This is a genomic window from Cellulomonas palmilytica (assembly GCF_021590045.1).
Classification (GTDB): Bacteria; Actinomycetota; Actinomycetes; order Actinomycetales; family Cellulomonadaceae; genus Cellulomonas; species Cellulomonas palmilytica.
Window position 1 is genome coordinate 173,015 of record NZ_CP062221.1, and the last position, 54,062, is coordinate 227,076.

Annotated in this window: 62 protein-coding genes, 2 tRNA genes and 1 other RNA gene (2 of these 65 running past the window's edge); 33 read left to right on the plus strand and 32 right to left on the minus strand. The window is 75.1% G+C overall.

Annotated features, from left to right (window positions below; translation table 11 throughout):
• The 5 genes in view from F1D97_RS00870 to F1D97_RS00890 are tightly spaced (at most 53 nt apart) and all read left to right on the plus strand, a layout consistent with a single transcriptional unit that may run on beyond the window.
• Positions 1–117: the 3' portion of a nucleotidyltransferase domain-containing protein gene (locus F1D97_RS00870; RefSeq protein ID WP_236121867.1), read on the plus strand. The gene continues 330 nt to the left of window position 1, outside the view; 117 of the gene's 447 nt are visible here — the last part of the coding sequence; the start codon falls outside the window, past its left edge; it ends in the stop codon at positions 115–117.
• Positions 118–125: 8 nt separating this feature from the next.
• Positions 126–467, plus strand: coding sequence for a HepT-like ribonuclease domain-containing protein (locus tag F1D97_RS00875; RefSeq protein ID WP_236121868.1), 342 nt, complete (start codon positions 126–128; stop codon positions 465–467).
• Between the two features lie 53 nt (positions 468–520).
• Positions 521–886 (plus strand): hypothetical protein, encoded by a 366-nt coding sequence (locus F1D97_RS00880; RefSeq protein WP_236121869.1) that lies wholly within the window; start codon positions 521–523, stop codon positions 884–886.
• Positions 879–2,390: a sensor histidine kinase gene (locus tag F1D97_RS00885; RefSeq protein ID WP_236121870.1), complete on the plus strand. Its 1,512-nt coding sequence runs from the start codon at positions 879–881 to the stop codon at positions 2,388–2,390. Before F1D97_RS00880 ends, F1D97_RS00885 begins: the two co-directional genes overlap by 8 nt.
• Positions 2,387–3,052: a response regulator transcription factor gene (locus F1D97_RS00890; RefSeq protein WP_236121871.1), complete on the plus strand. Its 666-nt coding sequence runs from the start codon at positions 2,387–2,389 to the stop codon at positions 3,050–3,052. Before F1D97_RS00885 ends, F1D97_RS00890 begins: the two co-directional genes overlap by 4 nt.
• Positions 3,053–3,076: 24 nt before the next feature.
• Here F1D97_RS00890 and F1D97_RS00895 read toward each other — a convergent pair whose 3' ends face one another.
• Positions 3,077–4,393, minus strand: coding sequence for a phosphotransferase family protein (locus F1D97_RS00895; protein WP_236121872.1), 1,317 nt, complete (start codon positions 4,391–4,393; stop codon positions 3,077–3,079).
• Positions 4,394–4,415: 22 nt separating this feature from the next.
• On the minus strand, positions 4,416–4,955 hold the full coding sequence (locus F1D97_RS00900) for a hypothetical protein (RefSeq protein ID WP_236121873.1): 540 nt from the start codon (positions 4,953–4,955) through the stop codon (positions 4,416–4,418).
• 274 nt (positions 4,956–5,229) lie between these two features.
• Here F1D97_RS00900 and F1D97_RS00905 point away from each other — a divergent pair, with 274 nt between their 5' ends.
• From F1D97_RS00905 to F1D97_RS00915, 3 genes are all read left to right on the plus strand, one after another.
• Positions 5,230–5,949: a SanA/YdcF family protein gene (locus tag F1D97_RS00905; protein ID WP_236121874.1), complete on the plus strand. Its 720-nt coding sequence runs from the start codon at positions 5,230–5,232 to the stop codon at positions 5,947–5,949.
• A gap of 11 nt (positions 5,950–5,960) precedes the next feature.
• The gene (locus tag F1D97_RS00910) at positions 5,961–6,863 is read left to right on the plus strand and encodes a Cof-type HAD-IIB family hydrolase (RefSeq protein ID WP_317618922.1); all 903 of its coding nucleotides are present in this window, start codon (positions 5,961–5,963) and stop codon (positions 6,861–6,863) included.
• Between the two features lie 67 nt (positions 6,864–6,930).
• A complete protein-coding gene (locus F1D97_RS00915; protein ID WP_236121875.1) occupies positions 6,931–7,515 on the plus strand; it encodes an alpha/beta hydrolase family protein in 585 nt (194 codons plus the stop codon).
• A gap of 52 nt (positions 7,516–7,567) precedes the next feature.
• Here F1D97_RS00915 and F1D97_RS00920 read toward each other — a convergent pair whose 3' ends face one another.
• The 10 genes from F1D97_RS00920 to F1D97_RS00965 all read right to left on the minus strand — a co-directional run bounded on the left by F1D97_RS00920 (position 7,568) and on the right by F1D97_RS00965 (position 15,549).
• Positions 7,568–8,116, minus strand: a complete 549-nt coding sequence (locus F1D97_RS00920) for an O-acetyl-ADP-ribose deacetylase (RefSeq protein WP_236121876.1) — start codon at positions 8,114–8,116, stop codon at positions 7,568–7,570.
• Between the two features lie 717 nt (positions 8,117–8,833).
• Entirely contained in the window at positions 8,834–9,271 is a 438-nt protein-coding gene (gene dtd / locus F1D97_RS00925) for a D-aminoacyl-tRNA deacylase (protein WP_236121877.1), read from the minus strand.
• Positions 9,272–9,330: 59 nt separating this feature from the next.
• Positions 9,331–10,302, minus strand: coding sequence for an asparaginase (locus tag F1D97_RS00930; protein ID WP_236121878.1), 972 nt, complete (start codon positions 10,300–10,302; stop codon positions 9,331–9,333).
• Complete coding sequence (locus F1D97_RS00935) at positions 10,302–10,637, minus strand: DUF2516 family protein (protein ID WP_236121879.1); 336 nt, start codon at positions 10,635–10,637, stop codon at positions 10,302–10,304. The genes F1D97_RS00930 and F1D97_RS00935 overlap by 1 nt, the downstream gene beginning before the upstream one ends.
• A 65-nt stretch (positions 10,638–10,702) precedes the next feature.
• On the minus strand, positions 10,703–11,122 hold the full coding sequence (locus tag F1D97_RS00940; RefSeq protein WP_236121880.1) for a type II toxin-antitoxin system VapC family toxin: 420 nt from the start codon (positions 11,120–11,122) through the stop codon (positions 10,703–10,705).
• A complete protein-coding gene (locus F1D97_RS00945; RefSeq protein WP_236121881.1) occupies positions 11,122–11,427 on the minus strand; it encodes a type II toxin-antitoxin system prevent-host-death family antitoxin in 306 nt (101 codons plus the stop codon). Before F1D97_RS00945 ends, F1D97_RS00940 begins: the two co-directional genes overlap by 1 nt.
• A 201-nt stretch (positions 11,428–11,628) precedes the next feature.
• The gene (locus F1D97_RS00950; RefSeq protein WP_236121882.1) at positions 11,629–12,768 is read right to left on the minus strand and encodes an FUSC family protein; all 1,140 of its coding nucleotides are present in this window, start codon (positions 12,766–12,768) and stop codon (positions 11,629–11,631) included.
• A 2-nt stretch (positions 12,769–12,770) separates the two neighbouring features.
• Complete coding sequence (gene ygfZ, locus F1D97_RS00955) at positions 12,771–13,949, minus strand: CAF17-like 4Fe-4S cluster assembly/insertion protein YgfZ (RefSeq protein WP_236121883.1); 1,179 nt, start codon at positions 13,947–13,949, stop codon at positions 12,771–12,773.
• Positions 13,950–13,956: 7 nt separating this feature from the next.
• The gene (locus F1D97_RS00960; protein WP_236121884.1) at positions 13,957–14,580 is read right to left on the minus strand and encodes an FABP family protein; all 624 of its coding nucleotides are present in this window, start codon (positions 14,578–14,580) and stop codon (positions 13,957–13,959) included.
• A gap of 234 nt (positions 14,581–14,814) precedes the next feature.
• Positions 14,815–15,549 carry a hypothetical protein gene (locus tag F1D97_RS00965; protein ID WP_236121885.1) on the minus strand — a complete coding sequence of 245 codons (735 nt, stop codon included), beginning with the start codon at positions 15,547–15,549 and terminating at the stop codon, positions 14,815–14,817.
• A gap of 293 nt (positions 15,550–15,842) precedes the next feature.
• Between F1D97_RS00965 and F1D97_RS00970 the strand changes: the two genes are divergently transcribed.
• Genes F1D97_RS00970 through F1D97_RS00980 form a run of 3 tightly spaced genes read left to right on the plus strand, consistent with a single transcriptional unit; the run spans position 15,843 to position 18,814 of the window.
• Positions 15,843–16,565 (plus strand): winged helix-turn-helix transcriptional regulator, encoded by a 723-nt coding sequence (locus F1D97_RS00970; protein ID WP_236121886.1) that lies wholly within the window; start codon positions 15,843–15,845, stop codon positions 16,563–16,565.
• Positions 16,537–17,868, plus strand: a complete 1,332-nt coding sequence (nhaA, locus tag F1D97_RS00975) for a Na+/H+ antiporter NhaA (RefSeq protein WP_236121887.1) — start codon at positions 16,537–16,539, stop codon at positions 17,866–17,868. The genes F1D97_RS00970 and nhaA overlap by 29 nt, the downstream gene beginning before the upstream one ends.
• A 10-nt stretch (positions 17,869–17,878) precedes the next feature.
• Positions 17,879–18,814 carry an alpha/beta fold hydrolase gene (locus tag F1D97_RS00980; protein WP_236121888.1) on the plus strand — a complete coding sequence of 312 codons (936 nt, stop codon included), beginning with the start codon at positions 17,879–17,881 and terminating at the stop codon, positions 18,812–18,814.
• Between the two features lie 6 nt (positions 18,815–18,820).
• Here the strand turns inward: F1D97_RS00980 and nth are convergent, their stop codons facing one another.
• Positions 18,821–19,585 (minus strand): endonuclease III, encoded by a 765-nt coding sequence (gene nth / locus F1D97_RS00985; RefSeq protein WP_236121889.1) that lies wholly within the window; start codon positions 19,583–19,585, stop codon positions 18,821–18,823.
• A 175-nt stretch (positions 19,586–19,760) separates the two neighbouring features.
• Between nth and F1D97_RS00990 the strand changes: the two genes are divergently transcribed.
• Both F1D97_RS00990 and F1D97_RS00995 read left to right on the plus strand, forming a co-directional pair.
• On the plus strand, positions 19,761–20,174 hold the full coding sequence (locus F1D97_RS00990; protein WP_236121890.1) for a hypothetical protein: 414 nt from the start codon (positions 19,761–19,763) through the stop codon (positions 20,172–20,174).
• 127 nt (positions 20,175–20,301) lie between these two features.
• A complete protein-coding gene (locus tag F1D97_RS00995) occupies positions 20,302–20,979 on the plus strand; it encodes a Crp/Fnr family transcriptional regulator (protein WP_236121891.1) in 678 nt (225 codons plus the stop codon).
• Between the two features lie 74 nt (positions 20,980–21,053).
• Here F1D97_RS00995 and F1D97_RS01000 read toward each other — a convergent pair whose 3' ends face one another.
• The 3 genes from F1D97_RS01000 to F1D97_RS01010 form a co-directional block, all read right to left on the minus strand.
• Positions 21,054–21,542, minus strand: coding sequence for a RidA family protein (locus tag F1D97_RS01000; protein WP_236121892.1), 489 nt, complete (start codon positions 21,540–21,542; stop codon positions 21,054–21,056).
• Positions 21,542–21,700, minus strand: a complete 159-nt coding sequence (locus F1D97_RS01005) for a DUF4177 domain-containing protein (protein WP_094181058.1) — start codon at positions 21,698–21,700, stop codon at positions 21,542–21,544. Before F1D97_RS01005 ends, F1D97_RS01000 begins: the two co-directional genes overlap by 1 nt.
• 66 nt (positions 21,701–21,766) lie before the next feature.
• Entirely contained in the window at positions 21,767–22,057 is a 291-nt protein-coding gene (locus F1D97_RS01010; RefSeq protein ID WP_317618923.1) for a WhiB family transcriptional regulator, read from the minus strand.
• A 362-nt stretch (positions 22,058–22,419) separates the two neighbouring features.
• On the opposite strand from F1D97_RS01010, the gene F1D97_RS01015 reads away from it, so the two are divergent.
• From F1D97_RS01015 to F1D97_RS01025, 3 genes are all read left to right on the plus strand, one after another.
• The gene (locus F1D97_RS01015) at positions 22,420–24,909 is read left to right on the plus strand and encodes a penicillin-binding protein (protein ID WP_236121893.1); all 2,490 of its coding nucleotides are present in this window, start codon (positions 22,420–22,422) and stop codon (positions 24,907–24,909) included.
• The gene (locus F1D97_RS01020) at positions 24,906–25,868 is read left to right on the plus strand and encodes a metallophosphoesterase (protein ID WP_236121894.1); all 963 of its coding nucleotides are present in this window, start codon (positions 24,906–24,908) and stop codon (positions 25,866–25,868) included. The genes F1D97_RS01015 and F1D97_RS01020 overlap by 4 nt, the downstream gene beginning before the upstream one ends.
• 83 nt (positions 25,869–25,951) lie before the next feature.
• A tRNA-Pro gene (locus F1D97_RS01025) sits at positions 25,952–26,025 on the plus strand.
• Between the two features lie 80 nt (positions 26,026–26,105).
• On the opposite strand, the gene F1D97_RS01030 is transcribed toward F1D97_RS01025, so the two are convergent.
• The 7 genes from F1D97_RS01030 to F1D97_RS01060 all read right to left on the minus strand — a co-directional run bounded on the left by F1D97_RS01030 (position 26,106) and on the right by F1D97_RS01060 (position 32,714).
• On the minus strand, positions 26,106–27,014 hold the full coding sequence (locus F1D97_RS01030; RefSeq protein WP_236121895.1) for a DUF4097 family beta strand repeat-containing protein: 909 nt from the start codon (positions 27,012–27,014) through the stop codon (positions 26,106–26,108).
• Positions 27,011–27,673, minus strand: a complete 663-nt coding sequence (locus F1D97_RS01035; RefSeq protein ID WP_236121896.1) for a response regulator transcription factor — start codon at positions 27,671–27,673, stop codon at positions 27,011–27,013. The genes F1D97_RS01030 and F1D97_RS01035 overlap by 4 nt, the downstream gene beginning before the upstream one ends.
• Positions 27,661–29,073, minus strand: coding sequence for a sensor histidine kinase (locus F1D97_RS01040; RefSeq protein ID WP_236121897.1), 1,413 nt, complete (start codon positions 29,071–29,073; stop codon positions 27,661–27,663). Before F1D97_RS01040 ends, F1D97_RS01035 begins: the two co-directional genes overlap by 13 nt.
• A gap of 177 nt (positions 29,074–29,250) precedes the next feature.
• A complete protein-coding gene (locus F1D97_RS01045) occupies positions 29,251–30,309 on the minus strand; it encodes an aspartate-semialdehyde dehydrogenase (RefSeq protein WP_236121898.1) in 1,059 nt (352 codons plus the stop codon).
• Positions 30,306–31,577 carry an aspartate kinase gene (locus tag F1D97_RS01050; RefSeq protein ID WP_236121899.1) on the minus strand — a complete coding sequence of 424 codons (1,272 nt, stop codon included), beginning with the start codon at positions 31,575–31,577 and terminating at the stop codon, positions 30,306–30,308. Before F1D97_RS01050 ends, F1D97_RS01045 begins: the two co-directional genes overlap by 4 nt.
• A gap of 136 nt (positions 31,578–31,713) precedes the next feature.
• Complete coding sequence (locus tag F1D97_RS01055; protein ID WP_236121900.1) at positions 31,714–32,172, minus strand: DUF4395 domain-containing protein; 459 nt, start codon at positions 32,170–32,172, stop codon at positions 31,714–31,716.
• Positions 32,173–32,258: 86 nt separating this feature from the next.
• On the minus strand, positions 32,259–32,714 hold the full coding sequence (locus F1D97_RS01060) for a thioredoxin family protein (RefSeq protein WP_236121901.1): 456 nt from the start codon (positions 32,712–32,714) through the stop codon (positions 32,259–32,261).
• Between the two features lie 170 nt (positions 32,715–32,884).
• Here F1D97_RS01060 and F1D97_RS01065 point away from each other — a divergent pair, with 170 nt between their 5' ends.
• Positions 32,885–33,910: an ABC transporter ATP-binding protein gene (locus F1D97_RS01065; protein WP_236121902.1), complete on the plus strand. Its 1,026-nt coding sequence runs from the start codon at positions 32,885–32,887 to the stop codon at positions 33,908–33,910.
• Positions 33,907–35,013, plus strand: coding sequence for an ABC transporter permease (locus tag F1D97_RS01070; RefSeq protein ID WP_236121903.1), 1,107 nt, complete (start codon positions 33,907–33,909; stop codon positions 35,011–35,013). Before F1D97_RS01065 ends, F1D97_RS01070 begins: the two co-directional genes overlap by 4 nt.
• Positions 35,014–35,091: 78 nt before the next feature.
• On the opposite strand, the gene F1D97_RS01075 is transcribed toward F1D97_RS01070, so the two are convergent.
• The 4 genes from F1D97_RS01075 to F1D97_RS01090 all read right to left on the minus strand — a co-directional run bounded on the left by F1D97_RS01075 (position 35,092) and on the right by F1D97_RS01090 (position 40,256).
• The gene (locus F1D97_RS01075; protein ID WP_236121904.1) at positions 35,092–35,670 is read right to left on the minus strand and encodes a DUF5063 domain-containing protein; all 579 of its coding nucleotides are present in this window, start codon (positions 35,668–35,670) and stop codon (positions 35,092–35,094) included.
• A gap of 87 nt (positions 35,671–35,757) precedes the next feature.
• Positions 35,758–36,357 (minus strand): recombination mediator RecR, encoded by a 600-nt coding sequence (recR, locus tag F1D97_RS01080; protein ID WP_236121905.1) that lies wholly within the window; start codon positions 36,355–36,357, stop codon positions 35,758–35,760.
• 84 nt (positions 36,358–36,441) lie between these two features.
• Positions 36,442–39,486, minus strand: a complete 3,045-nt coding sequence (locus F1D97_RS01085) for a DNA polymerase III subunit gamma and tau (protein WP_236121906.1) — start codon at positions 39,484–39,486, stop codon at positions 36,442–36,444.
• Between the two features lie 116 nt (positions 39,487–39,602).
• Positions 39,603–40,256, minus strand: a complete 654-nt coding sequence (locus tag F1D97_RS01090; RefSeq protein WP_236121907.1) for a LysE family transporter — start codon at positions 40,254–40,256, stop codon at positions 39,603–39,605.
• Positions 40,257–40,326: 70 nt separating this feature from the next.
• Between F1D97_RS01090 and F1D97_RS01095 the strand changes: the two genes are divergently transcribed.
• On the plus strand, positions 40,327–40,818 hold the full coding sequence (locus F1D97_RS01095; protein WP_236121908.1) for an Lrp/AsnC family transcriptional regulator: 492 nt from the start codon (positions 40,327–40,329) through the stop codon (positions 40,816–40,818).
• Position 40,819: 1 nt separating this feature from the next.
• Complete coding sequence (locus tag F1D97_RS01100; protein WP_236121909.1) at positions 40,820–41,491, plus strand: GNAT family N-acetyltransferase; 672 nt, start codon at positions 40,820–40,822, stop codon at positions 41,489–41,491.
• Positions 41,492–41,504: 13 nt separating this feature from the next.
• Here F1D97_RS01100 and ffs read toward each other — a convergent pair.
• Positions 41,505–41,601: signal recognition particle sRNA small type (gene ffs / locus F1D97_RS01105), an RNA gene on the minus strand.
• A 132-nt stretch (positions 41,602–41,733) separates the two neighbouring features.
• Here ffs and F1D97_RS01110 point away from each other — a divergent pair.
• The 3 genes from F1D97_RS01110 to F1D97_RS01120 all read left to right on the plus strand — a co-directional run bounded on the left by F1D97_RS01110 (position 41,734) and on the right by F1D97_RS01120 (position 43,759).
• Positions 41,734–41,818: transfer RNA gene (locus F1D97_RS01110), tRNA-Ser, on the plus strand.
• Positions 41,819–42,081: 263 nt separating this feature from the next.
• Entirely contained in the window at positions 42,082–42,420 is a 339-nt protein-coding gene (locus F1D97_RS01115) for a YciI family protein (protein ID WP_236121910.1), read from the plus strand.
• Positions 42,421–42,487: 67 nt separating this feature from the next.
• On the plus strand, positions 42,488–43,759 hold the full coding sequence (locus F1D97_RS01120; protein WP_236121911.1) for an RNA polymerase sigma factor: 1,272 nt from the start codon (positions 42,488–42,490) through the stop codon (positions 43,757–43,759).
• 16 nt (positions 43,760–43,775) lie between these two features.
• Here the strand turns inward: F1D97_RS01120 and F1D97_RS01125 are convergent, their stop codons facing one another.
• Complete coding sequence (locus F1D97_RS01125) at positions 43,776–44,912, minus strand: sensor histidine kinase (protein WP_236121912.1); 1,137 nt, start codon at positions 44,910–44,912, stop codon at positions 43,776–43,778.
• Positions 44,912–45,571, minus strand: coding sequence for a response regulator transcription factor (locus tag F1D97_RS01130; protein WP_236121913.1), 660 nt, complete (start codon positions 45,569–45,571; stop codon positions 44,912–44,914). Before F1D97_RS01130 ends, F1D97_RS01125 begins: the two co-directional genes overlap by 1 nt.
• Positions 45,572–45,764: 193 nt before the next feature.
• Between F1D97_RS01130 and F1D97_RS01135 the strand changes: the two genes are divergently transcribed.
• From F1D97_RS01135 to F1D97_RS01165, 7 genes are all read left to right on the plus strand, one after another.
• On the plus strand, positions 45,765–46,337 hold the full coding sequence (locus tag F1D97_RS01135) for a hypothetical protein (RefSeq protein ID WP_236121914.1): 573 nt from the start codon (positions 45,765–45,767) through the stop codon (positions 46,335–46,337).
• Positions 46,334–47,410, plus strand: a complete 1,077-nt coding sequence (locus F1D97_RS01140; protein WP_236121915.1) for a peptidoglycan-binding protein — start codon at positions 46,334–46,336, stop codon at positions 47,408–47,410. The genes F1D97_RS01135 and F1D97_RS01140 overlap by 4 nt, the downstream gene beginning before the upstream one ends.
• Positions 47,407–48,093 (plus strand): ABC transporter ATP-binding protein, encoded by a 687-nt coding sequence (locus F1D97_RS01145; protein ID WP_236121916.1) that lies wholly within the window; start codon positions 47,407–47,409, stop codon positions 48,091–48,093. Before F1D97_RS01140 ends, F1D97_RS01145 begins: the two co-directional genes overlap by 4 nt.
• On the plus strand, positions 48,090–49,331 hold the full coding sequence (locus F1D97_RS01150; protein ID WP_236121917.1) for an ABC transporter permease: 1,242 nt from the start codon (positions 48,090–48,092) through the stop codon (positions 49,329–49,331). The genes F1D97_RS01145 and F1D97_RS01150 overlap by 4 nt, the downstream gene beginning before the upstream one ends.
• A gap of 191 nt (positions 49,332–49,522) precedes the next feature.
• Positions 49,523–50,092: an isopentenyl-diphosphate Delta-isomerase gene (gene idi / locus F1D97_RS01155; protein WP_236121918.1), complete on the plus strand. Its 570-nt coding sequence runs from the start codon at positions 49,523–49,525 to the stop codon at positions 50,090–50,092.
• Between the two features lie 54 nt (positions 50,093–50,146).
• Positions 50,147–50,803 carry a maleylpyruvate isomerase family mycothiol-dependent enzyme gene (locus tag F1D97_RS01160; protein ID WP_236121919.1) on the plus strand — a complete coding sequence of 219 codons (657 nt, stop codon included), beginning with the start codon at positions 50,147–50,149 and terminating at the stop codon, positions 50,801–50,803.
• A 71-nt stretch (positions 50,804–50,874) separates the two neighbouring features.
• Complete coding sequence (locus F1D97_RS01165) at positions 50,875–51,387, plus strand: mycothiol transferase (RefSeq protein WP_236121920.1); 513 nt, start codon at positions 50,875–50,877, stop codon at positions 51,385–51,387.
• Positions 51,388–51,405: 18 nt separating this feature from the next.
• On the opposite strand, the gene F1D97_RS01170 is transcribed toward F1D97_RS01165, so the two are convergent.
• Together F1D97_RS01170 and F1D97_RS01175 are read right to left on the minus strand one after the other, a co-directional pair.
• A complete protein-coding gene (locus F1D97_RS01170; protein ID WP_236121921.1) occupies positions 51,406–52,371 on the minus strand; it encodes an endo alpha-1,4 polygalactosaminidase in 966 nt (321 codons plus the stop codon).
• Positions 52,368–52,718 carry a TraR/DksA family transcriptional regulator gene (locus tag F1D97_RS01175; RefSeq protein ID WP_236121922.1) on the minus strand — a complete coding sequence of 117 codons (351 nt, stop codon included), beginning with the start codon at positions 52,716–52,718 and terminating at the stop codon, positions 52,368–52,370. The genes F1D97_RS01170 and F1D97_RS01175 overlap by 4 nt, the downstream gene beginning before the upstream one ends.
• Positions 52,719–52,987: 269 nt before the next feature.
• On the opposite strand from F1D97_RS01175, the gene cspE reads away from it, so the two are divergent.
• The 3 genes from cspE to F1D97_RS01190 all read left to right on the plus strand — a co-directional run.
• On the plus strand, positions 52,988–53,191 hold the full coding sequence (gene cspE / locus F1D97_RS01180) for a transcription antiterminator/RNA stability regulator CspE (RefSeq protein WP_236121923.1): 204 nt from the start codon (positions 52,988–52,990) through the stop codon (positions 53,189–53,191).
• Between the two features lie 167 nt (positions 53,192–53,358).
• A complete protein-coding gene (locus F1D97_RS01185) occupies positions 53,359–53,943 on the plus strand; it encodes a DUF2510 domain-containing protein (RefSeq protein WP_236121924.1) in 585 nt (194 codons plus the stop codon).
• Between the two features lie 68 nt (positions 53,944–54,011).
• Positions 54,012–54,062, plus strand: the beginning of a protein-coding gene (locus tag F1D97_RS01190) for a type II toxin-antitoxin system VapB family antitoxin (RefSeq protein WP_236123447.1). 246 nt of this gene lie beyond the right edge of the window; the window shows 51 of its 297 coding nt (coding positions 1–51); the start codon lies at positions 54,012–54,014; its stop codon lies off the right edge, out of view.

Here is a 54,062-nt window from a genome sequence, read left to right on the forward strand (position 1 = left end):
GTCGTGCGCATGGAGCTCGACCTCGAGGACCTGCTCGACGTGAAGGTCGACATCGTGCACGACGACGGGCGCGGCCCGGTCGTCGAGACGGCGCGCGCGACCGCCCGGCCGTTGTGAGCACCGGCGTGAGCACGCACGCGGAGCGCACCGCGCGGGCCCTGGTGGACGTCGCGCGGATGCTCGACGTCGCCGACCGGATCGTCGCACGGGGGTACGACGACTTCGTGGGCGACGACGAGATCGCCTACCTCGCGTCGAAGGCCCTGCTCATCGACCTGCAGACCGCGTGCGAGGCGTTCGACGACGAGTTCCGGTCGGCGCGGCCGGCGGTGCCATGGCGTGAGCTCAAGCGGATCCGGGACAGGCTCGCGCACCACTACGTCAGCATCGACAAGGACCTCCTGTGGAACGTCCTGGTCCGCGAGCTGCCCCGGCTGCGCACCGACCTGCTCGTCCCCGGGAGCTGACCCCCGAGCGGAGTTCTCATACGCGCCTCATGCTTCGCAGGCACGATGGGCTCATGGGTCGGGGTCTGCGGACGGTGCTGGCGGTGGTGCTCGCCGTGCTCGTCGTCGGCTCCGCGTCGTGGGCGATGGCCGCGGCGCTGAGCCCGCCCGCGGACCGGACGATCGGCGACCCCGTCCTCGTGACCCCCGCGCCGGCCCCCACGCCGACGCCGACCGCCGGACCCACTGCCACGTCGACGCCCACGCCCGAGCCCACGCGCACCGCGCGCGCGACGCCCACCCCCGCCGCCGTCGACCCGGCCCCGCCGCGCGACCCGGACGACGACGAGACGGAGGACCCCGACGACGACGACACACCCGAGCCGGACGACGACCACGGCGGGGACCGCAAGCGCGACAGCACGGGCGACGATGACTGAGCCGCGCCGCGGCCTGTGGCGCACGGTCCGGGCGAAGGTGGTCGCGACGACGCTCGCGGTCACGGCGCTCGGCCTGACGGGCGCAGGCCTGGTCACGTACGCGATCCAGCGCCAGGACCTCGACGACTCGATCGACGCGGAGCTGACGAGCGCAGCGGACCAGTTCCGCCGCACCGCGCTCGCGAACACCGACCTGCCCGTGGACCAGGTGCTGCGTACGGCCATGCAGCAGACGCTCCCCGACCCCGCGGACGGCAGCATCGCGCTCGTCGACGGCGCGCCCGCCTGGTACGCGCCGACGACCGTGCCGGTGCGCCTGGAGGACGACGCGGAGCTCGTCGCGCTGCTGCGCACGGTCCCGGCGGACGACCCGGTGCGCCTGCGGACCGTCACGACGACGCTCGCCGACTACCGCCTGGTGACGGTGCCGCTCGTCGTCGACGACCCCGCCGCGCCCGCAGGCCTGTTCGCGGTGGCGACCGTGCGGGACCTGGAGGTCGCGTCGCTCGACGACACGTGGCGCACGTACGCGGCGGTCGCGGCGGGCGCGCTGCTGGCGACGGGCGTCGTCGCGTGGCTCCTGCTGGGGCGCGTGCTGCGCCCGGTGCGCGAGCTGCGGGACACCGCGGCGCGTATCGACGAGGGCACGCTCGACGCGCGCGTCCCGGTGACCACGGACGACGACGTGGGCGAGGTCGGCCTCACCGTGAACGCGATGCTCGACCGCCTGCAGGCGTCGATGTCCGCGCAGCGCCGCCTGCTCGACGACGTGGGCCACGAGCTGCGCACGCCGCTGACGATCATCGGCGGGCACCTCGAGCTCATGGACGTCGACGACCCCGACGACGTGCGCGCGACGCGCGAGCTCGCGCTCGACGAGGTCGACCGCATGCGCCTGCTCGTCGACGACCTGCTGGTGCTCGCGGTCGCGGACCGCGAGGGGTTCGTGCAGCCGGCGCCCACGGACCTGGGCGTGCTGACCGACGAGGTGCTCGACAAGGCGAGCGGCCTGGGCGCGCGCACGTGGCGCGTGGACAAGCGCGCGGACGTCGCGTGCCTGGTCGACGCGCGACGGCTCACGCAGGCGTGGCTGCAGCTCGCCAGCAACGCGGTGAAGTTCTCCGCCGAGGGCTCGACGGTCACGCTGGGCTCGGCCGTCGCGGGCGGGTCGCTGCGGCTGTGGGTGCGCGACGAGGGCGTCGGCATCCCCGCCGAGCAGCAGGCGCGCATCTTCGAGCGGTTCGAGCGGACCGCCGCCGCCGCGGGCACCGAGGGCGCGGGGCTGGGGCTCGCGATCGTCGCGGCGATCGCGCGGGCGCACGGCGGGCGCGTGGACGTGTCGTCGGAGCCGGGGATCGGGTCGACGTTCGTCGTCACCGTCCCCGCGGTGCCGGTCACGGACGCCGGTCCCGACGACGAGCGCGACGAGCGCGACGAGACCCGCGGGCCGGACGCGCCCGACGAGGACGCGGCGGCCCGGCCGACCGGAGGGAGTGACGCGTGAGCGGTGTGCTGGTGGTGGAGGACGAGGTGCGCATCGCGTCGTTCGTCGCGAAGGGCCTCAAGGCCGCGGGCTACGCCCCCACGGTCGTCGGGACCGCGCGCGAGGCGTTCGACCTCGCGCTGTCCGGCGAGGTGGACCTCATGGTGCTCGACATCGGCCTGCCCGACGGTGACGGGTTCGACGTGCTGCGCCGCCTGCGCGCCGCCGGATCGCGCCTGCCGGTCATCATCCTGACCGCGCGCTCGTCGGTCGAGGACACCGTCGCCGGGCTCGAGGGCGGCGCCGACGACTACATGGCCAAGCCGTTCCGGTTCGAGGAGCTGCTCGCGCGCGTGCGGCTGCGGCTGCGCACCGAGCAGGACGCGGCCGACGACACCACGGTGCTGCGCCGCGGGGCCGTCACGCTCGACCTGCGCTCGCGCCGCGCGACGGTCGACGGGCGCGTGGTCGACCTCTCCGCGCGGGAGTTCGCGCTCGCGGAGACGTTCCTGCGCAACGCCGGCACCGCGCTGTCCCGTGAGCAGCTGCTGTCGCGCGTCTGGGGGTACGACTTCGACCCGTCGTCCAACGTCGTCGACGTGTACGTGCGCTACCTGCGCACCAAGCTCGGCGCGGACCTCATCACCACGGTCCGCGGCGTGGGCTACCGCTTCGAGGCCTGACCCCGGCGGCCGGGCCCCGGCGGCTCACGGCAGCCACGCCTCCGCGGCGGTCAGCAGACGCTCGGAGTCGGTGTGCGGCTCGTCGGCGCCCACCGGGACGGCACCCGCCGCGAGCGACAGCAGCACCCCCGCGACCCGCACGCGCAGCGCCTCGAGGTCCACGAACGCGCGCGCCTCGTCGGCCCAGCGCCGCAGCGCGTCACCGAGCGTCGGCGTCGAGGGGTGCACCGCGTGCACGTGCGCGAGCAGGCACGCGACGTCGTCGACGAGGTGCCCGGGACCGACCGTGTCGACGTCGAGCAGCCCCGTGACCCGCCCCGACCCGTCGACGAGCAGCTGACCCTCGTGCAGGTCACCGTGCGTCGGGACCACCGGTCCGGCGTCCGTGCTCCGCAGCCCGGCGCGCACCCCCGCCGCGACCGCGTGCGCGCGGCCCGCGAGCGCCGGACGCACCTCGAGCGCGCTCGCGTACGCACGGGCCCGCGACGACCACGGCCGCCGCTCCGGCAGCGCGAGCGCGTCGGCCGGGAACCGTGCGAGGACCTCGAGCACGACCGCGAGCGCGGGCGTCCGACCCGCGACCAGCACGTCCAGCAGCGGCGTCCCGCCGAGCGCCTCGAGCACGACGAGCCCGTCGTCGGACGCGTACGCGACACGCGGCACCGGCACACCCGCCGCACCGAGCAGCAGGTGGCGCGCGACCACGTCGTCCGCGTGCCCGTCCCGGGGCCGCAGCACCTTGACGTACCAGGTCACGCCGTCGCGCTCCGCACGCACCACCGCGCGGCGCAGCGGCCGGTACCCCACGAGCTCGAGCGTGCTGACCGGCCAGTCGCCCGGCAGCGCCTGGGCGAGCAGCCCGGGGTCGCACGCCCGTCGCAGCGCGGGCAGCATCGGGTCGTCGGGGTGGCGCCACACGAGCACCTCGCCCGCGGGGCCGTGCGCGACGAGCACGCCCGGGGCATCGCGTGGCGCGGACCGGGACGACGACGCGAGCAGGTACTCGACGGTGCCGCCGTGCCGCGTCCCGGCGCCGTGAGCCCCGCCGTGGCCGCGCCCGCTGCGGGCACCGCCATGGTCGCCGCCGTGGTCACCGCCGTCGTCACCGCCGTGGCCGCCCTGCGCGACGACGTAGCCGACCGTGACCCCGTCGCCCGGGCGGTGGTGCACCGCGTCGACCCGCCACTCGAGGCGTTCGCTCGTCGTACCGAGCGCCGCCGCGAGCAGGTCACCCGCCTGCGGGCCGGTGAGGACCGCGAACGCCGCAGCCTCGTCGGGCGCACGCACGGCCCGCCCGCCCGGGCGCGAGCGTGTCGCGTCGGGGCGGGCGGGTTCGGTCATGTCCGACAGCGTGCCAGTGACCTCAGTCGTCCGCGCTCGGCGCGCTCACCGGCGAGACGGGGCTGGCGGGCGTCACCGGGCTGGCCGGGCTGACAGCGCTGGCCGGGCTCACGGGGCTGGCCGGGCTGACGGGGCTCGGCGGCGTCACCGGGCTCGCCGGCGAGACGGGGCTGGCCGGGCTCGCGGGGGTCGGCGCGGTCTGCGGGGTGACCGGCGATGCCGCGGTCAGCGGGCTCGCGGGCGTCAGGGCGGTGACGGTCGTGACGGCCGACGAGTTCTGCGTGCGGGACGGGTCGGCGGCGCCGGGCGACGGCGTCGCGGACGACGAGGCCGACGGGGTCACCGACGGCGCGGCGGGCGACGGCGTGGCCGTGCTCGTCGCAGTACTCGTCGCCGTGCTCGTCGCCGTGTTCGTCGCCGTGCTCGTCGAGGTGCTCGTCGTACCCGCGGCGGGGGCGCCCGGCGTGCTCGACGACGACGCCGCGAACGCGGAACCACCGGCGACGGCCACGGCACCGAGAGTGCCGGAGACGATCCAGACGGAACGGGGAAGGGTGCGCATGAGGGGCCTCCTGGTCGATCGTGGTGCGCTGCCGCGCTCTGCGCGACCCCTCAGACGATCCCGGCGCTCGATGAGCCCTCCAGGAGCCCCCCATGAGAGACCTCTCATGGTGGCCATCCCGCCCACGCGCCACGGCAGTGGTGAACGGGTGGAGAAACGCTCGCCTGGTGAGCGCTTCTCCACCCGCTGCGCCCGCGGCGCGGGCGACCCGGGCCCGCGCCGCGGGTGGGCGCGGCGGCGTGGGGGTGGCCGGGGGCGGACTTAGGGTGGGCGGGTGAGCATCGAGGCGGAGCAGCGTCCTGCCGCGCCGCCCGACGAGCCGGTCCGGCACGCCCGGCCCGCGCGCCGGCGGTGGCGCCGCCGTCTGCTCGTCGCCGCCGCGCTCGTCGTCGTGCTGCTCGTCCCGCTCGCGTGGGTGCAGGGGACGGGTCAGGCACACCTGCGCACGCTCGACGACGTGCGGGACACGCCGGTCGCGATCGTGCTGGGCGCGGGCCTGCGCCCGGACGGCTCGCCGTCGACGTACCTGCGCCGCCGCCTCGACGCCGCGCGGACGCTGTACGAGGACGGCACGGTGCGCGCGATCCTCGTGAGCGGCGACAACGGCTCGGTGGGTCACGACGAGCCGACGGCCATGCACGACTACCTCGTCGCGAACGGCGTCCCGACGGACGCGGTCGTGCTCGACTACGCCGGCTTCGACACGCACGACTCGTGCGTGCGCGCTCACCGGGTGTTCGGGGTGGACGCCGCGGTGGTGCTCACGCAGGACTACCACGTGCGCCGCGCGGTGTTCTCGTGCACGGCGGCGGGCATCGACACGCAGGGCGTGGGCGTCTCGTCGGCAGGCGTGCTGCCCGAGCAGCTGCGGCGCTGGCGGCTGCGCGAGGTCGCCGCGTCGTACAAGGGCTGGTGGGACGGGCTCACGGGCCGCGACCCGGTGCACCTGGGCCCCGCGGAGCCGGGCGTGCAGGACGTGCTGCGCGACTCCTGAGACGATCGGGTGTGCCCGACAGCCCCACCAGCGCCACCAGCCCCGCCCAGACCACCGCCGGCGCCACGCGACCCGCCACGCTGCTGGACGACCTGCGCTCCACGCTCGACGCGACGGACGTCCGCCTCGTCGCACTCGACATGGACGGTTCGCTCCTCGACTCCGCGAAGCGCCTGCCGGACGGCTTCCGGCCGGTGCTCGACGCGCTCGTCGCGCGCGGGGTCACGGTGTGCCCGGCGAGCGGCCGCCAGCACGCGACGCTGCGCGCCCAGCTCGGCCGCGGCGACCTCACGTACGTCGCGGAGAACGGTGCGGTCGTCGTGCGGGACGACGAGCCGGTGGCGGTCGCGCCGCTGGACCGGGCGACGGCGCGCCGCGCGGTGGGCGTGGTGCGGGACGCGGTCGCGGACGGGGCGGACCTCGGCGCGGTGCTGTGCGGCGTGCGGTCCGCGTACGTGGAGCGCACCGACGAGGCGTTCCTCGCGCACGTGCGCCCGTACTACCGCCTGCTCGAGCACGTCGAGGACCTGCAGGCCGTCGACGACGACGTGCTCAAGCTCGCGGTGTTCGACTTCGGCGCCGCGGAGCAGGGAGCGGGTCCGCTGCTCGCGCCGTTCGACGGCCCGGTCCGGGTGCTCGTCTCGGGTCAGCACTGGGTGGACGTCATGGGTCCCGACGCCGACAAGGGCACGGCGGTGCGCGCGCTGCAGGCGCGCCTCGGCATCGCGCCCGAGCAGACGATGGCGTTCGGCGACTACTTCAACGACCTGGGCATGCTGGCGGCGGCGGGCTGGTCGTTCGCGATGGCCAACGGGCACCCGGACGTGCGGGCGGCCGCGCGGTTCGTCGCACCGTCGAACGACGACGACGGCGTGGTCCGGACGCTGCGCGCGGCGTTCCGCCTGGACGGCTGACGTCCCGACGAGCGGGCCCGGCCGGACGGGCCCGGCCGACGAGCGCGCGCCTCGCTAGCCTGGCCGTATGGCCGACGTCCGCGCGTTCGACCCGACGACCGTCGCCGGGGTGGTCCTGACGCCCGGCGCGGGCGCGGACCGCGACCACCGCACGCTCGTCGCGCTCGAGGCCGCGCTGGCGCCGCTGCCGGTGCTGCGGCTGAACTTCGCGAACCGCGAGCGCGGCAGCCGCGCCCCCGAGCGGGCGGAGGCCGCGGTGCCGTACCTGCGCGAGCGCGCGGACGCGTGGGCCGACGAGCTGGGTGTCGACCCGGCGCGGCTCGTGCTCGGCGGGCGCTCGTTCGGCGGGCGCATGTCGTCGATGGCCGTGGCGCAGGGCCAGCCGGCCGCTGGGCTGCTCCTGCTCTCCTACCCGCTGCACCCGCCGGGCCGTCCCGACCGGCTGCGCGTCGAGCACCTGCCGGATGTCCGTGTGCCCGCGCTCGCGGTCAGCGGCGAGCGTGACCCGTTCGGCTCGCCCGACGAGCTGCGCGCGCACCTGGCGTCGCTCGCCGGCCCGTGGGAGCTGGTGACCGTGCCGGGCGACCACTCGCCGAAGGACCCGCCGGTCGTCGCGGCCGTCCTCGACTGGTTCGGCCGCCCGGTCGTCTGAGCTCGCCGACCCGGTCCGGGTTGTCGGCGCCTCGGGGTCCCGCGGACGGCGGTCAGGCCGCGAGGGCCCGCTGGAACGCGTCCAGCGCGCGCGCGTTGAAGAGCTCGAACCGCGCGTACGTGATCCCGTTCGGCGTCCCGTCAGGCCCGCGGTCCTGCGCCGTGCCGACCTTCCAGGCCCGCAGCGACCCGACGGCGATGCGCGCGACCTCGTCCACGTCCCACCCGTACGCTCCGGCGCTGATCGCGGGGAACGCGATGCTCCGCGCCCCGAGGTCGACCGCGACCTCCATGGACGTGAGGAAGCACGCCGCGAGCATCGCGGGGTCACGCTCGCCGGCGTGCCAGTTGGGCCCGACGGTGTGCACGACCCACCGCGCGCGCAGGTCGAACGCGTCGGTCGCGACGGCCTCCCCCACGGGCAGGCCGTCGGGGTAGCGCGTGGCGCGTACCTCGCGGCACGCCTCGAGCAGCTTCGGCCCGGCGGCGGCGTGGATCGCGCCGTCGACTCCTCCTCCGCCCAGGAGCGCGGAGTTCGCCGCGTTCACGACGACGTCCACGTCCAGCTCGGTGATGTCCCCCAGCGCCGCGTCGATCCGCATGTCACCATCCTCGGCCGGGACCCGCGGGGTCCGCGCGGCCAACGGTCCCGGACGTGCCGTGAGACGCCTCACGCATGAGAGGGCCCCTCGGACGCTTACTCCGAGGGGCCCTCACCGACCTCCAGGGTACGTGGGGGCGACGACCGACCGGGTGAACGACACGCTGGTTGTCCACAAATTCTGTCCACAGCCCTGTGTTCGGCCCGTGTTCACGCAGGCCGGGCTGTGCACAACGGTGTGGAGCGACCTGTGGACGAAATTGCCCCTGACCTGCCCCTTGCGGGGTCCTGGACGCGGGACTAGAAATCACTCATCGGCTTCGCCGGATCGAGAACCGACAGGAACCACCTCCCTCGGGGGGCGCTCCTGACGGGGACAGGGACAGCGGGACCGGGCCGACCGGAGAACGGGCGACCACACCGACGGGGCAACCCTGAGGCTCGCGGACGACGACGCGAGGGCCGCTCGGAACCGGGAGGTCGATCGCAGTCCCCCCGCCCACGGCGGACCGGTTCGCCGGACCACCGGGTGCCGGGTGGGAGCCGCATCGTCGAAGCGGCGCCGGTCGCACCGACTCGTCGGTGACGACACGGACGGCCGGGTTCGCCCGGACGGACGGACGGCCTGGGATCACCCCGGGAAGGCCCCTCGAACGCTTACTTCGAGGGGCCTTCTCCCGTGTCCGGGCCCGTCCGGCCCGTCCGCCCCCGGGGCGGATCACGCCTCCGGCACGGACTCCAGCAGGATCGTCACGGGCCCGTCGTTGACGAGCTCGACAGCCATGTCCGCGCCGAACACGCCCGTCGCGACCTCGAGTCCGCGCGCCCGCAGCGCGTCGACGACCGCGTCGACCAGCGGCTCGGCCACGGGCCCGGGCGCCGCCGCGTTCCACGTCGGGCGCCGGCCCTTGCGCGTGTCGCCGTACAGCGTGAACTGGCTGACGACGAGCACGGGCGCACCCACGTCGACCGCGCACTGCTCGTCGCGCAGGATCCGCAGCTCGGCGATCTTGCGCGCGACCAGCTCGACCTGCGCGGGCCCGTCACCGGGTGTGACGCCGACGAGCGCGACCAGCCCGGGCCGGTCGATCGCGCCGACGACCTCGCCGTCGACCGTCACCGACGCGCGCGTGACCCGCTGCACGACAGCTCGCATGTCCCTGCCTCTCCCCGCCCGGTGCGTTTCCGGGCTCGTGCGGCGCCTCGTCGGGCGCGTCAGAACGTGGCCTCGACCGCCCCGACGGGCTCGCCGTGCCCCAGCACGGGGGTCCGACCGACCTCGTCGACGAGCGCGGGGTCCACGCCCGCGGCGCGCAGCGCCGCCGCGAGCACCGCGGCACGCGGCCGCGCCGAGCCGTCGACGATCTTCAGCGCCACGGCTCCGCCGTCGGCCAGGCCCGCCGCGTACACGCCGTCGGCACCGTCCTTCGCGACGAGCCCCGGGACGGCCTGCATGAACCGCGTCGCGTCACGACCCGTCCCGCCGACGTGCCAGGGGTGCGCCGTCATGGCTGCCGCGACGCGACCCTCGGGCGTGCCGGCGTGCGCCGGGTCGTGCGGCGCGCGGCCCAGCCGCCCGAACGCCCGGGCGAGGCCGACCAGGCTCGTCGAGAACAGCGCGGCACCGCACCCGTCCACGGTCGTCGCGGTCACGGGCACGCCCGTGAGCTCGGCGACCGCGTCGTGCAGCGCGCGCTGCAGCGGGTGACCGGCCTCGCGGTAGCCCGCGAGCGACCAGCCCGCCGCGACGCACGTCGCGAGCATCGCCGCGTGCTTGCCCGAGCAGTTCTGCGCGAGCGGCTCACGGCCGTTGCCCTGCTCGCGCCACGACCAGGCCGCCTCGGGGTCGAGCGGCCAGTCGGGCGTGTTGTCGAGGTCGGACACCGTCAGGCCGTGCGCCGCGAGCAGCGCACGCACCGTGTCGAGATGGCCGGCCTCGGCGTTGTGGCTCGCGCACGCGATCGCGAGCTGCTCGTCGTGCGCGTCGAGGCCGTGCCGCAGCATCCCGACGGCCTGCAGCGGCTTGAGCGACGAGCGCGCCCAGATCGTCACGTCCGGGTCGCCGAGCGCGAGCCGGACGTCGCCGTCGGGTGCGAGCACGACGACGTGCCCGGCGTGCACCGACTCGACGAGCCCGCCGCGCACCACGCGGGCGAGCGGGACGGCCGACGTCGCGACGTCGGTCATCACCAGCCGCCCGTCGACCTCGTCGGACCGCCCCCGCGGCGGCGCGAGTACGGCGCGACGGCAGGCTTCACGTCGACGAGGTACACGATCGCGGCGACCGCGCACAGCAGGCCGACGAACATCGGCATGATCTGCAGCGGCGGCATCCCGAGGAACGCGAGGAACGTCGCGGCGCCCACGATCAGGAGCCAGAAGTTCTTGGTCCGCTTGCCCGCCGCCGGGAACGCGCTCGCGGGGCGGCGCAGCAGGTCGACGAGCGCCCACACGCACAGCACGAAGATCGCGAGCAGGAACAGCAGGTAGAGGATCCACTGGAGGCTTCCGACGATTCCCACGCGCCGAGCCTACGGGCCGCACGCCCCGCGCGCAGGCACCCCGTCGGCCGGGGGACGACGAGGCGTCACGGCACGACGCGCAGGCCCTCCGCGCGGGCCGCGGCGGCCAGGTGCTCGTCCCACGCGACGACGACGAGCTCGTCGGACCGCAGGACGAGCGCGGACGCGAGGTGCAGCGCGTCGGCCGCCCGCAGCGCGTGGTACCCGACGAGCGTCGCGGCGCCGGCCGTGACCGGCTCGTGCAGCTCGATGACGTGCATCGCGGGCCACAAGCGTTCCCACTGCGCGAGCGCGGCCCGCTCGACGCGCGTGTCGATGACGCCGGCGCGCCGCCCGCCCGCGAGCAGCGCGCGCACCTCGGCGTCGGCGAGCCGGGACGTCGCGACGAGGTCCGCGCCCTCCCACAGCGCCGCGGCGAGCTCCGAGCCGGGCTCGGCGACGCACAGCTTGGCGAGCGCGCTGGTGTCGAAGTAGCAGACCGCCATCAGCGTCGCAGCCGTCGCACGAGGCTCGACACACCCTGACGGGCTCCCTCACGAGACCCGTCGCGGGCGCCGTCCCGCCCCCCGTGCGCGCCGTCGACCGCGACCGGCTGCGCGGCCTCGCGGGTGGCCCGGGCGGGCGCGAGCAGGCCGTCGCGCTCGAGGCGCGCGAGGAGGTCGGCGGACTCGATGCCGGTGAGCCGCGCGACCGGGATGCCGCGCTCGGTGATCACGACGTCCTGCCCCGTGCGTGCCGTCTCGATCCACTGCCTGAGCTCTGCGCGCAACGCGCTGACCGCGACCTCCACGGCGGGCACGCTACCGGCTCCCACCCCGCCGGCCCACCCCCCGGACCGCTCCCACCCCTCCCACACCCCCGCTCCCGGGCTTGGCATGGTCGCGGGTCCCGCGTGAGGTCGTGCGTTCCTCGTGAAGTCGTGCAGAGCAACGCACGACTTCGCGAGGAACTCGCGACTTCACGCGGGGTGAGGGCCGGGGCGGTGGTGCGGTTACAGGTCCGGGAGGGCGGCGCGGGCTCGGGACGGGTCCTCGCCTGCCGCCTCCAGGAGGTCGACGACGAGGGAGCGGTGCAGCAGGACGAGGCTCTGCACCTGCCAGTCGTCGGGCGCGATCGTGAACGGGTCGAGCGCGGCGGCCGAGCGCAGCAGGGCCTCGCGCACGCGCGCGGCGTCGCGCCCGCTGCCGAACGCGGACGCCAGGTCGTCGGCCGCGGCCGCCGTGGCCTCCAGGCGCTGCCCGGCGGCGACGAGGTCGTGCGCCGTGGGCGCCTCGAGCAGCGCGAGCCCGCGGCGCGTCATGACGCGGGTGTTGCGCATCGCGCGGTCGAGCTGCACGGACGCGGCGACGAGCCGCACGAGCTCGCCGCGGTGCCGGCGCGCGGCCGGCGACAGGCGCGCGAGCTCGCGCGCGTTCGTCGCGGTCTCGCGCCACTCGTCGAACCGCGGCTGCGACGCGCGGGCACGCACGAGCGCGTCCTCCGCGTCGCCCGGCGACTGCGCGGCCAGCGCGTGCGCGAGCTCGTGGAGCACCGCCGCGACCTCCTGCGTCGCGCGCGACGCGAGCGCGCGCGGGTGGCGTCGCGGGTCGGAGGGGGTGAGGACGGCGACGAGGAACGCCACCGCACCGCCGACGAGCGCGTCGGTCCAGCGGCCGAGCGGCCCGCCGGTCGCGGCGATGTTCGGCAGGCCGACGATGATCATGGCCTGCACGCCGGCCTGCGTGGTGAGCAGCGCGCCGCGGTCGAGCAGGCGCGCGATGGTCGCCGCGACGAACAGCACGAGCGCGACCTGCCACAGCCCGGTGCCGATGACGTGCACGAGCGCGTCCCCGAGCCCGACTCCGATCGCGACGCCCACGGCGATCTCGGCGACGCGCCGCAGCGACCGGTCGGCGCTGAACCCGAGCGCGATCCACGCGCAGACGGGCGCGAAGAACGGGTACGGGTGGTCGAGCACGTAGCGGCCGATCGCGAACGCGATACCCGCCGCGACCGAGGCCTGCAGGATCGGGAACCACGCGGCCCGCACGCGGTCGACGCCCTGCCGCCACCGGGCCCGGGCGACGAGCCGCAGCTCGTGCAGGCCCCCGCGCGGGGCGTCGGTCGCGGCACTCGTCGGCGCGGCCCCCATCGTCAGAGCGAGGGGTGCACGCCGAGCCCGCGCGCGACGGGTCCGCGCGGTGCGGGCCGGTCGGTCGAGACGCCCTCACCGGGCACGACGACCTCCTGGCCCGCGGCGACCACGCCGCCCTCGCACGCGACGAGCAGCTCGACGTCCGTGGCCAGCGAGCGCTTGACCACGGCGAGCGCGACGGGCCCGAGCTCGTGGTGCCGCGCGACGGACGTCACGCGTCCCACCTCGCGTCCGGGCTCACCGGGCGTGCCCGTGGTCTCGTGCACCGCGGCACCGGCCTCGGGCAGCAGGTGCCCGGAGCCGTCGAGGTGCAGGAACACCAGGCGCCGCGGCGGGCGGCCGAGGTTGTGCACGCGCGCGACCGTCTCCTGCCCGCGGTAGCAGCCCTTGTGCAGGTGGACGGCGGTGCGCAGCCAGTCGAGCTCGTGCGGGATGGTCCGGTGGTCGACCTCGAACGCCGCGCGCGGGCGCCACGCCTCGACGCGCAGCGCCTCGCTGGCCCACGTCCCGGCGAGCGGCCAGCCGGTCGCCTCCCGCGCCGCGACCTCGCGGGCCAGGTCCGCGCGGGGCACGAGCACCAGCCGCCAGGCGCGGTCCGCGCCCGGGTGCTCGTCGGGCGCCGGCCCGTAGCGGGTGCCGCCCGCGGTGACCTGCGGCCACGGGTCGCGCCAGGTGACGGGCTCGTCGTCGCCGCCCTCGGCCGCGACGGGCTCGCCGATCGCGGCCCACTCGTCGGTCACGTCGGCGATCTCGACGCGCAGCATGAACTTCATGCGGTCGAGCCACGCCGCGAGCGCCGCGGGCGTCTGCGTGACCAGCCACGTCGCCTCGCCGTCGTCGACGACCGCCGCGGCGTGCTCGACGTGACCGTGCGGGCTCAGCACCAGCAGCTCGGTGGAGGTGCGCGGGGGCAGGTCCGCGAGCTGCGCGGTCGTGATCGAGTGCAGCCACGTCAGCCGGTCCGGCCCGGCGACGCGCACGACGCCGAGGTGCGACTGGTCGACGACCGCTCCCCCGCGCGCGAGCGCGCGCTGCTCGGCGGTCGGGTCGCCGTAGTGCCACGCGACCCCCGCGTCCGGCCCGACGCCCTCGACCGCGCCGCGCCGCGCGAGCAGCGGGCTGCGGTGCCGCGGCGCCTCGTACGACGCGGCCTCGACGGGGACGGCGGCCTCCGTCATCGCGGGCTCAGGATCCCTCGACGCGCGACAGGCGCGCGGACGCGTACGACTGCATGGGCTGGCCGAACGCCGCCATGTCGTGCGCCCACATGAGCTCGCCGTTGACGAGCCCGTACAGGCGCTTGGCGGCGGTCACGTCGGCACCCGTCGCGGTGCGCGCGATGAGGTCGGACGCGAGGTCGATGCGGCCGTTGCCGACCGCGCCGACGTACACCGCGACGTGCCCGGACGGGTCGGCCAGGAGCGCCTCGACGGGGAACTGCTCGTCCGGCAGGTCCGCGGGCCGCTCCGGCGGCACGCGCCAGTACCCGGACTCCGTCGACCAGACCGGGCCGTCCTCGACGGCGACGTCGCTCGTCGGGCTCGCGGACGGCGCCTCGTCGTCACCCTCGGCGGTGGCCTCGGCGGACTCGCCCGCGAGCGCGGACGCGTCGTCCGGCGCGACGACGAGCCGGATGGTCGACGTGTAGGACAGGTACGGGCCGCCGTCGTGGTCGAACACGACGTCCTGCACGAACGCGGTCTCGTCGACCCCCGGGTAGCCGACGACGCCCTGGCCGTGCCAGCGGCCGACGAGCCAGGCGAGCGGGTACACCTCGGGCGCGAGCCCTTCGGGCAGCACGAAGGCCATGTGGTGCCTCTCGGGTCCGGGCGTCAGTTCTGCGACTTGAACAGGCGGAGCACCACGATGCCCGCCGTCCAGGCGATGGCGCCGGTGGCGAGGACCAGCAGACCGATGAAGAGCCCCTCGAGCGCTGTCATGGGGCGATCCTAACGACCTGACGGCGTCCTGCCCCCGCGGACGGCGACGACGCTCGTCACACCCGTGCGGGCGAGCACCCGGACGGTCGACCGGACGAGGCCGTCAGCCGACGAGCACGCGCCCGACGACGTACACGAGGATGCCGGTCACGGTGACGGGCAGGACGACCGCCGCGATCGACGGCAGCCGCCGCGCGAGCGTGTGCAGGTCGTCGAACAGCACGTGCAGCGACGAGACGAGCACGCCCACGGCGGCGCCGAGCACGACGCCCGCGACGAGGTCGATGTCCGGCAGGACGAGCGCGGCGAGCGCACCCGCGCCCGTGGCGGCCAGCGTCGTGACGGTGGCCCCTGCCCAGCCCGCGAACGGCAGCGCGACGACCGCCGAGCCGACCGCGAGCGCGAGCGCGCCCACGACGACGATCGGCTCGCCGCCCGGCGTGCGGCCGATGGCGACCCAGCCGGCGACCGCGACGGCGAGCAGCGTGCCGGTCACGGTGCCCGCGACGGACTCCACGAGCCGTTCGCGCCCACCTCGGCGCAGCAGCTCGTTGAGGAACGCGAGCAGGATCGTCGTCGCGAACACCACCGGCAGGTATCGCAGGTACGGCTGGTCGAGCACGTAGTGCACCGCGAGGACGGCGCCCGCGCCGCCGATCGCGATCACGGTCGCCGAGCCGGGCTTGAACGGCAGGCTCGCGAGCGACGGCCAGCCGATCGCGAACGCGAGCGCGAGGAGGCCCGCGACGACCGTGACGGGCAGGCCGCCGACGTAGCCGGCGACCGCGACGACGGCGGCGAGGGCGGCCGTGACGACCGCACGCGTGGCGAGCAGCACGGTCCGCTACCGCCCGTCCACCGCTCGGCCGACCGGTCGGCGAGACGCGGCGCGCACGCCGACGAGCACGCCCGCACGGGGCATCGAGACGGTCGGGACCTGGGGGAGCACGGCCGACAGTCTCGCAGATGCCCGGACCGGTGCCGCGGGATCAGCGCGGGATCACGGCGGGATCACCCGAGGATCACCCGTGCGTGCAGGTCACCGACGCGCCGGGCCGACTCCCGGACGCCCGTCCGCCAGGGGCGGCGCACGCGGTAGCGTGTCCCCACTCGCCGCAGGGAGGTTCCACGGTGGCAGACCTTCTGCTCCTGACCCCGGCGTCCGGTGGATCGGCACAGGTGCTGCCGGCGCTCGGGCTGCTGTCCCATCGCGTGCGCGTGCTGCCTGTCGAGCCCTCGGCGCTGGTCGACGCGCCGGACGCGGACATCGTCGTGCTGGACGCGCGCCGCGACCTGGTCACCGCGCGCACCACCTGTCGGCTGCTGCGCGCCACGGGCCTGGCGGTCCCCCTCGTGCTCGTCCTCACGGAGGGCGGCCTGACGGTCGTCACGGCCGAGTGGGGCGCCGACGACATCGTCCTCGACTCGGCCGGACCGGCGGAGGTCGAGACGCGGTTCCGCCTCGTCATGGAGCGGGCCGCGGTCTCGGGCTACGACGAGGCGCCGCAGGAGATCTCGTCGGGCGAGCTGACGATCGACGCGGGCGGCTACACCGCACGCCTGCGCGGCCGCCCGCTCGACCTGACGTACAAGGAGTTCGAGCTCCTGAAGTACCTGGTGCAGCACCCGGGCCGCGTGTTCACGCGCGCCCAGCTGCTGCAGGAGGTCTGGGGCTACGACTACTACGGGGGCACCCGCACGGTCGACGTGCACGTGCGGCGCCTGCGCGCGAAGCTCGGCCCGGAGCACGAGCAGCTCATCGGGACCGTCCGCAACGTCGGCTACCGCTTCGACCCGCCGAAGGACCGTCGAGCCACGGGGGACCGTGACAACGTCACCGAACCGGCCGTCTGACCCCGCCGACGAGAGCACCCGTCGCCGACCCGAGCTGTTCTCCCGCCTCACCCCCGGAGGCGAGCGCAACCTCGCCGACACGCTGCGCGGCGAGCGCGCGGGTGGCGTGCTGCTGCTCGTCGGCACGGTCGTCGCGCTCGTGTGGGCGAACGTCTGGCCCGACGCGTACGCGGCCGTGTCGCACACCGTCGTCGGGCCGCACGCGCTGCACCTCGACCTGACGCTCGCGCAGTGGGCGACCGACGGGCTGCTCGCGGTGTTCTTCTTCGTCGTGGGGCTCGAGCTCGCGCGTGAGCTGACGGTCGGCGAGCTGCGGCACCCGGCGACGGCGGTCGTGCCGATCGTCGCGGCCGTGGGCGGCATGGTCGCCCCCGCGCTGCTGTACCTGGCGGTCAACCTGTCGCGCGACGGCGGCGCGGCCGAGGGCTGGGCGGTGCCGACCGCGACCGACATCGCGTTCGCGGTGTCCGTCCTCGCGCTCGTCGGCCGCGGCCTGCCCGCCGCGCTGAGGGCGTTCCTGCTCACGCTCGCGGTCGTCGACGACCTGCTGGCCATCCTCGTGATCGGCACGTTCTACACCGAGTCGCTCGCGTGGCTGCCGCTGGCCGGCGCGGTCGCGTGCGTCGCGGTGTTCACCGTGCTCGTGCGGCGTCGGCGCACCACCGCGTGGCTGCTCGTGCCGCTCGGCGTGCTCGCCTGGGCCCTGCTGCACGCGTCCGGCGTGCACGCGACGCTCGCGGGCGTCGCCCTCGGGCTCGTCGTGCCCGCGAGCCCTGCCGCGACGGCCCGCGCGCACGGCCTGGCCGCCGAGCCGGAGCAGTCGCTCGCGGAACGCTGGGAGCACGTGTGGCGGCCCGTGTCCGCGGGCGTCGCCGTGCCGGTGTTCGCGCTGTTCGCCGCGGGCGTGACGATCTCCTCGGACGTCGTGCGCGACGCGCTGTCCGACCCCGTCGCCCAGGGGGTCGCGCTCGGGCTCGTCGTCGGCAAGCCGCTCGGCATCGTCGGTGTCACGTGGCTCGTCGCGACGTTCACGCGCGCCCGCCTCGCGCCGGGGCTGCGCTGGGGCGACGTGCTCGGTGTGGGTCTCGTGGCCGGCATCGGGTTCACGGTCTCGCTCCTCGTCGCCGAGCTCGCGTTCGGCGAGGGGTCCCCGCACGACGAGCACGCGGTCCTCGCCGTGCTCACGGCCTCCCTCGCGGCCGCGCTCGTCGGCGGTACCGTGCTCGCAGCGCGTGGCCGGCGGCTGCGCGCGAGCACCGACCTCTCGGGCACCGAGCCGCCCTCGTCACCGCCGAACGGATAGGTTCACGACGATGACCACCGTCGACTCCGCCACGCTCCTGATCGAGGGGCCGTGGCAGCACCGGTTCGTCTCCGCGAACGGCGCGCGGTTCCACGCCGCGGTCGCCGGGCCGGACGACCGGGACGTCCCGCTCGTCGTGCTCCTGCACGGCGTGCCGCAGTTCTGGTGGGCGTGGCGTCACCAGCTGCCCGCGCTCGCTGAGGCCGGGTACCGCGTGGCCGCGCTCGACGTGCGCGGCACGGGCGGCTCGGACAAGCCGCCGCAGGGGTACGACGTGCCGACGCTCGCCGCCGACGTCGCGGGGGTCGTGCGGTCGCTGGGCGCGAGCTCGGCCGTCGTCGTCGGCACCGGGACGGGTGGGTCCGTCGCGTGGGCGATGCCCGCGCTGCAGCCCGCCGCGACGCGCGCCATCGCCGTGCTGTCCTCCCCGCACCCGCTCGACGCCGTGCGCCGACCCTGGACCACGTTCCGCCCCGCGGCGGCGCGGCGCCTCGCGTACGTGCAGCTGCCGTCCCTGCCCGAGCGCGCGCTGACCCGCGGCGACCTCGCGCACCGGATGCTCGTCGAGTGGGGTGGCGGGCAGTGGCTCGACCGCGCGACCGAGCGCACCTACCTCGAGGCGCTGCGCGTGCCGTTCGCGGCGCACTCGCAGCTCGAGCAGCTGCGCTGGCTGGGCCGCTCCGCACCGCGCCCCGACGGCCGCCGGTTCGCGGCGGGCCTGCGGCGCACGCGGCCCACGCCCGTGCTGCACCTGCACGGCTCGCGCGACGGGCTGTTCAGCTCGCGGTCGGTCGCCCTCACGCGCGAGACGTCGGCGCTCGTCGGCGCGGACTACACGTACGAGCTCGTCGCGGGTGCGGGGCACTACCTGGCGGAGCAGGAGCCCGAGCTCGTCACGCGCTCGCTGCTCACGTGGCTGCGTCGTGTCGCGCCGCTGGAGCCCTGACGCGCGTCAGCCCTTGAGCAACGCCTGAGCCTTCACCGGGTCGGTCTCGCCGATGCCCGCCGACGGGCACAGCCGCACCAGCGGGCACGCCCCGCACGCCGGCCGCCGCGCGTGGCACGTGCGACGCCCGTGGAAGATCAGCCGGTGGCACGCCATGGTCCAGTCGCGCCGCGGCAGCAGCGCACCGAGCTCACGCTCGACGACCAGCGGGTCCTCGCTCGCGGTGTACCCCAACCGCCGGGACAGCCGCAGCACGTGCGTGTCCGTGGTGATGCCGGGGACGCCGTACGCGTTGCCCAGCACGACGTTCGCGGTCTTGCGGCCCACGCCCGGGAGAGTCACCAGCTTGTCGAGCCGGCGCGGCACCGTCCCGCCGAACTGCTCGACGAGCGCGCGCGACAGGCCTGTGACGGCCTTCGCCTTCGCGCGGAAGAACCCGAGCGGCTTGAGGATCGCCTCGAGCTCGTCCGGGTCCGCGGCCGCGAGCTCCGCCGGGCCGGGGTACCGCGCGAACAGCTCGGGCGTGGTCGCGTTCACGCGCACGTCCGTGGTCTGCGCGGACAGGACGGTCGCGACGAGGAGCGTGAACGCGTCCGTGAAGTCGAGCTCGCACCGTGCGTCCGGGTACCGCTCCGCGAGGAGCCGGTCGGCACGCCGCGCGCGGCGGGTGCGGGCGAGGGGGGACTCGGTCGGGAGGTCGGTCGGGAGGTCGGTCGGGAGGCTGGTCGGGAGGCTGGTCGGGAGCTCGGGCCCCGCGGCGCTCGTCGTCACCCCGCCAGCGTAGGTGCGGCCACCGACACCGCGCGCTGACCTGGACGGACGCCCAGCAGCCGCCTGCGTTGCTCCCCCAGGGTGACGTGAGCAACACCACGGGACCAAACGTTCAAGCCGGACGTCCGGTCTGCCGTTGACCCAGTGGTCAGCGGGACGAGGAGGACGTACCACGATGACACCTGGGGGCGATCACGCAGTCCGCAGCCTGCGCCTCGACCGGCGCGCGCTGCGCGCCGAGTGCCAGCGCGTCGGCTGGTGGCGACGGCTCGTACGCGCACGTCTCGACCTCGCGGTGGCGGCCGCCGCACGGCCCGCACCGCTCGGCGAGGACGTCGCGTTCCAGCTGCCGCTCGACGTCACGCTCGGCGTGCCGCGCATGGGCGAGCTCGAGCGCCTGCTGCCCGACCTGCAACCGAGCGACGTTCCCGCGATCGACCGGCTGCGCGCGCTCGACGAGCAGCTCGCGCTCTACGAGCAGGGCGTCACGGAGGCGCTCGCCCGCACCACGGACCGCCTGATCTCGCGACTCGCGGACCACCCCGCGTGCGCGGGCGACGTGGTGGCCACGCCTCCGGTCCGCCGCTGACCTGACCGCTCGAACAGGACAGCGACGCCGGATGCGGCAGACTGTGGCGTGGATCTCGACGTGGCCGGGCCTCGGCGCGCCGGGTGAACCGGACACACCGAGCAGGATCGAGACGAAGGAGCGTGGCGTGGCTGAGGACGTCGTGCTGTCAGCACCGCTGTTCGCGGGACTGGACGAGGAATCGGCACTCGCGCTGGTCGCGAGCATGACCCCGCTCGAGATGGTGCGAGGCGACGTGCTGTTCCACGAGGGCGAGCCGGGCGACCGGCTCTACATCGTGCGGGACGGCAAGATCAAGCTCGGCCGACGCTCGACCGACGGGCGGGAGAACCTGCTCGCCGTGCTCGGCCCGGGCGAGATGTTCGGCGAGCTGTCCATGTTCGACCCGGGCCCCCGCACCGCCACCGCGACCGTCGTCGCCGACGCGGTGCTGCTCGAGCTCGACCACGACGAGCTGGTCCGCTGGCTCGCCGACAAGCCCGACGTCGCCCGCCACCTGCTGCAGGCGCTCGCGCGCCGGCTGCGCCGCACCAACGAGGCGCTCGCCGACCTCGTGTTCTCCGACGTCCCGGGTCGCGTGGCGAAGGCGCTGCTCGACCTGTCGACGCGGTTCGGCGAGCAGGTCGACGAGGGTGTGCGCGTCGCGCACGACCTCACGCAGGAGGAGCTCGCGCAGCTCGTCGGCGCGTCGCGCGAGACCGTGAACAAGGCCCTCGCCGACTTCGCGGCCCGCGGGTGGGTCCGCCGCGAGGGCCGCGCGGTCGTCCTGCTGGACATCGACCGCCTGGAGCGCCGCGCCCGCTGACGCCCCCGCACGGACGACGAAGGCGGCCCGGACGCACGTGTCCGGGCCGCCTTCGCGTGTCGTGGGTCCTGCGGTCAGCCCGCGAGCTCGACGACGATCTCGACCTCCACCGGGGAGTCCAGCGGCAGCACCGCGACGCCGACGGCGGAGCGGGCGTGCACGCCCGCGTCGCCCAGCACGTCGTGCAGCAGCAGGCTCGCGCCGTTGACGACCGCAGGCTGACCCGTGAACGACGGGTCGCTCGCGACGAACCCGACGACCTTGACCACGCGCGTGATCCGGTCGAGCGCGTCCGCACCCGCCGGACCGCCCTCGCTCTCGACGAGCGCGGCCACCGCCGCGAGCGCGTTGAGCGCCGCGGTGCGGGCCAGCACGGTCGCCTCGTCGGGACCCACCTGCGCCCCCACCTTGCCGGTGGTCGGCAGCGCACCGTCGACGAACGGCAGCTGCCCGGACGTGTGCACGTGGACGCCGCTGCGGACCGCGGGGACGTACGCCGCGACGGGCGCGGACACCGCCGGGAGCGTGAGCCCGAGGTCGGCGAGCCGCTGCGCGGCACCCATCAGGAGTCCAGCGGGCGCTTGAGGTAGGCGACGAGGCCGTCACCGGGCCCCGGGACCACCTGGACGAGCTCCCAGCCGTCGGAGCCCCACTGGTCGAGGATCGCCTTGGTCATGTGGATGATGAGGGGGACGGTCGCGTACTCCCACTTGGTCGCCATGCGCCCACCCTAGCCAGCCGCGCGCACCGCGGCCGCCGCCGGTCGGTCCGAGCCCGGCCGAGCTCGTCAGTTCGAGATCAGCTCGCCGCGCGGCACGAGCTCCGACCACCAGGAGCGGACCTCGGGACGGCGGCGCAGCAGCGCACGGCGCTCGCGCTCGGTCATCCCGCCCCACACGCCGAAGTCCATGCGGTTGTCGAGCGCGTCCGCGAGGCACTCGAGCCGGACGGGGCACTGCTGGCACACCGACCGGGCGTCACGCTGCGCGGAGCCCTCGACGAACAGCGCGTCCGGCGAGACGTTCCCGGAGCCGCAGGCCGCAGACGCAGTCCAGTGACCCTCCTTGGTCGCTACCACCGCGCCCCCTAGGTCGAAGTCGGCGAGGCCCCCGTTCGCCGGTACCGTTCCCGGATCCCAGAGCGCCTGCGCTTTTACCACAAGGCGTCGTCGTCCGCTGGATGACTGGAAAACTAGCGCGTGAACTGGAATCTTGACGAGACTCCGATCGGGTCATCCCGAGGTGTGGACGCGCTCCCGCACACGGTGACCGGATCGGGTGAACCGGGCAGGTCGACCCCCACCCGCCCGGGTGCACCCGGGCGCCGCACGCTCGTCGGAACCTCCCGCGGCCCGCCCGGGATGTGCAGGTCCGGTGCAGAGGTCGGGGTCCTCCCCCAGGACGAGGCCACCGCCCAGGTCCGCCGACTACCCTGGCGGGCATGCCGAACCCTGCCCGCACGCCTGCCCGCACGCGCGGCCGCCAGGTCAACGCCTTCCAGGCGCTGGCCCTCCTGCTGTCCTTCGTGCTGGTCGCCGGCGTCGGCGGCGTGCTCGCCGCCGGGCTGGCCCTGCCGGGTGTCGCGATCGCGAACGGCGTGACCAACATGTCGGTCACCGCGTTCGACGACCTGCCGACCGAGCTGAAGCAGGGTCCGCTGCCGCAGAAGTCGCGCATCCTCGCGTCGGACGGCACGACGCTCGCCACGTTCTTCGACCAGGACCGCGTGGTCGTCCCGCTCGACCAGATCGCCGAGATCATGCAGCAGGCCGTCATCGCGACCGAGGACCGGCGGTTCTACACGCACGCGGGCGTCGACGTCATGGGCATGTTCCGCGCCGCCGCGCGCAACGCGCTGCACGTCTCGCAGGAGGGCGCCTCGACGCTCACGCAGCAGTACGTGAAGAACGTGCTGATCGACGCGGCGCTCAGCGAGGACACCGAGGAGGCGAAGCTCGAGGCCATCGAGCAGGCGCGCGCCGACGAGGGCACCGAGGGCCTCGCCCGCAAGCTCCGCGAGGCGAAGCTCGCGATCACGCTCGAGAAGACGATGTCGAAGGACGAGATCCTCGAGAAGTACCTCAACATCGCGGCGTTCGGCACCAACGTGTACGGCGTGGAGGCCGCGTCGCAGCGGTACTTCGGCATGCGCGCGAGCAAGCTGAACTACCTGCAGGCCGCGACCATCGCCGGCATCACCAAGTCGCCGTCCTACTGGGACCCGCTGAAGCACCCGAAGCGCGTCGAGAAGCGCCGCAACACCGTGCTGAGCCTCATGCTGCGCGAGGGCTACATCACGGAGAAGGAGTTCAAGGAGGGCAAGAAGACGCCCATCGAGGACACCCTCAACCCGCAGTCGGCCAAGCTCGGCTGCATGTCGGCCGACAAGGCCGTCGTCGGCTCGGGGTTCTTCTGCGACTACGTCACCAAGGTCATCGCGAACGACCCCGCGTTCGGCAAGACCGCCAAGGAGCGTCGTCACCTGCTGCTCACGGGCGGTCTGACGATCTGGACCACGCTCGACAAGGACATGCAGGCCGACGCCGACCGGGAGGTCAAGGCCGGGATCCCGGTCGACGACGGCTCCGGTCTCGGCACCGCGATGGTCGTCGTCGAGCCCGGCACGGGCCAGATCAAGGCGATGGCGCAGAACCGCGTCTACAACAACACGGACGACCACGGCGACCGCGAGACCGCGGTGAACTTCAACGCCGACAACGCGTTCGGCAGCGCCTCGGGCTTCCCGCCCGGCTCGACGTTCAAGCCGTTCACGCTGCTGCAGTGGATCAAGGAAGGGCACTCGCTCTACGAGGTCCTCAACGCGACGAAGATGTCGTACAACCTCTCGGAGTTCAAGGCGTCCTGCACCCGCCTCACGGGCAGCTGGGAGTTCAACAACGCCGAGGGCGGCAAGGGCGTCATGACCGTCCTGCAGGGCACCATGAACTCGGTGAACTCCGCGTACGTCGCCATGGCCAGCAAGGTCGACCTGTGCGGCATCTTCACCGGCGCTGCCGAGCTGGGCGTCGTCAAGGCCGGCGGCCTCGCCGGTGACGGCCAGATCGACCCGCTGCCCGCGAACATCCTCGGCTCGCAGTCCGTCTCACCGCTCACGATGGCGTCCGCCTTCGCCGCGTTCGCCGCCGACGGCAAGTACTGCAAGCCCATCGCCGTCCTCAAGGTCACGAACAGCGACGGCGAGGAGATCGAGGTCCCGAGTGCGGGCTGCAGCCAGAAGATCGACCCCAACGTCGCCAAGACGATGAACTACGCGCTCAGCAACGTCTGGAAGGGCACCGCGAAGGGCGTCAAGCAGCCCGGCTTCGCCGCCGCGGGGAAGACCGGCACCACGTCGCACAACGAGCACACGTGGTTCGTCGGCTACACGCCCAAGCTGTCCGCTGCCGTGTGGGTCGGTCACACCGACGGCATGAAGTCCATGCACGGCCTGACGATCAACGGCAAGAGCTACAGCGGCTACGGCGCCGGCCCCTGGGGTTCGTCGATCGCCGCGCCCACCTGGGTGCGGTTCATGGAGGCCGCGCTGGGCGGCGGCGACAACCCGTCCTTCGGCGAGCCGCCCTCCAAGTACATCTTCGGCGAGAAGATCTCCGTGCCGTGGGTCGTCGGCCAGAGCGAGGACGAGGCGCGCCGCACGCTCACCTCGCACGGGTTCCAGGTCGTCGTGTCCGACAAGCGCATCGAGTCCGACGTGCCCGAGGGCCGCGTGGCGAAGCAGGACCCGAGCGGGTCCGCGACGGCCGGCTCCGTCATCACGCTCACGCTCTCGAGCGGCAAGAAGGAGCGCGACCCGTGCCAGGAGAACCCCGACCACCCGTTCTGCCAGGGCGGTGGCGAGGAGGGTCCGCCCGACCGTGAGCGCGGCCGCGACCGTGACCAGGGCCGTGACGACGTCGCAGTGAAGCCGTGACGGCAGGATCCGTCGCCCGCACCGCGGGCGGCCTCGTCGCGCTCGCCGCGGCGGGCGTCGCCTGGGGCGTGGTCGAGGCCCGCTGGTACACGCTGCGCGAGGTGACCGTGCCCGTGCTGCCGAGCGGCCACGACCCGCTGCGCGTGCTGCACGTCTCGGACCTGCACCTCACACCGGACCAGGACCGCAAGGCCGCGTGGGTGCGCGAGCTCGCCCAGCTCGACCCGCACCTCGTCGTCGACACGGGTGACAACTGGGCGCACCTCGAGTCGTTCGGCCTGCTCGCGCACGCGCTCGAGCCGCTCCTCGCCCGCCCGGGCGTGTTCGTCATGGGCTCCAACGACTACGTCGCCCCGCAGCCGAAGAACCCCGCGCGCTACCTGCGTGCCGACGCCCGCTCGACTCCCCCGCAGCCGCCGCGCGAGCTGCCGTGGCGCGAGATGGTCCGCCTGTTCCGCTCCGCGGGCTGGCTCGACCTCGACAACCGCCGCGGCGTCCTGGACGTCGCCGGGCGGCGCCTGTCGTTCGTCGGCACCGACGACGCGCACCTCGACAAGGACCGTGTGCCCGCCGCGGGCGGTCCCGACGACGCCCGCACCACTGCCGGCGTCTCCGGCACCCCCAGCGTCGACCTGCACGTCGGCGTCACGCACGCGCCCTACCAGCGCGTGCTCGACGCGTTCCTCGAGGACGACGCCGACGTGATCTTCGCGGGCCACACGCACGGCGGCCAGCTCGCCGTGCCCGGCTGGGGCGCGCTCGTCACGAACTGCGACCTCGACCCGGGCCGCGCCAAGGGCCTGCACGGCTGGCCGGGGCCGCGCCCCGACGCGCCCGGCGGGGCCGGCTCGACCTGGCTGCACGTCAGCGGCGGCCTCGGTACGTCCCCGTACGCGCCCGTGCGCTTCGCGTGCCGACCGGAGGCGACGCTCCTGACGCTGGTCCCCGCGTCCTCCTGACCAGGACGGCCCGCCAGGGCCGCACGGATGCCGGAACGGATTCGTTGATCCGGGGGTCGGTCAGGTAGTCTGAGCGGGCTTCACGGGGTGTGGCGCAGCTTGGTAGCGCGCTTCGTTCGGGACGAAGAGGTCGTGGGTTCAAATCCCGCCACCCCGACAGTGAAAAGCCCGGGCCGACGAGATGTCGGCCCGGGCTTTCGTGCATCCGGCGGCCTGTGCGGGACTGCCGGTGACCCCTCAGGAGCGGGGTGGGAGGTAGCTCACCGAGCCGTTGGACGAGCGGACGACGACCTTCACGTCCGCGGCGGGGTCGGTCGGGGCCTCGGTGCGCTGGCCGCCGTTCGACGTGTGGATGTCCAGCGCCACGGGATCGCCCGTGCCGTAGACGGTGACGTCGCCGTTGCTCGACCTCGCGGTGATGTCGTCGCGGGCGTCCGCGACCTGCACGCCGCCGTTGTCGGACGTGGCGATGACCACGCCGTCGACGTCCTCGACCTCGACGCGGCCGTTGCTGGAGCGCGCCTCGACGGAGGCGGCGCCGTGCACGACGACGGAGCCGTTGTCGGAGGTGGCGCGCACCGAGCCGGCGACGTCGGTCACCTCGACGCTGCCGTTGCTCGAGTGCGCCACGAGGTCGCCGCCGAGGGCGGAGGCCTCGACGCGGCCGTTGCCGGAGCGCAGGTCCGCGTCGCCGAGGACGCCGGTGGCCCGGACGTCGCCGTTCGAGGAGCGCACGACGAGCGTGGTGTCCGCGGGGAGCGTGACGTCGAGGTCGGTGTCGCACTGCCACAGCCAGCTCCATGCGCACGTGTAGGAGACGGTGAGGCGGTCGGACGACGTGTCGGCCGAGTAGTGCGGGTCGGCGAACGCGAAGCGAGCCTCGCGCGCCACGTGCACCTCGTCGGACCCGCCGGCGGTGACGGTCACGCGGCCGTCGGCGACGAGCTCGACGGTGCCGGCCGCGGCGTAGGTGCCCTCGCCGCTGGTCTTCTCGCGGGCGATCAGGCTCGCCAGGTCGAGGGCGGCCCACGCGATCGCGAGGGCGCCGATCGTGCCGCCGATGCACAGCAGGGCCTTGGCCCCGGCCGACCGGCGCGGGTCGCGCGCCGGTGCGGGCGGTGCGGGGGTCTCGATGACGGTGCTCATGACTCTCCGTTCGGTCGGTGCTCGAGCCAGCGGAGCACGGCCAGGACGCGACGGTGGTCGTCGCTGTCCGGCGGCAGCCCGAGCTTGGTGAGGATCGAGGTGACGTGCTTCTCCACGGCGGGCAGCCCGATGAACAGGCGCTCGGCGATCGCGGAGTTGGAGCGGCCCTCGGCGACGAGCGCCATGACCTCCCGCTCGCGCGGGGTGAGGTCCTCGAGGCCGGTGCGGGTGGCGCGCGCCATGATCTGCGCGACGACCTCCGGGTCGATGACGGTGCCGCCGGACGCGATCCGGGAGATCGCGTCGAGCAGCTCGTCGACGTCGGTCACGCGGTCCTTGAGCACGTAGCCCAGGCCGCGCACGTCGCCGGCGAACAGCTCGCGGGCGTAGCGCTGCTCGACGTACTGCGAGAGCACGAGCACGGGGAGCCGCGGGTGCAGGCTGCGCAGGTGGATCGCGGCGCGCAGGCCCTCGTCGGTGTGCGACGGGGGCATCCGCACGTCGGTGACCAGCACGTCGGGGACGGAGGCGTCGGGGCCGAGGGCCGCGACGAGCTCGTCGGCGGTCTTGTAGCCGGTGACGTCGTGCCCCTCCGCGGTGAGCAGTCGGGTCAGGCCGTCCAGGAGGAGGACCGAGTCCTCCGCGATCACGATGCGCACGGGAGCTCCACGGTGAGGGTCGTGCCGGCCCCGGCGGGGCTGGCGAGTTCGAAGGTGCCGTCCAGCGCGGCGACGCGGCTGCGCAGGCCGTCGAGGCCCGAGCCGGGCGCCAGGACCGCTCCCCCGCGCCCGTCGTCGGACACGACGAGCCGCAGCGTGGTGCCGTCGCACGCGACGGCGACCTGCGCGGAGCGCGCCTGGGCGTGCTTGGCGACGTTCGTGAGCGCCTCGGCGACGACGAAGTACGCGGCGGCCCGTGCGGACGTGCCGCACTGCTCGAGCGTGTCGTCGTCGGGTGTGCGGACGGTCACCGGGATCGGCGAGCGGGACGCGAGCGCACTGAGCGCGGCGTCGAGGCCACGGTCGGTGAGGACGGCGGGGTGGATGCCGCGGACGAGGTCACGCAGCTCGGAGAGGGTCTCCTGGATCTCGCGGTGCGCGTGGTCCAGCGCGGCGGCGGCCGCCTCCGGGTCCTGCGCACCGCGGCGCTTGGCGGCGCCGAGCTCGAGGCCCAGGGCGACGAGGCGCTGCTGCGCGCCGTCGTGCAGGTCGCGCTCGATGCGGCGGCGCTCGTCGTCGGCAGCCCCCACGACGAGGTGGCGGGTCTCCTCGACGTGCGCGACGCGCGACTCGGCGCGCGCCCGCGCGGCGTCGGCCACGGCGAGCTCGTACGCGGAGCGTGAGGCGCCGAGCATCCCGCGCGCCATGCGGACGTGCAGCAGGGACGCGGCCTGCGCGGTGATCGCGGCGAGCCACACCGCGACGATCCCGAGGATCACCAGGCCGGTGCCGAGGAGCCAGGTGGGCCCGTCGAACCAGTCCTCGAGCAGGGGGCCGGTCCCGTAGACGGGCGCGAGGATCCCGGCGAGGCCGGCGCCGCCGAGCCCGACGACGAACGCGAACGCCAGCGACGACGTGAGGACGGACAGCGCGGCGTACCCGAACGCCGCCCACGCGCGCTTGTCGCGCAGCGGGGCGAAGAACCGGGACCACCGGCCCGCGCCGCGGCTCCGGTACGGCACGGCGCGGGGGATGACGACCCCGGTCTGCGCCTCGAGCCTGCCGAGCTCGGCGCGGGCGAACCACCGGGCGCCGAGGAGCACGAACGGCAGCATCAGCAGACCGATGCCGAACACGAAGATGAAGGACGCGGCCACGGGCACGACGATCAGCGCGACCGTCCCGACCGTGAGCAGCCAGACGAAGCCGACGGTCGTCTGCGCGACTGCGCGCCACGTCTCGGACGAGACGGGGGCGAGGGCGAACCTGCTGCCGTCAGCCAGGGCGGGTGCGACGGTGGCGAGGTCGCGGGACGTCGGTGGGAAGGCGGCGTCGATCGGGTCGACGCCCTGGTCGACGGGCCCGGAGTGCTTCGGGCCGGGAGCGAGCTGCGAGGTCATGCGACGAACCTAAGGCGCGCGTGGCCTGCGTCGACATCCCGCGATCCCACCAGATGCGGGTAGGGAAAACCCCCCGCACAGACGCCGACCCCGCGGTTGCTCCGGCTCTGGGACGAGTGGGCCGGAGGAACCGCGGGGTCGGCGTTGGTGCGGTGGGTCAGGCGGTGGTGCGGTGGGTCAGGCGGTCGCGCGGGCCGCCAGGCGCGTCGCCAGCAGCTCGGCGATCTGGACCGCGTTGAGCGCGGCGCCCTTGCGCAGGTTGTCGTTCGAGATGAACAGCGCGAGGCCACGACCCTCGGGCGCGCCCTCGTCGGCCCGGATCCGGCCGACGAGCGACGGGTCCTGACCGGCGGCCGCGAGCGGCGTCGGGACGTCCTCGAGCTGCACGCCCGGCGCGTCCGCGAGCAGCTCACGCGCGCGCTCGGGGCTGATCGGCCGCTCGAACTCCGCGTTGACCGACAGCGAGTGGCCCGTGAACACCGGGACGCGCACGCACGTGCCGGACACCAGCAGGTCCGGGACGGACAGGATCTTGCGCGACTCGTGGCGCAGCTTCTGCTCCTCGTCGGTCTCGTTCAGCCCGTCGTCGACGATCGACCCCGCGAGCGGGATCACGTCGAACGCGATGGGCGCGACGTACTTCACCGGGTCCGGGAACGACACGGACGACCCGTCGTGCACCAGGCCGAGCGTGTCCTGCTCGACCGCGGCGCGGACCTGCGAGTCGAGCTCCTGCGCACCCGCGAGGCCCGAGCCGGACACCGCCTGGTAGGTCGAGACGACGAGGCGGCGCAGGCCGGCCTCCTCGTGCAGCGGGCGCAGCACGGGCATCGCGGCCATCGTCGTGCAGTTCGGGTTCGCGACGATGCCGAGCGGGATCTCGTCGAGCGCGTCCGGGTTCACCTCGGACACCACCAGCGGGACCTGCGGGTCACGCCGCCACGCGGAGGAGTTGTCGACGACGACCGCGCCCGCGGCTGCGAACCGCGGGGCGTGCTCCTTGGAGGTCGAGCCGCCCGCCGAGAACAGCGCGATGTCGATGCCCGACAGGTCCGCGGTCGCGACGTCCTCGACCACGACCTCCTGGTCGCGCCACGGCAGCGTGCGCCCGGCCGACCGGGCGGAGGCGAAGTAGCGGATCGACGCGACGGGGAAGTCCCGCTCGTCCAGCAGGCGGCGCATGACGGCACCGACCTGCCCGGTCGCGCCGACGACCGCGACGTTCAGCTCGCTCATCGTCCGGTACCCCCGTACACCACGGCCTCCTCCTGCTCGGCGTCGAGCTCGAACGCGGTGTGCACCGCGCGCACCGCGTCGTCCAGCTCGTCCGCGCGCGTCACCACGGACAGGCGGATCTCCGACGTCGAGATCATCTCGATGTTGATGCCCGCGTCCGCGAGCGCCGCGAACAGCTTCGCGGAGACACCCGGGTGCGACTTCATGCCCGCGCCGACGAGCGAGAGCTTGCCGATCGAGTCGTCGAACTGCAGCGACTGGAAGCCGATGTCCGGCTGACGCTCCGTCAGCGCGGTGAGCGCCGCGGTGCCGTCGAGCGCGGGGAGCGTGAACGAGATGTCCGTCAGGCCCGTCGCGGCGGCCGACACGTTCTGCACGATCATGTCGATGTTCACGCCGGCGTCCCCGACGACCTGGAAGATCCGCGCGGCCTTGCCGGGGACGTCCGGCACGCCGACGACGGTGATCTTGGCCTCCGAGCGGTCGTGCGCGACGCCCGCGATGATCGGCTGCTCCACGATGGGGTCCTCGTTCTTCTCGTTGGTGACCAGCGTGCCCGTCCGGTGGGAGAACGACGAGCGCACGTGGATGGGGACGGAGTAGCGCCGGCCGTACTCGACGCAGCGCAGCATGAGCACCTTCGCGCCCGACGCGGCGAGCTCGAGCATCTCGTCGTAGGAGACGCGGTCGAGCTTGCGGGCGGTCGGGACGATGCGCGGGTCGGCGGTGAACACGCCGTCGACGTCGGTGTAGATCTCGCAGACGTCGGCGCCCAGGCCGGCCGCGAGCGCGACCGCCGTGGTGTCCGAGCCGCCGCGGCCCAGCGTCGTCACGTCGTTCGTCGACTCCGTGACGCCCTGGAACCCGGCGACGATCGCGACCTGGCCCTTCTCGACGGTCTCGCGCACGCGCGTCGGGACGACGTCGACGATGCGGGCCTTGCCGTGCACGGCGTCGGTGATGACACCCGCTTGCTGACCCGTGAAGGACTTGGCCTTCACGCCGAGCCCGTTGATCGCCATCGCCAGCAGCGACATGGAGATGCGCTCACCCGCCGTGAGGAGGATGTCCATCTCCCGCTGGGGAGGAAGGGGCGAGACCTGCTTCGCGAGGTCCAGGAGGTCGTCGGTGGTGTCCCCCATGGCCGAGACGACGACCACGACGTCGTCGCCGGCGCGCTTCGCCGCGGCGATGCGCTTGGCCACCCGCTTGATGCTCTCGGCGTCCGCTACCGACGAACCGCCGTACTTCTGCACGACAAGTGCCACGTGCTGCTCCATCTGTCGCCGGTCGCCGTCTGTCTCAACGGCCCGCCGGGTCCTCTTGGTCGCAGGGATCGTAAGCACCCGGCACGCACGCGTGCCAGGGGTATCACGATGCGGTCGGCGCCCGCCGCGCCCGGCGTCAGGCGGAGCGTGCGCGCAGGCGCACGCCCAGCAGGTACATCTCGCACCCGAGGCACAGGCCGAACACCGCGTTGAGGAACGCCGCGACCAGGGCGAACGCCGCGGCGAGCGGCACCGCCCACGCGGCGCCGAGCAGCGCGCCGAGCACCCCGAGCGCCGTGATCACGAGCCCGACGAGCTGCGCGAAACGCGGCGGGCGCGGGTCCTCGAGCTCGGCGGGCGGCGCGAGACGCGGGCGCACGAACGCGGCGAACAACCGGCCCTGCCACGTCACGCCGGGACCGCCGACGGCACCGAGCGCGAAGCTCGCGGCGACGACCGCGAGCAGCACGGTCGCGGCGGTCGAGCCGCCGAGCAGCAGGACGACGACGAGCAGCACGGCGGTGACGCCGGCGCCGAACCGCGGCCCGCGCGGGTCGATGCCGACGGGCGTGGTGGTCGCAGAGGCAGAGGTCATGACGGGCTCCAGGTGGGGGGGAGGAGTCCGACGACGCGCGTCGCCGGACGGGGGCGACGGGCGGTGCGTCCCGCGGGGGCGGGAGGTCAGCGAGCCGGCGCCACGTCCGGACAGGACGCGAGCGCGGCGAGCGCCTGCGGGCGGTCGGTGGCACCGGACATGCGGCCGACGACCGTGCCGTCGTGCGCGAGCACGAACGTGGTGGGGGTGCGCAGCACGTCGAGGCGGCGCACGAGGTCGAGGTGCTGCACGGCGTCGAGCTCGACGTGCACGACACCGGGCTGCTCGGCGGCGACGGCCGACAGCACGCGGTGGGTGCTGCGGCACGCGCTGCAGACCTCGCTCGAGACCTGCAGGAACGTCGCCCGGGCACCGAGCGGCGCGGTCACGTCGTCGGACGTGAGCACGACGCGCGTCGCGGCGTCGCCAGCCGTGGCGTCCGCGGGCGCGACCGCCCGGAACCGGCCGTTGCGGCGCTGCCAGACGAGACCCAGGACGGACGTGAGCGCGAGGACGACCGCGACGAGCGCGACTTCCTTCACGATGCCTCCCGGGTCCGGAACGGCCAAGATAACCCGACCGAGGCGGTCAGGGTGAGACTCGGGTCGCCCTGTGGGACGCGCACCACCCGACCGGGTGATGATGCCCGCGCGAGGCAGATCCACCCGCAGACCGACTCCGCGCGAAGCCCCCGACTTCTAGGGTCGCTCGCATGACGGACACCCCCGCTCCCCCCGAGGGCTCCCCCGGCCCTCCGCCCGGGACCGAGCTCGTGACCCGGCCCGGCATCGTCGTGCGCGACGTGCACCGCGCGTTCGGCTCGGTCCAGGCACTCGACGGCGTGACGTTCTCCGCGCGCTCCGGCGCCGTGACCGCGCTCGTCGGCCCCAACGGCTCCGGCAAGACGACGCTCCTGCTCGTCCTCGCCGGCCTGCTCGTGCCCGACGCGGGAGAGGTCCGCGTCGGGGGCCACGACCCGGTCACCGACGGCCCCGCCGCGCGCGCCGCGACCGGCTGGATGCCCGACGCGTTCGGCACGTGGGACTCCCTGACCGCACGCGAGGTCCTGCACACGTTCGCCGCCGCGTACCGGATCGACGCCGCGACCGCGCGCACCCGCGCCGCGGAGCTGCTCGCGACCGTGCACCTGTCCGAGTACGCGGACCGGCCCGCGTCCGTGCTCTCCCGCGGGCAGAAGCAGCGCCTCGGGCTGGCCCGGGCGCTCGTCCACGACCCGCAGGTCCTCCTGCTCGACGAGCCCGCGTCCGGGCTCGACCCGCGCTCGCGGGTCGACCTGCGCGTGCTGCTGCGGCGCCTCGCCGACGAGGGCCGCACGGTGATCGTGTCGAGCCACATCCTCTCCGAGCTCGAGGAGATGTCCGACGACGTCGTGTTCGTCTCGCGCGGCCGCACGGTCACGTCCGACGAGCTCGGCACCGGCACCGTGCGCGGCGTCGCCGGCGCGAGCGGCACGTGGCACGTGCGCGCGCTGTCCTACGCGGCGCTCGTCAGCTGGCTCACGTCCGTCGGGGCGTCCTGGCGTCCCGACGACGAGCAGGACCCGCACCAGCCGCCGCGTGAGCAGCCCGGGGGCGTGCTGCTCACGGTCGACGGCGACGACGGCGCGGCGAAGCTCGTGCGCGACGCGGTCGCGGCGGGCGTCCCGCTCGTCTCGCTCGCACCGGCGGCGGGCGCGCTGGAGCGCGCGTACCTGGCACTCGAGGAGGAGCGGCGATGACGCAGGCTGTCGAGGTACCGGCGGCGACGCCCGCACCGGGCGGGACGCCGCGCGTGCGCGGCCGGTGGGCCCTGAGCTGGCACGGGGTGCGGACGGTCGCGGCGCTCGAGCTGCGCCAGCGCGTGCGCTCGACCCGGTGGGTCGTCGCGCTCGTCGTGTGGACCGTCGTGATCGGGGGGCTCACGCTCCTCATGTTCGGCGCGATGGACACGCTGTTCGGCGCGAGCGACGCCGACCGCTCCGTCCAGGGCCCGGCGCTGTTCGCGGCCGTGACGTTCCTGGTGCTGGGCCTCGGGCTGCTCGTCACCCCGACGCTGGCCTCGACGTCCGTCAACGGCGACCGCAACGCCGGGACCCTCGCGACGCTGCAGGTCACGCTCCTGTCCCCCGCGGAGATCGCGCTCGGCAAGCTGCTCGCGGCCTGGACCGCCGCGTGCGCGTTCCTCGCGCTGAGCGTGCCGTTCCTGGCGCTCGCGACCGCCGTCGGCCCCACCCCGTGGTGGTCGCTCCTGCGCGTCGTGCTGCTCATCGCGCTCCTGCTCGTCGCGGTCTGCGCGATCGGCCTCGGGATGTCCGCGCTCGTGTCGCGCACCGCCGGGTCGACCGTGCTGACGTTCATCGTCGTCGCGGCCGTCACGTTCATCGCGCCGCTGGTGTTCGGGCTGACGTACAGCTCGGTCTCGTCGTACGAGCGCGTGCAGGTCTACTCGATGCCCGACACCTGGGACGGCATCGAGGACGTCGAGTGCGTGTGGCGCGAAGGCGAGCGGAGCGTCGCGCACACCGAGCGCACGTGGTGGCTGCTCGCGGTCAACCCGTTCGTCGTCGTGGCCGACGGCGCCGGGACGAAGGCCGGCGACGACGGCGGGGACGCGCTCGGCGGCCTCCGGGACGTCGTGCGGCAGGTGCGCATCGGCGACAGCGGCAAGGTCGACGAGTGCTGGGCCGACTCGTCGACGTTCCAGGCCGAGCGGAGCGATCACCCGGTGTGGCCGTGGGGGTTGGGGCTCAACCTCGCGCTCGGCGCCGCGGGTTACGTGACCGCCGTGCGACGGCTGTCGATCCCGACGCGCACGCTGCCGCGCGGGACCCGCGTGGCCTGACGCCCGCGCCCGTCGAGGCGCTCACCGAGCCCGGTCCGGGTCCTCCCGGGCCGGGCTCGGTCGTCCCGGCGCCCGGTCTCAGGGCTGCAGCGCGTCGTACTCCGCCTCGGTCGCGACGTCGTCGTCCACGTCCAGACGCAGGTGCGCGAGCGTCACCTGCAGCGTGCGCAGCGTGCTCGACGCCCGCTCACCCCAGTCGGACAGGTACGAGAACTGCCACCACCACAGCGCCTCGAGCACACCGCCGCGCTCGTGGTGCCGCAGACCCTGCACCACCGCGCCCGCGATCGCCACGAGGTCGCCCGACACGGTCGCCGCCGCGACCTCCGCACCCAGCAGCGGGTCCACCACCTCGGCGTACTCGTCGATGCCCTCGAACGCGTTCGCCAGCCCCGCACGCAGCGGCTCCACGTCCGGGTCCGGGCCCACGTCCGGCTCGAACCGCTCGACCGGCACCACGTCCGTCGTCGCACCCAGGCGCGCACCCACCGCGAGCAGGTCGGAAACCGCGAGCAGCAGCAGCGGCAGCGCCGCCTCCGGGTTCGCACCCGCCGCGACCTCCGTGACCGTCGTCAGGTAGGACCGCGACTCGGTCGCCATCGCCTCCGCGATGGAGCGCAGGTCGTCGTCGGGCGGGAGGACAGCCGAGGTGCTCATCCACCCATCCTCCGCATGACGGGCGCGCGTGTCACCCGACTCGCGGGACTCGCACCGACCGTGCGTCCCACGTGCGTCAGACGAGCGTCACGCCGACAGCAGTCGGCGACCCTCGAACGCGCGGCCCAGCGTGACCTCGTCGGCGTACTCCAGGTCCCCACCCACCGGCAGACCCGACGCCAGACGGCTCACCGTCAGGCCCATCGGCAGCAGCAGCCGCGCCAGGTACGTCGCGGTCGCCTCACCCTCGACGTTCGGGTCCGTCGCGAGGATCACCTCGGTGACCGTGCCGTCCGCGAGGCGACGCATGAGCTGCGCGATGCGCAGGTCGTCCGGACCGACGCCCGCGATCGGGTTGATGGCCCCGCCGAGCACGTGGTACTTCCCGCGGAACTCCCGCGTGCGCTCGATCGCGACGACGTCCTTGGCCTCCTCGACCACGCACAGGACCGTCGGCGAACGCCGCGGGTCCTTGCAGATCCGGCACTCCGGCTCCTGCGCGACGTTGCCGCACGTCTCGCAGAACGTCACACGCTCCTTGGCCTCGATCAGCGCGTCCGCGAGGCGGCGCACGTCCGCCGGGTCCGCCGCCAGCACGTGGAACGCGATGCGCTGGGCGCTCTTGGGACCGACCCCGGGCAGCCGCCCGAGCTCGTCGATCAGGTCCTGGACCGCGCCCTCGTACACGCCCCCAGCGTACGTGCTGCCACCCCCACGACCGCCCGCGCGCGCCGATGTCCCGCCCGCGTCGCCCAGTCCGGTGCCGGCTCGCTAGCGGCCGTCGTCGATCTGCTCGTCGATGACCGTCCCGCCCAGGATCTGGGCGACCAGCGGCGCACCGACCAGGCCCGACGACGCCATGTCCGGGTCATCGGGGGACGCGTCGAAGTACGGGTCGCTCGGGGTGCTCGGCGCGGGCCGACGAGGAGCGCTCGCCGACCGCTGCGGAGCCGCCGCCGCGAGCCGCTGCGCCCGCGCGACCGCCGACTCGACCGCGCTCATCGAGCGCGCCCCCGTCTGACCCGAGGTCGGCGCCTGACCCGAGGTCGGCGCCCGACCCGTGGTCGTCGCGTGGCCCGAGGTCGGCGCCTGGCGGGCGGTCGACGCCGCGGGCGTCGCGCCGCCCGACGGCGGGGCCGGTCGCGCGGCCGTCGCCGGCGCCGCGGGCGCGGCCGGCAGACCCCAGGACGCGGCGGCCTCCTCGGGCGAGATCACCCCCGGGACCGCCGGGACGGGCGGCTCGGCCGGTGCGGCGGGTTCCGGTTCGGCGTCCGGAGCCGACACGGCGGTCGGGCCGGCGGCGGGCTCCTCGGGGACGTGGGTCGCCCACGGGTCGTCAGGCTCCTCCGGCGGGACCCAGTCGTCGTGCGAGTCCCCGGTCGGCTGCGGGCGGTCGCCGGCCGGGTCGGAACCCGACGCCGACGCCGCCGGCGCCTCCGGCGAGTCCGTCACCGGCGACGACGCGGCCTGGGCACCCGGTGCACCGGGCGCCGGCCGGTGGGCCTCCGAGTCGTCGTCGGCGGACTCCGTGGCGGTCGGGCCGGCCGGGGCTCCGCCCGAGCGGGACTGAGAGGCGCGCGCGCCGGACGGGCGCTGCTGGGCCGGGCGCGGGGCAGGCGCCTGCGAGCGCGCGGGGGTCCCGTGCGCGGCGCGCACGTCGCCGCTGACCGCCTCGACGCGCACCTGGAAGCCGAGTGTCTCGTGGACCGCACGCGACACCACGTCGGCGTGCGGTCCGTTGCGGAACGCGTTCGCGAGCTCGGGCGTGGTGAAGGCCAGGCGCAGGGTCGTCGCGTCGAGCTCGGCGACCTGGGCGTTGTTCGGGTCGACGAGCGCGCCGGTCACGCGGCGCAGCGACTTGACCGTGTCGAGCACCTCGGGCCAGCGGCGGCGCAGCGTCTCCGTCTCGGAGACCGCCTGGACCCGCACGGCCTCGAACGGCTCGGCGACCTCGGGCTCACCGTCGCCCTCAGGCGTGCCGGCGGCGGCGCCGGGAGCGCCGTCCGCCTCCTTGGACCGGTCGTCAGGCACGGCCTGCGCCTCGTCCGCGGCCGCGGGCTCGTCGGCGGTCCCACGCGGCCCGTCGTCGGCGACGACAGGCTCGTCGGTGGGCTCGTCGGCGGGCTCCTCGGCGTGGTGGCCGGGCTCGACCGCGGCCACCTCGTCAACGGCCACCTCGTCGACGGCCACCCCGTCGACGCCAGGCTCGTCGAGACGCGGTCCGGCCTCGTCGACGGACGTCGGCGGCTCCGGCGCGAGCGCGCGCGGCTCGCCGTGCGCGGCCTCGGGCGACGGAGCGGCCACCGGCTCCGCCTCCGCAGAAGCCGCGGACGCGACCTCGGCGGGGCGCGGTTCGGCGGGGCGCGGTTCGGCGGGGCGCGGTTCGGCGGGGCGCGGTTCGGCGGGGCGCGGTTCGGCGGGGCGCGGTTCGGCGGGCGTCGCCGGGCGGACCACCGCCGGGACCGGGGGCGCCGCCGGGGCGGTCGTCGGCGGCTCGGTGCGCTGGGCGGCGCGGTGCGCCGCGAGCGCCGCGCGGGCGGCGTCCGCGCCGCGGCCGGCGCCCAGCCGGACGGGCGGCGCGGCGGGCTCGTCGGCGACGGGCGCGGGAGCGTCGGCAGGCGCACCGGACTCGGCACGCGCCGCGACCGGCATCCCCCGCTCGAGGCGGTCGAGCCGTGCGGCGAGACCGGAGCGCTGGTCGTCGGCGGCGGGCAGCAGCAGGCGCGCCATGAGCAGCTCGAGGTGCAGGCGCGGCGAGGTCGCGCCGGTCATCTCGGTCAGCGCCGCGTTGGTCAGGTCCGCGGACCGCGACAGCTCGGCGGAGCCGAGGCGCGCGGCCTGCACGCGCATCGCGGCGAGCTGGTCCTCCGGCAGTCCCCGCAGCGCCGCACCCGCGGCTTCGCCGGCGGCGTCGAGCACGATGAGGTCGCGCAGCCGCTCGAGCAGGTCCTCGACGAACCGGCGCGGCTCATGACCCGTCGCGATCACGCGCTCGACCACGCGGAACGCGGCACCGCCGTCGCCCGCCGCGATCGCGTCGACCACGTCGTCCAGCAGCGCGCCCTGCGTGTAGCCGAGCAGCGCCGCGGCGCCGTCGTAGTCGATGCCGTTCTCGTCGGACCCCGCGATCAGCTGGTCCAGCACGGACAGCGTGTCGCGCACCGACCCGCCGCCGGCGCGCACGACGAGCGGCAGCACGCCGCCGCCCACGGGCACGCCCTCGCGCGCGCACAGCTCGTCGAGGTACGGGAGCAGCACGTCCGGCGGGACGAGCCGGAACGGGTAGTGGTGCGTGCGGGAGCGGATGGTCCCGATGACCTTGTCGGGCTCCGTCGTCGCGAACACGAACTTCACGTGCGGCGGCGGCTCCTCGACGATCTTCAGCAGGGCGTTGAAGCCCTGCGTCGTGACCATGTGCGCCTCGTCGAGGATGAAGATCTTGAACCGGTCGCGCGCGGGGGCGAACGTCGCGCGCTCGCGCAGCTCACGCGCGTCGTCGACACCACCGTGGCTCGCGGCGTCGATCTCGACCACGTCGAGCGACCCCGGGCCGCCACGCGCGAGCTCGACGCACGACTCGCACGTCCCGCACGGGGTGTCCGTGGGGCTGCCCTCGGTGTTCGCGGCGCAGTTGAGGATGCGCGCGAGGATGCGCGCGCTCGTCGTCTTCCCGCAGCCCCGCGGCCCGGAGAACAGGTAGGCGTGGTTGACCTGACCGGAGCGCAGCGCCTGCCGCAGGGGGGCGGTGACGTGGTCCTGGCCGATCACCTCGGCGAACGTCTCCGGCCGGTAGCGGCGGTACAGCGCTGTGGTCACCCCCCGAACCCTAGACGCCCGCGCCCACACCGTCCGCCCCCGCCCACAGCCGTCCCCCGGCCGCCGCGCGGGCCGCGACGACACGCCGCGCGACGCGCGACGCGCACCGCCGCAGGTCAGCCGACGACCATGCCCGCGGCGAGCGCGACGACCAGCGCGGACCCGAGTGGCGCGGACCACGCGTGCCACCGCGGCCCGAGCCGACCGCCCGCCCACGCGCCCGCGAGCGCGAGCCCGCTCTGCCACACGAGCGAGGCCGCACCCGCCCCGACGGCGAACGCGACGAGCGTGCCCGCCCCGGCCACCAGCCGCCCCGCGAGGCCCGTGGCGACGGTCGCGAAGATCAGCGCGGTCGCGGGGTTCAGCACGGTCACGACGACGAACCGCGCCCACACCCGCAGCACGCCGCCGGTGGTCGCGAGCGGCTCGTCGTCCGCCTCCTCAGGACCCGGTGCCGGAGTCCGCCGCACGCGCCACCACCGCACGAGCCCCGCGACGCCCACGACGCCCAGCACCACCGCACCCCCGACGCGCAGCCACTGCTCGTGCCCCGCGAGGAGTCGGCCGACCTGCGTGCCCAGCAGGACCGCGAGCATCGCGTACGTGAGGTCGACGGTCGCGACCCCCGCCGCGGCGGCGAGCCCCGCGCTGCGCCCCCGCACGAGCCCTTCGCGGATGACCAGCACCGCGACCGGCCCCACGGGCACCGCGACGGACAGCCCCGCCACCACGCCGAGCACGGCGGCGGTGAGCACGGTGGACGCGTCCATGGCGCGCATCGTCGTCGTCGGGCGACCGTCGACGCGACCGCCACCGCGTGATCCGCAGCCGACTCGAACGATGTCGCAGCACGGAGACCGGTTGCCGCTGCACTTCCGGCCGGATGCCGCGACAATCGTCGTCGTGGACCGCATCGACGAGCGCATCCTGCACGAGCTCACCGCCGACGCCCGCCTGCCCTACCGCGAGCTCGGCGCGCGCGTGGGACTGTCCGCCAACGCCGCCGCCGCGCGCGTGCGGCGACTGCAGGACGAGGGCGTCATCCGGGGCTTCACGGTCGTGCGGGGGTCGTCGGTGGGCTCGTCGTCGGCCGGTCTGGAGGTGTTCGTCGAGGTGCGGCTCGCGGACGGGACGACGAACGAGGACTTCACCGCGGCGCTCGCACGCGACTTCCCCGGCGTGCTGGACGCGGTGCACGTGACAGGCTCGTACGACTACCTGCTGCACGCCGTGGTCGCCGACCCGGCCGCGCTCGACCAGCTGGTGCGGCGCCTCAAGCGCGAGGCCGGCGCCGCGCAGACCTTCACGCGCCTCGCGCTGCGGGGAGCCTGACGTGCGCATCGGTCCGACGACGAGCCCCGCCGACCTGACGCGCGTGCACGACGAGGTGCTGCGCTCCTCGTTCCCCGACGACGAGCTCGCGGACCTGCCCACGCTGCAGGCGATGCTCGCGAACGGGACGCTGCGGCTCGTCGTCGCGCACGACGAGGACGGGCTGCGCGGCGCCGCGCTCGCCGAGTGGTTCCCCGCCACGGGCGTGCTGCTGCTCGCGTACCTGGCGATCGCGCCGGGCGGACGCGGCGGCGGCGTGGGCAGCCGGCTGCTCGACCACGCGATCGACACGTGGCGCACCGAGCTGGACCCGTGGCTCGTCGTCGCGGAGGTCGAGGACCCCGCGCAGCACACCGGCTCCGAGGCGCACGGCGACCCCACCGCGCGCCTGCGGTTCTACCGGCGGCACGGCGCGCGCGTGATCCCGCTGCCCTACGTGCAGCCCGCGATGCACCCGGGCGGGCCACGCGTGCCCGGGCTGCTGCTGCTCGCGCTGTGCGCGTCGGGCGACCGGCTCGCGGGCGTCGAGGCGGACGGCCGCTGGCTCCTCCCGACCGCGCCGCTGCGCGCGTTCCTCGAGCAGTACTTCACCTCGTCGGAGGGCGCCCCGCCGACCGGCCCGGACTGGGACGCGATCGTCGCCGCACTGACCGGCCCGACGATCCGGGTGTGACGTCCGGGGAAGAAGTAAGGACCCCCCGCACACCCGCCAGAGCTCACCTACCCTTGCTGCCTTCCGGCCCTGGGGGAGTTCGGCAAGATGACGCCGCACGAGGGGTCTGGGGCAAGCCTAACCCAGAGTCCCGGTCGCCCAGGACGGCCCCGTGCGCGCGCTGGCCCGGCGGACGGGCGCACCGGATTCCTCCGCTAGACTCCTACCCGCGGTCGTGCCGGTTGCCCGGTCCGACAGCACCTGGAGGATTCGCCTAGTGGCCTATGGCGCACGCTTGGAAAGCGTGTTGGGTGCAAGCCCTCGGGGGTTCGAATCCCCCATCCTCCGCCCTCGGAATGGCGCGGGACACGACACGTGTCCCGCGCCATTCGTCTGCCCAGGGTCCACCCCTTCCCGCCGAGTGCGCACGTTCGCGCGCGACTGCGCACGCACGGCGACCGCACTCGGCTCGGAGCGTGCGCGCTCGGCGGAGGGGTCGGGGGGTGACTCGGGGAAAACTAGTCGCCGAGGCGTGTCGAGAACGCTGCGCGCCGTTCGACGCAGGGGTGAGAGCAGGCCAGGACGGCCCGCCCGACAGAACGGAGCAGATCATGCCGCGCTACCTCGGTTACACCCTCGGTGACGAGTCCGTCCCGGTGCCGCCGCCCTCGCCGGACCTCATGCAGCGCATGGGCGAGTTCGTCGAGGAGGCCACGAAGGCGGGCGTCCTCGTCATGACGGGCGGGATCGGGCCCACCGCGATGGGCGCGAAGGTCACGCTCGCCGACGGTGAGTTCTCGGTGGTCGACGGGCCGTTCGCGGAGGCGAAGGAGCTCATCGGCGGGTGGGCGCTCACGGAGTGCCGGGACCTCGACGAGGCGGTGGAGTGGACCAAGCGGTTCCTCGCGGTGCTCGGCGAGGGCGAGGCCCGCGTCCGGCCCGTGTTCTGACCGGCACGAACGGCAGCCGAGCCGCGGGGGTCGACACCGGCCCCCGCGGCTGCTGTCATCGGTCGTCGTGAGCGATGCCCGAGCCGCGACGGAGGCGGTGTTCCGCGTGGAGCGCACGCGCCTCGTCGGCGGGCTCCTGCGGTACGTGGGCGACGTCGGGCTCGCCGAGGATCTCGCGCAGGACGCGCTCGTCGCCGCGCTCGAGCAGTGGCCCGCCGACGGGGTGCCGCGTAACCCGGGCGCGTGGCTCATGACGGTCGCGCGCCGCCGGGCCGTCGACCTCGTGCGGCGCGACCGGGTGCTCGCGGACAAGTACGCGCTCGTCGCACCGACGCTCCAGAGCACGTCGTCGGGACCCGACGAGGAGGCCCTGGACGGCGACGGGATCGACGACGACGTGCTGCGGCTCGTGTTCGTCGCCTGCCACCCCGTGCTGCCGCCGGCCGCTCGGGTCGCGCTCGCGCTGCGCCTGCTCGGCGGGCTGACGACCGCGGAGATCGCTCGCGCGTACGGCCAGCCGGAGACGACGGTCGCGCAGCGCATCTCCCGGGCGAAGAAGACGATCGCGCAGGCCGGGGCGCCGTTCGAGGTGCCGACCGGCGACGACCGCGCGGCGCGGCTGCCGTCCGTCCTCGAGGTCGTCTACCTGGTCTTCAACGAGGGCTACACCGCCACGGCGGGCGACGACTGGGCGCGCCCCGAGCTGTGCTTCGAGGCGCTGCGCCTGGCGCGCGTGCTCGCGGCCCTGCTGCCCGACGAGCCCGAGGTGCTGGGCCTGCAGGCGCTGCTGGAGCTGCAGTCGTCGCGGCTCGACGCGCGCGTCGGGCCAGACGGAGCCCCGGTGCTGCTCGCCGACCAGGACCGCCGCCGCTGGGACCGGCTGCTGATCCGCCGCGGCCTGGACGCGCTCGCTCGCGCCGAGGCCCGGGGCGGGCGAGGCCCGTACGTGCTGCAGGCCGCGATCGCCGCGTGCCACGCGCGGGCGTTCTCCGTCGACGAGACGGACTGGACCCGGATCGCGGCGCTGTACGCCGAGCTCGTCGCGCTCGTCCCGTCGCCCGTCGTCGAGCTCAACCGCGCCGTCGCCGTCGCCCGGGCGGTCGGCCCGCAGGAAGGGCTGGACGTCGTCGACGCCCTCGCCGCGACCGGCACGCTCGACGCCTACCACCTGCTCCCGAGCGTGCGCGCGGACCTGCTGGTCCGGCTCGGCCGCGTCGACGAGGCCCGCGGGGAGCTCGTGCGTGCCGCGGGCATGACGGCCAACCTCCGCGAACGCGATCTGCTCCTGCGCCGCTGGCACGACCTCGACGGCACGGCCGCCCCCGCAGACGAGACCTGACCCGCATAGCGGACGGTCAGGCCGGCGGCAGCTCGAGCTCCGCGACCAGGCCGCCGCCCTCGCGGGGTCGAAGTCGCAGCGCGCCGCCGTGCTGGTCGGCCACGGCCTGCACGAGCGTGAGACCGAGCCCGACGCCGTCGTCGGCGACCGTGCGGTCGCGCGCTCCGCGGCGGAACGGCAACGTGAGGTCGGCCGCCGCCTCGTCCGGCACGTCCGGCCCGCTGTTGGCGACGACGACGAGCGCGCCGCCGGGCGAGGCGGTCACGGACACCTCGACGAAACCGCCGACGACGTTGTGCCGCGCGGCGTTGTGCACGAGGTTCACGACCGCGCGCGCGACCAGCTCGGGGTGGCCGGGCACCACCGCCTCGTCGAGCCGGACGTCCCAGCGCAGCTCGTCGTCGTCGCCACGGACCTGAGCCACGGCGTCCGCGGTCACCGCGCGCAGGTCGACGGGCACGGGGTCGGGCGCCGCGCCTCCCGCCTGCGCGCGGGCGAGGTCCAGCAGCGCGTCGACCGTGCGCGCCGCGCGGCGGCTCTGGTCCAGCGCGGTGCGCGCCGCCGCGCGCAGCTCGTCGGCGTCGGCGTCCGGGTCCGCGAGCGCGACGTCGAGCGCGGCCTGCTGGTTCGCGAGCGGTGTGCGCAGCTCGTGCGACATCGTCGCGACGAGGCGGCGCTCCTGCGTGACGGTCGTCTGGACACGTCCGAGCAGGTCGTCGAACGTGTCCGCGAGCGCGCGCAGCTCGTCGTGCGGGCCGTCGAGCGCGATGCGCTCGTCGAGTCGGTCCGTGGAGATGTCGCGTGCGCGGGTCGTGATGGTGTGCACCGGTCGCAGCACGCGGCCCGCGACGAGCCAGCCCACACCGACCGACACGACCGTGATGACGACGAGCCCGACGAGCGACTGCCGGACCAGGTCGTCGAGGGCCGAGCCGACGGCCTGGTCACGGATCTCCTTCGTCACCGCGCCCAGCCCGGGCGCCGCGGGCAGCGGCGCGTCGGACGGGGCGACCAGCGTCGACTCCACGTGCACCGAGCGCCGCTGCGAGCGCAGGACCAGCAGGTACACCAGCGCGAGCAGCGCGGCGGCCGAGACGGCGGTGATCGCGGTGTAGGCGACGGTGAGCCGCCAGCGCACGCTGAGCCCCCGCATCACGTCGCCACCCGGTACCCGGCGCCGCGCAGCGTCTCGACGAGCGGCGGGTCACCGAGCTTGCGGCGCAGCCCGACCATCGTCACCCGGACCGCGGGGGTGAACGGGTCCGCGTGCTCGTCCCAGACCCGCTCCAGCAGGTCCTCGGCGGACACGACCGCGCCCTGCGCGCGCAGCAGCTCGACGAGCACGCCGTGCTCCTTGAGCGTGAGGTCGAGCGGCCGACCCGCCCGGGTCGCGGTGCGGCGCGCGGTGTCGACGACGAGGTCCGCGCACCGCAGCACGGGCGGCTGCGCCGGAGCCGTGCGCCGGGCGAGCGCATGCACGCGCGCCAGCAGCTCGGCGAACGCGAACGGCTTGGCGAGGTAGTCGTCGGCGCCGAGCCCGAACCCGTCGACCTTGTCGCCGAGCCCGCCCGCCGCGGTGAGCATGAGGATGCGGGCGGGCACGCCCTGCGCGACGAGGGTGCGGCACACGTCGTCGCCGTGCACGACGGGCAGGTCGCGGTCGAGCAGCACGACGTCGTAGCGGTTCACGGACGCGAGCTCGAGCGCCACCGCGCCGTCGCCCGCGACGTCCGTCGCGTACCCGGCCCGGCGCAGGCCGCGCGCGAGCGCGTCGGCCATGACCTCCTCGTCCTCCACGACGAGCACCCGCACCGCATCCCCCTCGCCCCGCTGGTCGGCCGCCGCCCCCGCGTGGCGGCGAAGGCGGCGTCCTCGCATCGTCCGCGACCGGACGTTCAGCGAACGTCTGCTCACGGGCCCGGCCCCGGCGGCGAGCAGACGTCGTCCGAACGCTACGCGCGATGGGCTGGACGCGACACGTCCCGACGAGCACGAGAGGCCCACCATGACCAGCCCCCGCACCACCCGCCGCGCCTGCGCCGCCCTCCTGGCGCTCGGCGCCGTGGCGACCATCGCCGCGTGCACCGCCTCGCCGTCGAGCGACGACGCCGACGCCGGCCCCAGCGCCTCGTCGTCCCCGTCGATCGACCCGCAGGACGCGATGCTCGCCTACGCGCAGTGCCTGCGCGACCACGGCGTCGACGCGCCCGACCCCGTCGACGGGAGGATGCGCATCGACGGGCGCGGCATGACCGAGGAGCAGATGCAGGCCGCGCAGGACGCGTGCGCGGCGTGGCAGCGGCTCGCCGAACCGCAGGAGGACGTCCGCGAGCTGTCCGAGGAGGACAAGCAGCGGTTCCTCGACCAGGCGCAGTGCATGCGCGACAAGGGCTGGGACGTGCCCGACCCGACGTTCGACGGCGGACGCGTGACGCAGGAGCTGCACCGCACGCCTGGCGCCACCCACGCACCGGGCGAGCCGAACCTCGACGACCCGCAGTTCCAGGCGGACCAGGAGGCGTGCGCGGAGGACGCCGGGCTCGAGCCACCGGCCGGCGGCTCCGAGGAGGAGTCGTGAGCGGCCCGGCCTCGCCTCGGCTGCTCGCGCTCGTCGTCGTGGGCGCCGTCGCGAGCGCTGCCGTGGGCTCCGCCGCGACCTTCGCGGGCGCCACGCCCGCGGCGGACACGCCGACGCCCGGGTCGACAGCCGCGTACCGGACCGCTCCGGTGGTGCGTGGCGACCTGGTCACGACGACGACCGTGAGCGGGACGGTCGGCTTCGGCGCGACCACGGACCTCGTCGGTCGTGTTGCCGGCACGGTCACCGCCCTGCCCGCCACGGGCACGGTCGTCGCGGAGGGCGAGCCGCTGTACGAGGTCGACGCGCGGCCCGTCGTCCGGCTCGACGGTGCCGTGCCCGCCTGGCGGACGCTCGGACCGGGTGTCAGCGACGGCGTCGACGTGCACCAGCTCGAGCAGTCGCTCGCCGACCTGGGGTTCGCCTCGGGCGTCACGGTCGACGACGACTGGACCGCCGCGACGACGAGGGCCGTCTACCGCTGGCAGAAGGCGCTCGGCGTCCCGGTCACGGGCACCGTCGCGCTCGGGTCGGTCGTGTTCACGCCGGACGACGTGCGGGTGGTCGCGCAACGCGCGGCGCTCGGGTCCGAGGTCGGGCCGGGGACGCCGGTGCTGACCACGGGCGGGACGGACCGCGTCGTGGCCGTGTCGCTGCGCACGGGCCAGGCGGGCCTCGTGCCCGTCGGCGCGACCGTGCACCTCACGCTCGCCGACGGGACGCTCGCGGACGGGACCGTCGCGACCGCCGAGGTGGTCGCCGGCGAGGACGCGCCCTCGCTCGCGGTGACGATCACGGCCGGGACCGACGACGGCGACGACGACCCGCTCGCCGGCCAGCTCGAGGGCGCGCCCGTCCAGGTCGAGCTCGCGCAGACCGTCGCCACCGACGTCCTGTCCGTGCCCGTGACCGCGCTCGTCGCGCTCGCCGACGGCGGCTACGCGGTGCAGCAGGTCGCGTCCGACGGGACCGCGCCGTCCGTGCCGGTGACGCCCGGGGCGTTCGCGGGGACCGACGTCGAGCTGCGTGGCGACGACGTCGCCGAGGGCGACGAGGTGGTGGTGACGCCGTGAGCGTCCTCGAGCTCGTCGGGGTGCGCAGGGCGTACCGCACCGGCCGGTCGCAGGTCAGCGCGCTGCACGACGTCGACCTCACGGTCCGCGACGGCGAGTACGTGGCCGTCGTCGGGCCGTCGGGCTCCGGCAAGTCGACGCTCCTGCACGTGATGGGTGCGCTCGACCGGCCGACCGCCGGGACCGTGCTGCTCGCGGGCCAGGACGTGACCCGCCTGCCGGACACCGCGCTGTCCCGCGTGCGGGCCGTGCACCTCGGGTTCGTGTTCCAGCAGTTCTTCCTGCTCGACGGGCGGACCGCCGAGGAGAACGTCGCCGACGGCCTGCTCTACCAGGGGGTCCGACGACGAGAGCGGTTGCGCCGGGCGCGCGAGGCACTCGACCGCGTCGGGCTCGGGGCCCGAGCCACGCACACGCCCGCGCAGCTGTCCGGCGGCGAGTGCCAGCGCGTCGCGATCGCCCGCGCGCTCGTCCACCGGCCACGGCTCCTGCTCGCCGACGAGCCGACGGGCAACCTCGACCAGGCTTCCGGAGCGGCCGTGCTCGACCTGTTCGCGTCGCTGCACGCCGGCGGCGCGACGATCGTCGTCGTCACGCACGACGCACGCGTCGCCGACCGCCTGCCGCGCGTGGTCGCCGTGCGTGACGGGCGTGTCGAGCACGACTCGGGGGCGCTCCGGTGACCGCGGTCCGCACGGCCACGCCGCCCGTGGCCGACGAGCAGCAGGTCCGCGTCACGCGCATCGCGGTGGCTGACCGGCTGCGGCTCGGTGCGCGGGGCCTCACGGTCCGGCCCGGGCGCACCGCGCTGTCCGCGCTCGGGATCGCGCTCGGCATCGCGGCGCTCGTCGGGGTGCTGGGACTGTCCGCGTCGTCCCGCGCCGACCTGCGGGCGCAGCTCGACGCGCTCGGCACGAACCTGCTCACCGTCGCGCCCGGGCAGGGCTTCGGCGGGCAGGACGCGACGCTGCCCGACACCTCGGTCGCGATGATCGCCAGGGTGCCGACCGTCTCGGCCGCCGCGGCCGTCCGCACCGTCCCCGACGTGACGGTGCGCAAGTCCGACCGCGTGCCCGCGGAGCGCACGAGCGGCGTCGTCGTGCTGGCCGCCGACGTGGAACTGCCCTCGACGCTCGCCGCCACGCTGCGCGAGGGCCGGTGGCTCGACGCCGCGACGGCCCGGTACCCGGCGGTCGTCCTGGGCGCGACGGCCGCACGGCGGCTCGCGGTGTCCGGGCTCGACTCGGGGGTGGACGTCTGGCTCGGCGGGCAGTGGTTCACCGTCGTCGGCGTCCTGGACCCGGTGCTCCTCGCGCCCGACCTGGACTCCGCGGCGTTCGTCGGGCTGCCCGTCGCGACCGCCGTCCTGACCGCCGACGACCCACCGCCGAGCCGCGTCTACGTACGCGCCGACCCGTCCGCCGTCGTCGCCACGCGCGACCTGCTGGCCCGCACGGCGAACCCCGCGGCACCCGACGAGGTGCGCGTGTCCCGCCCGTCCGACGCGCTCGAGGCGCAGGTCGCCGCCGACGAGTCGTTCACGACCCTCGCGCTCGGGCTCGGGGCGGTCGCGCTGCTCGTCGGCGGCGTGGGCATCGCCAACGTCATGGTGGTGTCGGTGCTGGAGCGCCGCCGTGAGATCGGCGTCCGGCGTGCGCTCGGCGCGACCCGGCGCGCGATCGCGGAGCAGTTCCTGGTCGAGTCGGTGCTGCTGGCGGCGCTCGGCGGCGTGGTCGGTGCGCTGCTCGGCATCGCGGTCACGTGGACGTTCGCCGGCCTCCAGGGCTGGGCGGTCGTCGTCCCGTGGCTCCCGGTCGCGGCCGGCCTGGCCTGCTCGCTCCTCATCGGCACCCTCGTCGGCCTCTACCCGGCCCTCCGCGCGGCCCGCGTCCCCCCGACGGACGCCCTCCGCACCACCTGACCCCACCCCCAGACCGCCGAGTGCGCACGTTCGTGCCCGAGTGCGGACGACGAGCGTGCGCACTCGCGTCGGGACGTGCGCACTCGGCGGGGGGGTGGGACGGTCGGGTGGGGTGGGACGGTCGGGTGGGGTGGGACGGGAGGTCGGGCGTTCGTTTCGCGGGTGGGCCGGGTGGGAGGCAGGGTGGGGGCGTGAACTCACCTGGGACCGGGACCCGCGACGAGCTCGTCGTGCTGCTGGACGACGACGGGCGCCCGACGGGGACCGCCCTCAAGCGCGAGGTGCACCACGCGGACACGCCCCTGCACCTGGCGTTCTCGTCGTACGTCGTGGACCCGGTCGGGCGGTTGCTCGTGACGCGGCGCGCGTGGGACAAGGCGACGTTCCCGGGCGTGCTGACCAACTCGTGCTGCGGGCACCCCGGGCCCGGCGAGTCCCACGAGGACGCGATCCGGCGTCGCCTGCGCGACGAGCTGGGGATCACCGGCACGGGCCGGGTCGTGCCGCTGCTGCCGGACTTCCGGTACCGCGCGGAGAGCGGCGGGGTCGTGGAGAACGAGATCTGCCCCGTGTTCGCGGTGGCCGTGCCCGCGGACGTCGTCGTGACGCCCGACCCGAGCGAGGTCGCCGAGGTGCGGTGGATGACGTACCCGGAGTTCCACGACCTGGCGCTCACGCACCCGGAGGCCAGCCCGTGGGCACGCCTTCAGGTGCAGCAGCTCGGGCGGGACGTCGACTGGGCAGGGCTGCTCGGGCTCTGACGCGTGTCGGCGGCGCCCACTACGGTGGCGGTTCCACGACAGCAGGGGGACCACATGACCGTCGAGCAGTCGCGCCGCAGCGACGACGAGCTGTGGACGCTGGTGCGCGACGAGCGTGCGGCGTTCGCGGAGGACCTCGAACGTCTGACGCCCGAGCGGTGGCGGCACGCGACGCTGTGCGGGCAGTGGGACGTCGAGGAGGTCGTCGCGCACCTGGTCGCGGCGGCGAGCACGGGACGCTGGGCGTGGCTGCGGAGCATGCTGGGGGCGCGGTTCCGGCCGGACGTGCACAACCGCCGGCGCCTCGAGGAGCACCGCGGCTCCACGCCTGCCGAGACGCTCGAGCGGTTCCGCGCCGTCGTGGCCTCCCGGACGGCACCCTCGCGTGACACCGCCGCCTACCTGGGCGAGGTCGTCGTGCACGCGCAGGACGTGCGCCGGCCGCTCGGCATCACGCGCACCCCGGACGTCGCGGCGCTCACGCCGGTCGCGGAGTTCTACGCGGCGCGCGACTTCGCGGTCGAGAGCCGGACGGTCAGCGCCGGGCTGCGCCTCGCGGCCGACGACGGGCCGTTCGCCGCGGGCGAGGGGCCGCTGGTCACCGGGCCGACGCTCGCGCTGGTCATGGTCATGGCCGGGCGGTCGGCGTACCTCGACGACCTGTCGGGTCCGGGCGTCGCCACGCTGCGCGACCGGCTCGCGACCGTCTGACGGCAGTTCCCGCCCGGCGGGTCCGTGCTGTGCGACCTACCGTGGGACGGACCGACGACGACGGGAGTGTCATGCAGGCGAGGGACGTGCTGGCGGACGGGTTCGGGCGGATCGACGCCCTGGTGCGACGCGCGGTCGAGGGCGCCGACGACGCGCTGCTGACCCGCCGGCTCGACCCGGACGCGAACACCCTCGCGTGGCTCGCGTGGCACATCGCGCGCGAGCAGGACGGGCAGGTCGCGCCGCTCGCGGGCACCGAGCAGGTGTGGACGTCGCGCGGGTGGTCGCAGCGGTTCGCGCTGCCGTTCGACGACGCCGCGATCGGGTACGGGCACACGTCCGACGAGGTCGCGCTCGTCGTCGCACCGGCGGACCTGCTGCTCGGCTACCTCGCCGACGCGACGGCCGCGTCGCTCGCGTACGTCGAGCGCCTGGCCGACGACGACCTGGACGTGGTGGTCGACGAGAGCTGGGACCCACCCGTGACGCTCGGCGTGCGGCTCGTCAGCATCCTGGGCGACGCGTTCGAGCACGCCGGGCAGGCGGCGTACCTGCGCGGCGTGCTGGACCGCACCGCGCGCTGAGGCCGTCGCCCGCGAGGGTCAGCAGGTCTCGTGGACCGCGCCCCGGGCGGACCGGGGGCTGACGTCACGGTCGCGCAGGACGACGGACAGTGCCGGGTCGCGCGACGACGAGCGCGCCTGCCGGGCGCACACCGTCTCGAACGCGGGACGGTCGTACTCGACGTCGAGGACCACGGGATACGCGGCGGTGAACACCGCGCACTCGTCCCACTCCTGGCACTCCTCGGTGACGGCGAGGTCGGCGCCCAGCGCGCGCACCTTCGTCGTGAGCTCCGCGGAGTTCTTCTGCGCGAACGCGAGCCCGCGCGCGTGCGCGTGGTCGACGAGCAGCTCGGCGTGGGCGAGCGCGTGCGACGCGGTGATCAGGCCGCGCGAGCGGGTGTACGAGTCGAGGTTGTCGATCTCGACGGCGTCGAACCCGGCGGCCGCGCACCGGTCCATCACGGCAGCGACCCGCTCGGCGACCCGGGTGCGCAGCGCGGCGGTGCGCAGGTCGTAGAGCGCCTCGTCGGGCCAGCCCTCGTCGCGGACCGGCTCGCCGTCGTCGTGCAGGACGAGCTCGGGGGCGTCGCGGAGCAGCCGCTCGGTCTCGTCGGGCTGGGTCTGGAAGCCGTTGACGTAGCAGACGTCGTACCGGCCGCTGGGGCGCTCGGTGGCGTCGCGGATCACGACGCGCGTCGTCGCGAGCGGCTCCTCGGCGCCGCCGATCTGGTACTCGAACGACGACCCGGGTGCGGGCAGCGCGATGCGCGCGGCGGCGGAGGGGACGGCGGAGGGGATGGCGGAGGGGATGGCGGAGGCGGCGGCGGTGGCTGCGACGGTGGCTGCGGCAGTGGAGGGAGCGGCGGTGGCTGCGGCGGTGGGCGGCGGGTCAGGGGTCGCCGTGCACGCGGCAAGCGTGACGAGCGTCGTCGCGACGACGAGCGCGACGCACGACCGTGCGGTGCGGCCGCCCCGCACCCACCGTCGCGTGGTCGCCCTCATCGCGGTGCGTGTGCGACGCACGTCGTCGCCGTCGGGCGGGCGAGGAGCCGCTCACGGTCGATGGGCTCTCCCCCGACCGCGCACACGCCGTACGTCCCGGCGGCGAGCCGGTCGAGCGCGGCGTCGACGTCCGCGAGCCGCTGTCGCACGTCGGACGCGAGCGCGTCGACCTGGGCGCGCTCGAACGCGATGGTCTGGCCCTCGGGGTCGTGCTCGTCGTCGATGTTCGCGCCCCACGACGCCTCGACGAGGTCGGACTTCGCGGCGCCGAGCCCGGAGGCACGCTCCAACGCCTCGGCGCGCAGCGCGAGCAGCCGCGCGCGCAGCTCGTCGTCGTCCGTCCCCATGCCCGTCACCCTGGCACAGGGCACCCACGATCCCGTCCGAGAGCGCCCCCACCTGCGTCAGCGGGCCGGACGCGGCATCCGGGCGATCGCCTGGACGAGCGTCCACGGACCCCTCCCCGAGCGGGTCGTCGGCCGGTACGGTGGGCGCCGTAGTCGCAGTGCATCGCTTGTCACCGTGGTCTTCCGCCGCGGACCGGACGACGTTTCACCGTGATCACCGGTCCCGGCACCGCCGGGGTCGTCCCGCCGCAAGGAAGTAGAACGGCCACATGGCAACTGGCACCGTGAAGTGGTTCAACGCCGAGAAGGGCTACGGCTTCATCGCCCCCGACGACGGTGGTCCCGACGTCTTCGCCCACTACTCGGCGATCCAGTCGCGCGGTTTCCGCACGCTGGAGGAGAACCAGAAGGTCGAGTTCGAGGTCACCGAGGGTCAGAAGGGCCCGCAGGCCGCGAACATCCAGCCGCTCTGACCTGACGGCGGCGCGGGCACGACCGCGCGACGTCGGCCTGGACGGCGGGTCCCGAGCGGACCCGCCGTTCGTCGTCCTGCGGACCGGTCCCGCGCATCCCGGCGTCATCCCAGGCTCATCCCGTGGCGCGCGGGTGCCGAGAACCTAGGCGACCAGGACGACGAGCCGTGACCACGACGAAGGACAGCATGACGACGCCCAGCCCGGGCTGGTACCCGGACCCTCAGCGCCCCGAGTGGGTGCGCTGGTTCGACGGCGTCTCGTGGACGACGCAGGTGCGCCAGGCACGGCGCCCGGTCGCAGCCGGTCCGACGAAGCCGCCGTGGTCGGGCGGGAAGATCGCGCTCGTCTCGGTCGGGAGCGCCGTCGCCGCGGGCGTCGTGATCGCCGGGTTCGGGGTGCTCGCGGGTCCGCGGCTCGTCGACCGCTGGGACGACCTGCTCTTCGCCGAGACGCTGGAGGGCCAGTCGTGCGAGCAGGTCGTCGTCGACGAGGTCCGTCTCGTCCGCGAGCAGGGCTCGCTCGGTGACATCGAGCTCGTGGCGATCGACCAGGTGCGTACCGTGGAGAACCACCTCGAGACGGCGGTCCGCCCCTCGGACGGTGCGAGCACGCACCTGCTGACCTGTGAGGGCATCGCCCGGTGGGCCGACGGGTACACGGAACCGATCCGCCTGGTCCTGACCATCGACAGCGACAACCAGACCTGGATAGACGACGCATGGGACGAGAGCTCGACGGGCAGCGCGTGACCGTCCGCACGCCCGTGCTGGGCGTGCTCCGGTCCGCGCCCGGCGCCGTGCACCCTAGAGTGGCCTCCGTGATCTTCAAGGCGGTGGGCGAGGGCAGGCCCTACCCGGACCACGGGCTC

What these genes read in the sequence shown, in the direction of transcription:
- F1D97_RS00880 (WP_236121869.1), top strand. Translation starts at nt 521, where the DNA reads ATGGGTCGGGGTCTGCGGACGGTGCTGGCGGTGGTGCTCGCCGTGCTC.
- F1D97_RS00885 (WP_236121870.1), top strand. Translation starts at nt 879, where the DNA reads ATGACTGAGCCGCGCCGCGGCCTGTGGCGCACGGTCCGGGCGAAGGTG.
- F1D97_RS00895 (WP_236121872.1), bottom strand. Translation starts at nt 4,393, where the DNA reads ATGACCGAACCCGCCCGCCCCGACGCGACACGCTCGCGCCCGGGCGGG.
- F1D97_RS00900 (WP_236121873.1), bottom strand. Translation starts at nt 4,955, where the DNA reads ATGCGCACCCTTCCCCGTTCCGTCTGGATCGTCTCCGGCACTCTCGGT.
- F1D97_RS00915 (WP_236121875.1), top strand. Translation starts at nt 6,931, where the DNA reads ATGGCCGACGTCCGCGCGTTCGACCCGACGACCGTCGCCGGGGTGGTC.
- F1D97_RS00920 (WP_236121876.1), bottom strand. Translation starts at nt 8,116, where the DNA reads ATGCGGATCGACGCGGCGCTGGGGGACATCACCGAGCTGGACGTGGAC.
- dtd (WP_236121877.1), bottom strand. Translation starts at nt 9,271, where the DNA reads ATGCGAGCTGTCGTGCAGCGGGTCACGCGCGCGTCGGTGACGGTCGAC.
- F1D97_RS00930 (WP_236121878.1), bottom strand. Translation starts at nt 10,302, where the DNA reads ATGACCGACGTCGCGACGTCGGCCGTCCCGCTCGCCCGCGTGGTGCGC.
- F1D97_RS00940 (WP_236121880.1), bottom strand. Translation starts at nt 11,122, where the DNA reads ATGGCGGTCTGCTACTTCGACACCAGCGCGCTCGCCAAGCTGTGCGTC.
- F1D97_RS00950 (WP_236121882.1), bottom strand. Translation starts at nt 12,768, where the DNA reads ATGGGGGCCGCGCCGACGAGTGCCGCGACCGACGCCCCGCGCGGGGGC.
- ygfZ (WP_236121883.1), bottom strand. Translation starts at nt 13,949, where the DNA reads ATGACGGAGGCCGCCGTCCCCGTCGAGGCCGCGTCGTACGAGGCGCCG.
- F1D97_RS00960 (WP_236121884.1), bottom strand. Translation starts at nt 14,580, where the DNA reads ATGGCCTTCGTGCTGCCCGAAGGGCTCGCGCCCGAGGTGTACCCGCTC.
- F1D97_RS00980 (WP_236121888.1), top strand. Translation starts at nt 17,879, where the DNA reads ATGACCACCGTCGACTCCGCCACGCTCCTGATCGAGGGGCCGTGGCAG.
- F1D97_RS00990 (WP_236121890.1), top strand. Translation starts at nt 19,761, where the DNA reads ATGACACCTGGGGGCGATCACGCAGTCCGCAGCCTGCGCCTCGACCGG.
- F1D97_RS01000 (WP_236121892.1), bottom strand. Translation starts at nt 21,542, where the DNA reads ATGGGTGCCGCGCAGCGGCTCGCCGACCTCGGGCTCACGCTCCCGGCG.
- F1D97_RS01005 (WP_094181058.1), bottom strand. Translation starts at nt 21,700, where the DNA reads ATGGCGACCAAGTGGGAGTACGCGACCGTCCCCCTCATCATCCACATG.
- F1D97_RS01015 (WP_236121893.1), top strand. Translation starts at nt 22,420, where the DNA reads ATGCCGAACCCTGCCCGCACGCCTGCCCGCACGCGCGGCCGCCAGGTC.
- F1D97_RS01030 (WP_236121895.1), bottom strand. Translation starts at nt 27,014, where the DNA reads ATGAGCACCGTCATCGAGACCCCCGCACCGCCCGCACCGGCGCGCGAC.
- F1D97_RS01040 (WP_236121897.1), bottom strand. Translation starts at nt 29,073, where the DNA reads ATGACCTCGCAGCTCGCTCCCGGCCCGAAGCACTCCGGGCCCGTCGAC.
- F1D97_RS01045 (WP_236121898.1), bottom strand. Translation starts at nt 30,309, where the DNA reads ATGAGCGAGCTGAACGTCGCGGTCGTCGGCGCGACCGGGCAGGTCGGT.
- F1D97_RS01055 (WP_236121900.1), bottom strand. Translation starts at nt 32,172, where the DNA reads ATGACCTCTGCCTCTGCGACCACCACGCCCGTCGGCATCGACCCGCGC.
- F1D97_RS01065 (WP_236121902.1), top strand. Translation starts at nt 32,885, where the DNA reads ATGACGGACACCCCCGCTCCCCCCGAGGGCTCCCCCGGCCCTCCGCCC.
- F1D97_RS01070 (WP_236121903.1), top strand. Translation starts at nt 33,907, where the DNA reads ATGACGCAGGCTGTCGAGGTACCGGCGGCGACGCCCGCACCGGGCGGG.
- F1D97_RS01075 (WP_236121904.1), bottom strand. Translation starts at nt 35,670, where the DNA reads ATGAGCACCTCGGCTGTCCTCCCGCCCGACGACGACCTGCGCTCCATC.
- F1D97_RS01090 (WP_236121907.1), bottom strand. Translation starts at nt 40,256, where the DNA reads ATGGACGCGTCCACCGTGCTCACCGCCGCCGTGCTCGGCGTGGTGGCG.
- F1D97_RS01095 (WP_236121908.1), top strand. Translation starts at nt 40,327, where the DNA reads ATGTCGCAGCACGGAGACCGGTTGCCGCTGCACTTCCGGCCGGATGCC.
- F1D97_RS01115 (WP_236121910.1), top strand. Translation starts at nt 42,082, where the DNA reads ATGCCGCGCTACCTCGGTTACACCCTCGGTGACGAGTCCGTCCCGGTG.
- F1D97_RS01125 (WP_236121912.1), bottom strand. Translation starts at nt 44,912, where the DNA reads ATGCGGGGGCTCAGCGTGCGCTGGCGGCTCACCGTCGCCTACACCGCG.
- F1D97_RS01135 (WP_236121914.1), top strand. Translation starts at nt 45,765, where the DNA reads ATGACCAGCCCCCGCACCACCCGCCGCGCCTGCGCCGCCCTCCTGGCG.
- F1D97_RS01160 (WP_236121919.1), top strand. Translation starts at nt 50,147, where the DNA reads ATGACCGTCGAGCAGTCGCGCCGCAGCGACGACGAGCTGTGGACGCTG.
- F1D97_RS01165 (WP_236121920.1), top strand. Translation starts at nt 50,875, where the DNA reads ATGCAGGCGAGGGACGTGCTGGCGGACGGGTTCGGGCGGATCGACGCC.
- F1D97_RS01170 (WP_236121921.1), bottom strand. Translation starts at nt 52,371, where the DNA reads ATGAGGGCGACCACGCGACGGTGGGTGCGGGGCGGCCGCACCGCACGG.
- F1D97_RS01175 (WP_236121922.1), bottom strand. Translation starts at nt 52,718, where the DNA reads ATGGGGACGGACGACGACGAGCTGCGCGCGCGGCTGCTCGCGCTGCGC.
- cspE (WP_236121923.1), top strand. Translation starts at nt 52,988, where the DNA reads ATGGCAACTGGCACCGTGAAGTGGTTCAACGCCGAGAAGGGCTACGGC.